General features: G+C 42.3%; 39 protein-coding genes. 6 read left to right on the top strand and 33 right to left on the bottom strand.

The window, feature by feature from the left end; all coding sequences use genetic code 11:
- Positions 1–207 precede the first annotated feature (207 nt).
- The 7 genes from KHB02_RS12475 to proB form a co-directional block, all read right to left on the bottom strand.
- Positions 208–489: a DUF1292 domain-containing protein gene (locus KHB02_RS12475; RefSeq protein WP_213140022.1), complete on the bottom strand. Its 282-nt coding sequence runs from the start codon at positions 487–489 to the stop codon at positions 208–210.
- A 69-nt stretch (positions 490–558) separates the two neighbouring features.
- On the bottom strand, positions 559–1,932 hold the full coding sequence (locus tag KHB02_RS12470) for a nucleoside recognition domain-containing protein (RefSeq protein ID WP_213140021.1): 1,374 nt from the start codon (positions 1,930–1,932) through the stop codon (positions 559–561).
- Positions 1,933–2,625 (bottom strand): FeoB small GTPase domain-containing protein, encoded by a 693-nt coding sequence (locus KHB02_RS12465; protein ID WP_213140020.1) that lies wholly within the window; start codon positions 2,623–2,625, stop codon positions 1,933–1,935.
- On the bottom strand, positions 2,615–2,869 hold the full coding sequence (locus KHB02_RS12460; RefSeq protein ID WP_213115601.1) for a FeoA family protein: 255 nt from the start codon (positions 2,867–2,869) through the stop codon (positions 2,615–2,617). Before KHB02_RS12460 ends, KHB02_RS12465 begins: the two co-directional genes overlap by 11 nt.
- A gap of 138 nt (positions 2,870–3,007) precedes the next feature.
- Positions 3,008–5,275: an ATP-dependent DNA helicase gene (locus KHB02_RS12455; RefSeq protein WP_213140019.1), complete on the bottom strand. Its 2,268-nt coding sequence runs from the start codon at positions 5,273–5,275 to the stop codon at positions 3,008–3,010.
- 77 nt (positions 5,276–5,352) lie between these two features.
- The gene (locus KHB02_RS12450) at positions 5,353–6,594 is read right to left on the bottom strand and encodes a glutamate-5-semialdehyde dehydrogenase (RefSeq protein WP_213140018.1); all 1,242 of its coding nucleotides are present in this window, start codon (positions 6,592–6,594) and stop codon (positions 5,353–5,355) included.
- A gap of 5 nt (positions 6,595–6,599) precedes the next feature.
- A complete protein-coding gene (proB, locus tag KHB02_RS12445; RefSeq protein WP_213140017.1) occupies positions 6,600–7,712 on the bottom strand; it encodes a glutamate 5-kinase in 1,113 nt (370 codons plus the stop codon).
- A gap of 449 nt (positions 7,713–8,161) precedes the next feature.
- Here proB and KHB02_RS12440 point away from each other — a divergent pair, with 449 nt between their 5' ends.
- The gene (locus tag KHB02_RS12440) at positions 8,162–9,400 is read left to right on the top strand and encodes an MFS transporter (RefSeq protein ID WP_213140016.1); all 1,239 of its coding nucleotides are present in this window, start codon (positions 8,162–8,164) and stop codon (positions 9,398–9,400) included.
- Positions 9,401–9,438: 38 nt separating this feature from the next.
- Here the strand turns inward: KHB02_RS12440 and KHB02_RS12435 are convergent, their stop codons facing one another.
- The 11 genes from KHB02_RS12435 to KHB02_RS12385 form a co-directional block, all read right to left on the bottom strand.
- Positions 9,439–11,175, bottom strand: coding sequence for an AMP-binding protein (locus KHB02_RS12435; protein WP_213140015.1), 1,737 nt, complete (start codon positions 11,173–11,175; stop codon positions 9,439–9,441).
- A gap of 42 nt (positions 11,176–11,217) precedes the next feature.
- Positions 11,218–12,774 carry an acyl-CoA carboxylase subunit beta gene (locus tag KHB02_RS12430; protein ID WP_213140014.1) on the bottom strand — a complete coding sequence of 519 codons (1,557 nt, stop codon included), beginning with the start codon at positions 12,772–12,774 and terminating at the stop codon, positions 11,218–11,220.
- Positions 12,775–12,902: 128 nt separating this feature from the next.
- On the bottom strand, positions 12,903–14,501 hold the full coding sequence (locus KHB02_RS12425) for an ABC transporter substrate-binding protein (RefSeq protein WP_213140013.1): 1,599 nt from the start codon (positions 14,499–14,501) through the stop codon (positions 12,903–12,905).
- Positions 14,502–14,543: 42 nt separating this feature from the next.
- On the bottom strand, positions 14,544–16,121 hold the full coding sequence (locus KHB02_RS12420; RefSeq protein ID WP_213140012.1) for an acyl-CoA carboxylase subunit beta: 1,578 nt from the start codon (positions 16,119–16,121) through the stop codon (positions 14,544–14,546).
- A gap of 31 nt (positions 16,122–16,152) precedes the next feature.
- Positions 16,153–17,766: an AMP-binding protein gene (locus KHB02_RS12415; RefSeq protein ID WP_241113834.1), complete on the bottom strand. Its 1,614-nt coding sequence runs from the start codon at positions 17,764–17,766 to the stop codon at positions 16,153–16,155.
- A gap of 60 nt (positions 17,767–17,826) precedes the next feature.
- A complete protein-coding gene (locus tag KHB02_RS12410) occupies positions 17,827–18,795 on the bottom strand; it encodes an ABC transporter ATP-binding protein (protein WP_213140011.1) in 969 nt (322 codons plus the stop codon).
- The gene (locus KHB02_RS12405) at positions 18,788–19,801 is read right to left on the bottom strand and encodes an ABC transporter ATP-binding protein (protein WP_213140010.1); all 1,014 of its coding nucleotides are present in this window, start codon (positions 19,799–19,801) and stop codon (positions 18,788–18,790) included. Before KHB02_RS12405 ends, KHB02_RS12410 begins: the two co-directional genes overlap by 8 nt.
- An 11-nt stretch (positions 19,802–19,812) precedes the next feature.
- Positions 19,813–20,652 (bottom strand): ABC transporter permease, encoded by an 840-nt coding sequence (locus tag KHB02_RS12400; RefSeq protein WP_213140009.1) that lies wholly within the window; start codon positions 20,650–20,652, stop codon positions 19,813–19,815.
- 15 nt (positions 20,653–20,667) lie between these two features.
- Positions 20,668–21,615: an ABC transporter permease gene (locus KHB02_RS12395; protein WP_213140008.1), complete on the bottom strand. Its 948-nt coding sequence runs from the start codon at positions 21,613–21,615 to the stop codon at positions 20,668–20,670.
- A gap of 24 nt (positions 21,616–21,639) precedes the next feature.
- On the bottom strand, positions 21,640–23,202 hold the full coding sequence (locus tag KHB02_RS12390) for an ABC transporter substrate-binding protein (RefSeq protein ID WP_213140007.1): 1,563 nt from the start codon (positions 23,200–23,202) through the stop codon (positions 21,640–21,642).
- Between the two features lie 71 nt (positions 23,203–23,273).
- A complete protein-coding gene (locus KHB02_RS12385) occupies positions 23,274–23,486 on the bottom strand; it encodes an acetyl-CoA carboxylase biotin carboxyl carrier protein subunit (RefSeq protein WP_213140006.1) in 213 nt (70 codons plus the stop codon).
- A 260-nt stretch (positions 23,487–23,746) separates the two neighbouring features.
- On the opposite strand from KHB02_RS12385, the gene KHB02_RS12380 reads away from it, so the two are divergent.
- The 3 genes from KHB02_RS12380 to KHB02_RS12370 all read left to right on the top strand — a co-directional run bounded on the left by KHB02_RS12380 (position 23,747) and on the right by KHB02_RS12370 (position 27,789).
- Positions 23,747–25,705, top strand: coding sequence for a helix-turn-helix domain-containing protein (locus KHB02_RS12380; protein ID WP_213140005.1), 1,959 nt, complete (start codon positions 23,747–23,749; stop codon positions 25,703–25,705).
- 178 nt (positions 25,706–25,883) lie between these two features.
- Positions 25,884–27,146, top strand: coding sequence for an RNA-guided endonuclease InsQ/TnpB family protein (locus KHB02_RS12375; RefSeq protein ID WP_213140004.1), 1,263 nt, complete (start codon positions 25,884–25,886; stop codon positions 27,144–27,146).
- A 205-nt stretch (positions 27,147–27,351) separates the two neighbouring features.
- Positions 27,352–27,789: an Rrf2 family transcriptional regulator gene (locus KHB02_RS12370; RefSeq protein WP_213140003.1), complete on the top strand. Its 438-nt coding sequence runs from the start codon at positions 27,352–27,354 to the stop codon at positions 27,787–27,789.
- A 46-nt stretch (positions 27,790–27,835) separates the two neighbouring features.
- Here the strand turns inward: KHB02_RS12370 and KHB02_RS12365 are convergent, their stop codons facing one another.
- The 11 genes from KHB02_RS12365 to KHB02_RS12315 all read right to left on the bottom strand — a co-directional run bounded on the left by KHB02_RS12365 (position 27,836) and on the right by KHB02_RS12315 (position 42,159).
- On the bottom strand, positions 27,836–29,191 hold the full coding sequence (locus KHB02_RS12365; RefSeq protein WP_213140002.1) for an aspartate aminotransferase family protein: 1,356 nt from the start codon (positions 29,189–29,191) through the stop codon (positions 27,836–27,838).
- Between the two features lie 34 nt (positions 29,192–29,225).
- Complete coding sequence (locus KHB02_RS12360; RefSeq protein WP_213140001.1) at positions 29,226–30,692, bottom strand: CoA-acylating methylmalonate-semialdehyde dehydrogenase; 1,467 nt, start codon at positions 30,690–30,692, stop codon at positions 29,226–29,228.
- A gap of 150 nt (positions 30,693–30,842) precedes the next feature.
- A complete protein-coding gene (locus KHB02_RS12355) occupies positions 30,843–32,459 on the bottom strand; it encodes a PucR family transcriptional regulator (protein WP_213140000.1) in 1,617 nt (538 codons plus the stop codon).
- 76 nt (positions 32,460–32,535) lie between these two features.
- The gene (locus tag KHB02_RS12350) at positions 32,536–32,754 is read right to left on the bottom strand and encodes a hypothetical protein (RefSeq protein ID WP_213139999.1); all 219 of its coding nucleotides are present in this window, start codon (positions 32,752–32,754) and stop codon (positions 32,536–32,538) included.
- Between the two features lie 12 nt (positions 32,755–32,766).
- Complete coding sequence (locus tag KHB02_RS12345) at positions 32,767–34,242, bottom strand: NCS1 family transporter (protein WP_213139998.1); 1,476 nt, start codon at positions 34,240–34,242, stop codon at positions 32,767–32,769.
- A 134-nt stretch (positions 34,243–34,376) separates the two neighbouring features.
- Entirely contained in the window at positions 34,377–35,795 is a 1,419-nt protein-coding gene (hydA, locus tag KHB02_RS12340) for a dihydropyrimidinase (protein WP_213139997.1), read from the bottom strand.
- Positions 35,796–35,817: 22 nt separating this feature from the next.
- The gene (preA, locus tag KHB02_RS12335; RefSeq protein WP_213139996.1) at positions 35,818–37,104 is read right to left on the bottom strand and encodes an NAD-dependent dihydropyrimidine dehydrogenase subunit PreA; all 1,287 of its coding nucleotides are present in this window, start codon (positions 37,102–37,104) and stop codon (positions 35,818–35,820) included.
- 44 nt (positions 37,105–37,148) lie between these two features.
- Positions 37,149–38,516, bottom strand: a complete 1,368-nt coding sequence (locus KHB02_RS12330; RefSeq protein WP_213139995.1) for an NAD(P)-dependent oxidoreductase — start codon at positions 38,514–38,516, stop codon at positions 37,149–37,151.
- 377 nt (positions 38,517–38,893) lie between these two features.
- A complete protein-coding gene (locus KHB02_RS12325; protein ID WP_213139994.1) occupies positions 38,894–39,703 on the bottom strand; it encodes a uroporphyrinogen-III synthase in 810 nt (269 codons plus the stop codon).
- A 13-nt stretch (positions 39,704–39,716) separates the two neighbouring features.
- Positions 39,717–40,484, bottom strand: coding sequence for a cobalamin-binding protein (locus KHB02_RS12320; protein ID WP_213139993.1), 768 nt, complete (start codon positions 40,482–40,484; stop codon positions 39,717–39,719).
- Positions 40,485–40,578: 94 nt separating this feature from the next.
- The gene (locus tag KHB02_RS12315; RefSeq protein ID WP_213139992.1) at positions 40,579–42,159 is read right to left on the bottom strand and encodes a DHA2 family efflux MFS transporter permease subunit; all 1,581 of its coding nucleotides are present in this window, start codon (positions 42,157–42,159) and stop codon (positions 40,579–40,581) included.
- A gap of 184 nt (positions 42,160–42,343) precedes the next feature.
- Here KHB02_RS12315 and KHB02_RS12310 point away from each other — a divergent pair, with 184 nt between their 5' ends.
- Positions 42,344–43,246, top strand: coding sequence for a TetR/AcrR family transcriptional regulator (locus tag KHB02_RS12310; protein ID WP_338088284.1), 903 nt, complete (start codon positions 42,344–42,346; stop codon positions 43,244–43,246).
- A gap of 57 nt (positions 43,247–43,303) precedes the next feature.
- On the opposite strand, the gene KHB02_RS12305 is transcribed toward KHB02_RS12310, so the two are convergent.
- The 4 genes from KHB02_RS12305 to KHB02_RS12290 all read right to left on the bottom strand — a co-directional run bounded on the left by KHB02_RS12305 (position 43,304) and on the right by KHB02_RS12290 (position 46,212).
- Positions 43,304–43,789 carry a PaaI family thioesterase gene (locus KHB02_RS12305; protein ID WP_213139991.1) on the bottom strand — a complete coding sequence of 162 codons (486 nt, stop codon included), beginning with the start codon at positions 43,787–43,789 and terminating at the stop codon, positions 43,304–43,306.
- A 12-nt stretch (positions 43,790–43,801) separates the two neighbouring features.
- A complete protein-coding gene (locus KHB02_RS12300; RefSeq protein WP_213139990.1) occupies positions 43,802–44,953 on the bottom strand; it encodes a lactate 2-monooxygenase in 1,152 nt (383 codons plus the stop codon).
- Between the two features lie 208 nt (positions 44,954–45,161).
- Complete coding sequence (locus KHB02_RS12295; protein ID WP_213139989.1) at positions 45,162–45,851, bottom strand: LrgB family protein; 690 nt, start codon at positions 45,849–45,851, stop codon at positions 45,162–45,164.
- On the bottom strand, positions 45,835–46,212 hold the full coding sequence (locus KHB02_RS12290; protein WP_213139988.1) for a CidA/LrgA family protein: 378 nt from the start codon (positions 46,210–46,212) through the stop codon (positions 45,835–45,837). Before KHB02_RS12290 ends, KHB02_RS12295 begins: the two co-directional genes overlap by 17 nt.
- A 247-nt stretch (positions 46,213–46,459) precedes the next feature.
- Between KHB02_RS12290 and pepF the strand changes: the two genes are divergently transcribed.
- On the top strand, positions 46,460–48,277 hold the full coding sequence (pepF, locus tag KHB02_RS12285; RefSeq protein WP_213139987.1) for an oligoendopeptidase F: 1,818 nt from the start codon (positions 46,460–46,462) through the stop codon (positions 48,275–48,277).
- Positions 48,278–48,669: the final 392 nt, after the last annotated feature.

Raw genomic sequence — 48,669 nt, 5'->3', positions numbered from 1 at the left:
TCGGGAGTTATGAATCCTTTTATAACGACCGAGCCATCAACAAGAATCTGACTTCGGGAGTTATAATCCTTTCATAACGAATGAACCATCATCAAAAATCTGACTTCGGGAGTTATAAGCCTTTCATATCGACCGAACAAAATAATAAAACCCTGTTAAGGTCGTTATCAACTACAGATAACTTCCTAACAAGGCTTTAAATCAAAATTATTCCTCTTCTTCTTCCGCTTCCATCATTTCTTCAAAAGCAGCGACAACCTTATCAAATTCCTCGTCACTTTCAATGGCTGAAAAATCGCCATCTCCATCGACCTTTAAGAAAAAGATATCAATATCTTCTTCGCCAGCCTCAAGGATATCCTCTACAAATCCAACAGCCACATAATCGGTTCCCTCAAGGGTCATGACTCCGAGAACTTCGACTTCTTGCCCCTCTTGGTTCTCATCATCACTAATCGTAAAAATTTCGCCTACTTCAACTTTACTCATCGTAAATTCCTCCCAATAGAAAAATCCATCCTTATTCATTATCTCATTAAGGATGGATTTTAAACAGCATTATATTAAGCCAAGCATTCTGACGGTTTGTGTAATAACGAACGGCACGATAATGGCAATCACTGTCGGAATAAGGAACGATAGGAAAGTCCATTTTTTACTTTTCGTTTCTTTATAGACATTCAGAAGTGTCGTCCCGCAAGGATAATGCAGTAAAGAGAATAACATCATATTTAAAGCCGTCAGCCACGTCCAGCCATGGTCCACTAAAATCTTTTTTAAAGCAACTAGACTATCAACCTCTGTTAACGAACCGGTGGATAAATAACCCATCAGCAAAATCGGAAAAACAATTTCATTGGCCGGCAGCCCAAGAATAAAGGCCATCATGATATAGCCATCTAGCCCAAGCAGCTTTCCGAATGGATCTAAAAACTGAACGGCGTACATTAATATGCTGGTGTCACCTATATAAATATTGGCAAAAACCCAGGTTAGGATTGCTGCTGGAGCGGCAACTTTCACTGCTCTTACCAAAACTGACCAAGATTTAGTCACCGAGGAACGAATAACGGTATCAAAAATTTTCGGCTTGCGGTATGGAGGCAGCTCCAATGTGTAATGTGTTGGAACCCCCTTTAAAGCCGTTTTGGATAATACCCAAGAGACAAAAAAGGTAACAATAACCCCAAACATAACAATTCCTATCAGGACACCAGTTGTTACAAGGGATTTCACTCCTCCTGTATAACTGGCTGCCATAAACAAGGAGGACAGAACAATCAGCGTTCCCCAGCGCCCATTACAAGGAACAAAATTGTTAGTTAGGATAGCGAGCATCCGCTCCCGAGGAGATTCTATGATTCTCGTAGAAATAACCGCTGCCGCGTTACAGCCGAATCCCATTGCCATTGTAAGTGACTGTTTTCCATGCGCCCCAACCCTTTTAAATAACCGATCCATATTAAAGGCAACACGCGGCAGGTAGCCGTAATTCTCCAATAAAGCAAACGTTGGAAAAAAGATGGCCATCGGCGGCAGCATTACGCTGATTACCCAAGTTGTGCCTCGGTATAACCCAAGAACCAGAATCCCATTCACCCACTCAGGAGCATGAATAAATGTAAAAAAGCTAGTTATATATTTTTCAAGCGAGCCAAAGAACTCTGCCAGCATCGCAGAAGGTATGTTGGCCCCTGCTATCGTGATATAAAAAACCAAACCAAGCATGGCAATCATAATCGGAAACCCAAGGATCGGCGAGGTGAAAATGGCATCCAATTTTTCAGTCCTAAGGTCTCGATCGGATTTGGTATAAGAAACACCTTCGCGGCATAATTGATTGCTTCGATCATAAAGCTGCTGAACGATATCGTCCCGCATCTTTGCCGTCGACAGCTGCTGAGCCTCACTATAAAGCTCTTGAATGTCCATTTACCTCACCCCTTCAGGTACGAACCGCTTATTTAATTCATTCAATAGGGCCTCATCCCCATCAAGCAGACGTAATGATACCCAGCGCGACGAAATACGGTCGCCAACCATCTCACGGACTTTTGGTTCAATTTTTCGAATTTGTTCCTCAATTTCATCCGAGTACTTCATCTGTGCAGGATGGCATTCAATTGCACCAGTTATAATGCGGTCAATTGTATCCAAAAGCAGTGGAAAACCTATTTTATTACGGGCAGAAATTTTTATCACTGGTACTCCCAAACGGTTCATCAGCAATTTTTCATTAATCTTGATGCCTTGTTTTTCTGCTTCATCAATCAAATTAATGCAAATAACTACATTCTTGGTCATTTCCAATACCTGTAGGGCGAGATTCAAATTCCTCTCAAGAGAAGTGGCATCTAAGACTACCAGAGTGACATCCGGCTTTTCAAAGACGATGTAATTTCTAGCCACTTCTTCATCCTTGGAGTTGGAAAAAAGCGAATACGTTCCCGGTAAGTCAACCAATTGAAACACTTTATCCTTAAACGGGACACTTCCCTGTGCCATTGAGACGGTTTTCCCAGCCCAGTTTCCTGTATGCTGTCTAAGACCAGTCAAGGCATTGAACAATGTGCTTTTACCAGTATTCGGATTACCGGCCAAAGCAATTCGATATTCATTTCCCACTTGAAACCAGCTCCCCTTCAATTTTCGCACTTTCCTCTTTGCGAAGGGCAATGGTCGTTTGACTGACTCGAAAAGCAATCGGGTCGCCTAACGGGCTTTTCCGAACAACCTCAACCAATGCACCCGCAACAAACCCTAAATCTAATAATCTTCTTCGCATGACGCCATCTAGATTTATAGAAGTAATTTTTATAATATTTCCTTTTTCACCATTAACCAACTTAACAAGTTTTGGCTCATCCATCACTCTTGCACCACCTTCAAAGTTTTTACCTCGTGCAACTTTTTGTTAATTATATGATAAAGATTCTAATTTTGTCATCAAATTTGCAAAAATTCCGCAATAAAAAAAGCACTTTTTCCATTACTGGCAAAAAGTGCTTTAAATAATCGTATACGTAAGCCATTCTTCCGGCATGAGCGCTTGATATTTCCGCTGCAGAAACCGGTCATCAACAAGGACGATGGTACCCTGGTCCGTTTCTGAGCGAATCAGCCTGCCGCCTGCCTGCAAAACTTTGTTCATCCCAGGGATAACATAGGCATAATCATAGCCATTTTTATTTTTTTTGAAAAAATGATCCTTGATAAGATTCCGTTCAAAACATAGCTGAGGTAGCCCAACACCTACAACGACCACCCCATTTAACCGGTCTCCTTTTAAATCAATGCCTTCGGAAAAAATGCCGCCAAGAACGGCAAAGCCTACTATTGTTTGCTGTAAATCTGGTTTAAATTCAGCTAAGAACTCTTCTTTTTGTGCTTCCGTCATACCCGTTGACTGCAGAAGTAATTTCGCATTTTCATTGAACTGTTGAAACTGTTCATAAACCGTCATCATGTATTGATAGGAAGGAAAGAAAATTAGATAATTCCCCTGTTGGTTTCGTGTTAAAGAATGTATTAATGAAGCGATTTCACCCGCCGTTTGTTCCCGATCGTTGTACCTTGTCGATAATGGTTTTATGTAAACCTCAGACTGTTCTTTGGAAAATGGGGATTTGACTGACAGCTTATAGTCCTCTACTTCGCCACCAAGAATGTCCTGATAATAGGACATGGGTTCAAGCGTTGCCGAAAAGAATACTTTGGAGCAAAATCCTTTCCCCATTTGCTTAAGCAGGTTTGAAGGGTCAATGCAAAATAACTTGACCATTACGTCGTTTTTATTCCTCTCTCCATAGATGATATAATTCTCATCCAGTAATTGGAGAATTTTCAGGAAGGATTGAACTTGAAAGTATGCATCTAATAACGTTGGGGTGCTTCCTAATGCCAAAACCTTTTCCGCTTCCGTTACGAATACCTCCAATAGTTCTGAAAAAGGTTCTTCCAGCTTTTCCAACACAAATTCACTCTTATTTTCTTTTTTTAAAGCAATAAACCAGGCATTTATTTTATTGGCAATTTCAGAGATAGGTTTATTCAGTTCTTTGAATTCTCGTTTTATTTGCAGAAACATGTCCTTATTAATCGAAGCCGAAAACATTTCCCGGCCGCGGTCAACCAAATTATGGGCCTCATCCACCAATATTGCCGTGGATTTCTTTTGCTCTTCATACAATCTTTTTAAAGACACTTGGGGATCAAAGATATAATTATAGTCGCAAATGATGGCATCTGCTGCATAGGCAAGGTCAATCGAAAACTCAAATGGACAAACCGTATGTTTGCGAGCATATGCTTCAATAACATCGCGGGTCAGTTCGTTTTCATTCATTAAAATATCGAGAATTGCACCATTAATCCGGTCATAATAGCCATTGGCAAACTCGCAATATTCCTTCTGGCAGTTGGTTTCTTCTTTAAAACAAACTTTGTCCTTCGCCGTTATCGTGACGCTTTTCACGCATAGACCGCTTCTGTGCATTTGCGCGAATGCGTCCTCAGCCGTTGTTCGGGTAATTGTTTTAGCTGTTAAATAAAAGATTTTGTCGATGTGTCCCTCTCCGATGGCCTTTACGACTGGAAAAAGTGTTGAAATGGTTTTGCCGATTCCGGTGGGAGCTTTGGCAAACAGATTTTTCCCTTCTGCAATGGTTTTGTAAACAGCACCAGCTAATTTCCGCTGGCCTTCCCGGTAAGATGGGAATGGAAAGCGCAAATCTTTACTGGTTTCATTCCTTTTTGAACGGTGTTTTGCCTGCCAGCTTGCATAGGGTGCATAGCTTTTTATAACGTCGAAGACAAATCTCTCTAGTTCCTCTGCCATGTACTTTCTTTTAATATGTTTCTTTTCTTCGGTATCAACCTGGACATATGTAAGCTGAACATCAATTTCGGTTAGCTGATGATCCATCAAGTACATATAGGCATACATTTTAGCCTGTGCCCAGTGGACCGGATAGCCTTCGCCTTCTAGTTCATCAAAAGGGTGGGAAAATGATTTAATTTCATCGATGGTTACCTCTTCACCATAGAAAAGCAGCCCATCGCAGCGTCCATCAATAACATAATGAAGTCCTTCGAAAGGAATCTCGGTACGAAGGTAGACTTCCTTCTGATCACCTTCCTTATATGTCTTTTGTATTTTTTGATGGGCTCTCGTCCCCTCTATAAGCGTTGATGTCGAGCGAAACCGCGAATCAATGCTGCCGCAGCGAAAGACATATTCAACGAGGGTTCTAACTGATATACGGATTTCTTCCACGGAATCACCGGCCTTTAAACAACAGAATGTATGTTTGCACCTTTATTATAACAAAAAACTCCTCAAGCTGAGGAGTTTTAAGAACGAATCTGTCCAGTTCCGCGTACAATTGCTTTTGATGTTGTGATGGCTTTAAGCCCCATCGGTCCGCGTGCATGCAGCTTTTGCGTGCTGATGCCGATTTCAGCTCCATAGCCAAATTGCTCACCATCGGTAAAACGGGTTGAAGCGTTATGATACAGTACAGCGGCATCAACAGCTCGGAAAAATAAACTAACGTTATCATCATTTTCGCTAATGATCGCTTCCGAATGCTTCGTTCCATATCGATCAATATGGTCAATCGCTTCTCGCACATCACCAACCAGCTTTACCGCAGCAATTGGAGCTAAAAATTCAGTATACCAATCGTTTTCATCCGCAGGCTTCACAAAAGCATTCGCTCCCGCCAATATCTCATCCCCACGTAGCTCTACTCCTTGGCCATGAAGAGCGGCCAATAATTCAGAAGCATAAGGCCATTTTTCATGAATTAGAATCGTTTCTGCTGCGTTGCAAACGGACGGGCGGTGCAATTTTGCATTGATGGCAATCTGGATGGCCATTTCCCGCTCAGCCGTTTCATCAATAAATACATGGCAGTTGCCGACGCCTGTTTCCAACACGGGAACAGTTGCATTTTGAATGACAGATCGAATAAGGCCGGCCCCGCCGCGCGGGATGAGCACATCCAAGTACTGATTCAGCCTAAACATTTCTGAGGCTGTTTCCCTGCTGGTATCCTCCAATAACTGCACGGCATCCGATGGAATCGCTGTTTCGGCCAAGGCAGCACGCATGACGTGAACAAGTGCCTTATTTGAATTCAGTGCGGATGAACTTCCTCTCAACAAGACAGCATTCCCTGCCTTCAAGCAAAGACTAGCCGCATCCACCGTTACATTTGGCCGTGCTTCGTAAACCATCCCAATAACGCCAAGTGGAACACGGACTGTTTCAATTTGCAAGCCGTTTGGCCGTTCCCATGATTCGATTACTTCTCCGATAGGGTCCTCGAGACTAATAACCTGCCGGATTCCATCAACGATTTGATCGATTCTCTCAGAAGTTAGGAGCAGGCGGTCTAAAAGGGAATCAGATAGACCATTACCCTTGCCAGCTAAAATATCCTTTGCATTTTCCTGAAGAATCCATTCCTTTTCCTCAGCAATGCGAGCGGCCATTTGGCCTAATGCATCATTTTTCTCACTAGTTGAAAGCATCCCTAATCTCTTTGAGGCAGCCTTTAGCAGCTTTGCCTTTTCGATTAATTCACTCATTCCATTCACTCCTCCCGTAAAATAACCCAATTATCACGATGAATCACTTCTGCACGCTTATTGATGGAATAAATCTTCGATTGTTCGCTTGGCAGCCCTTTTACTTTTTGTAAATCCTGTGAGGAAAAATAAATTTGCCCTTTTCCGATGGTTTTCCCCTTTTTGTTCCGGACCTCGACCACATCCATAGCGTTAAAATCACCAATTACGTTTGTAACCCCAACCGGAAGCAGGCTTTTCCCCTTTTGCACGATTGCTTGTTCTGCCCCGTCATCCACTTCAATGACTCCGCCAACCTGTGAATGATAGGCAATCCATTGTTTTCTCATTTGCATCTGTGTTTGGAATGGTCCGCCAAGATACGTTCCATCCCCTTTGCCAGCTAGAATGTCTAACAATTTTTCCGGCCCCGAACCAGTTCCGACAAACACACTAACACCAAGCGATAATGCTTTTTTTGCAGCCAGAAGCTTGGATTTCATCCCGCCAGTCCCCAAAGAAGAACCGCTGCCACCTGCCGCTTCCAGCATATTCTCCGATACCTCAGGGATGAAATGATATTTCTTGGCATCCTTGGAAACTTTCGGATTCCCGTCATATATCCCATTTACATCCGTTAAAATAATCAGGGCATTGGCATGAAGAAAACCGCTGACCAGCGCGGAAAGCATATCATTGTCACCAAAAGTCAATTCCTCAATAGATACCGAATCATTTTCATTAATGATTGGCAGCATGCCCCGGTGAAGCAGCTCGGTCATCGTGGAATAAAGATTTTGAAACCGGATCTGGCTGTAAAAATCCTCCCGGGTTAATAACATTTGTGCCGGCACAATTTGAAATTGTTGAAAAAGCTGGATATACTGCTGCATTAACAGGCCCTGCCCAACGGCTGCCGAAGCCTGCTTGCCGGCCACTGTTTTTGGACGAGTTGGATAACCAAGCGAACCAAAACCGGCCGCAATTGCACCGGATGAAATAAGGATGACGTCATGCCCGTGTTTTTTTAATAGGGACAGTGCTTCGACATGGTCGCGCATTTTTTCTTCAGAAATTGTCCCAGCCGGAGTCGTCAAAGAACTGCTCCCAATTTTCACTACCACTAATTGTTTCTTCATCTTCAAACCCTTCTTTTTGAAAAAATAAAAAAAACGATTCTTCTGCCCTTATACAAAGGACGGAAAAATCGTTTCCGCGGTACCACCTTATTTGATGCCATGCACCCACTTGAAACCTTAACGCGGATTAGACGACTTATGTTTGCATAAGCAGCATTCATTAGGGCAGGTTCAACCTCTTCCCGTGAGAAACCTTTCAGCCTTTAGGGTTTCACTCTCTTGCACGTTCCAAAAATTTACTATTCCCTTGCTTTTAATATAATTTCTTTGATTATCATAGGAAACATAGGAAAAGTCAATAGAATTTTTTGAAAATTTGAAGTAATATTAATGTGAATTAAAAATTAAGAAAATTTATAATTTTTAATCTATAATAATGCTTCTATAATCGAAATAATGTTAAAATAAAAACTACAATACGTTGTTAAAAATATAAAGGAGCGTACTAAATGGAGCATAAGAACCAAAATAATCTGTTTACATATGCCTTGATTGGAATGTTAACAACCGCTGTCGTACTGGCTTTCGCAAGACTTTCATATGGGGTGATACTGCCATTTATGCGGGATGGATTAAACCTGTCATATAAAGAGGCAGGCTTTCTAGGAACAACTACCTCGTTTGGATATTTAAGCACACTGATTTTCGCTGGCATTCTTGCGTCTAAATGGGGCAGTAAAAGGACCGTTTTACTCGGTATTTCATTGGTTACAGCAGGACTCGCAGGACTTTCTTTAGGCAACTCATATTTGTTAGCCTTTTTGTTTATGCTTTTATTGGGGATTGGTACTTCCTTTACCTTTACACCGTTTATCACCTTGCTCGTTTCCTGGTTTCCACAGAAAAAAGGATTTGTCATTGGTTTAACAACTAGTGGAGCGGGAATTGGTATCCTTTTTGCCGGTATGATTGTTCCGTATCTTAGCAGTCTTAATAGCGAAAATGGCTGGAGATGGGCATGGGGGATTTATGCGGCTATCGGCATTTTGGTTGTAATATTAACGATGATTTTCATTAAAAACCCGCCTGCTGAGCCTGTATCTGAAAAGCAGCAGCAAAAAACACCGGCAAAGGAAATCTATAAAAATCCAAAGGTAATTAATATTGGCTTGATTTACGGTGTCGTAGGGCTTACCTATATTGTTCAGGTAATTTTTATTATGAGTTATATGATAGATGTGGGAATAAGTGTAAAATTTGCGGGACAGCTAATGGCTTTAAACGGGGTATTATCCATCTTCAGCGGGCCGTTTTGGGGATTTGTTTCTGATAGGTTCGGCCGGAGAAAATCGTTAATCCTAACTATGGGACTAACCATGTTCTCGATGCTCCTTCCGGTATTATTTCCTACACAGCTTGGCTTCACATTGCACATCATTTTAATGAGCAGCACCTCCACCGGGCTTTTTACCTTGACACAGGCAGCGAGTATGGACCATGTTAAGCCTTCTGAAATGCCGATTGCTTTTAGCTATGTCACTTTCTATTTCGCTGTCGGCCAATTGGTTGGTCCTGCCATCGCAGGCTGGTTGATTGAAGATTTTGGCGGCTTTAGAACAGCGTTCATTTTTTCAACTGTTTGCTTGACTGTTGGGATCATTTTAACGTTAAAGGTTAAAAATGCGGCGCAAAATGAGCAAGTGAAAATCAATCTAAATACGGATTTAAAAGAACATGTCAGCCCATAATAAAAAAGCATCAAAATGATGCTTTTTTATTATGGGTGTTATACGACTTCTTTTTCTTTCTCCAGTTCCTTCATTAATTCTTGGCGTAATTTATATTTTTCAATTTTGTTGGTCGGTGTCCTTGGAATGTCCAGGGTAAAGCGGATATGCTTCGGCCACATATATTTTGGCATTTTATCCTTCACCCAAATCCTTAATTCCTCTTCATCGATTTCTGCACCATTTTTCTTCACCACATAAATAGCGACGTCATCTTCATCACCGACTTCAGCCGGTACAGGAAAGGCGGCACACAAATCAATATCAGGATGGCTGTTGATAATATCCTCCAATTGATAGGAGGATATTTTTTCACCACGGCAGCGAATCACACCGCCAAGGCGGTCGACGAAATAGTAAAAGCCGTCTTCACCTAGATATGCGGCATCTCCGCTGTGGAACCAAAGATTTTGAAAAGCTTTTTTGGTCGATTCAGGCTTGTTGTAATATTCGGATAAGACAAGATGCGGCAGACGCGGGCGGAAGGCAATTTGTCCTACTTGCCCGACAGGAACCTCCTCATCTTTTTCATTCAAAACAATGACATCAAAATATTGGTTTGGTTTCCCCATGAACCCTTTATTTAATTCTTTTTTGCCGTCAATAATCGGAACTTGCTCCTTTTCGCAATTGGCAATTATCTCCTTTCTTGAAAGCCCTTTATAAAGGTGCATTGGGGTACCTTCTCCCTCTTCTGTTTCTAAGATAACGCTGGACATAGGCGCTCCAGCTTCCGTCTGGCCAAACCCGGCCGTGACGATATCAAACCCAAATCGTTTGGCTACCTCATTGTGATATTTTGGCAGTGGCTGCATGTGTACTTTATTGAGGGTATTGAACCTGTCGTTTTCTGATGGTTTTGCATTCATCAGCCAAGGGATCATGACATCAAGTAAAATTGCTACACTTGCCCCTGATTTTTCAATCCGCGTCCAAAATTGATTAGGGCTGAATTTATCCCAGATCGCGACCGTACATCCTCCATAACAGGCTCTGGCGATATTGGCAAAGGCACCGCCGACGTGATACAACGGAAGATCGTTATAAACAACATCCTCTTGCGTCAAACAAGAGCGTAATCTTAATGTATAGCCATTCACCCAGCGATGGGACTGAACGACTCCTTTAGCCGGACCTGTTGTTCCGGACGTATAAATGATATTGGCAGTGTCATAATAGTTTAACTCGATATTAAGATTATCTGTTTCAGCCTGCAGCATTCGGTCAAAGGAAATTTCATTAAAAACTAGATTTAAAGGGATATCCGCCATTTCCGCTATATAATCATGATCGCCTTCTTGGGGATTGAAGACAACGGTTGACAACTGTTCAACTTCGGAAGCAATTTCGTTTAAAATTGGTACCATTGAACGCTCGGTAAAAAGTACTTTTGGCTGGGTATCTTTTAACTGATAACTGAGCAGCCTTCCACGGTAGTTAAAATTAATAGGGCTGAAAACAGCCCCACATTTCCAAATTCCAAACATTACCATGGTAGTAACAATAGGGTTTCTCAAAAAGACCGAGATCCGATCCCCCTTTTGGACTCCCCTGGCTTTTAAAGAATGGCCAATGCTATTGGCAATCTGATTAAATTTTTGATACGAAATTTTTTTATCGGATTCCCCGTAATAAATAAAGGTATTCTCCCCGGCTGTTTCCGCCCAATATTCAAGACATTTGGGCACGACTTCCTCACGGGAAGATAATTCATTTAATAATTCTGTCTGATTCATCTCCTCAAATCTCCTCCATTATGCCATCTGTCTATTTATAAATTATGGTCTCATTCCGTGACTGGAAGGACCCAATTGCTGCGGAAGCAGCTCGTAGGCATCCCGGACCCATTCACAGAGTAATGGACGTGTGTCTCTTGGGTCGATAATTTCCTCCACGCCAAAGGCTTCAGCTGTTCGAAGTGGAGAGCGTACGGATTCCATTCGTTCTAATAATTCCTTTAGTAAAGCTTCAGGATTATCGCTTGCTTCAAGCTCGCGGCGATAGGCTACATGGACACCGCCCTCAACAGGGAGTGATCCCCAATCACCGGAAGGCCAGGCATATCTTAAGTTTAATCCGTGACCATTAGACATTCCTGCCCCGCCGACACCAAATACTCTTCTGAGGATAATTTCCATCATCGGAACAGTAGCCTGATAGATGGCTGAAATTGCGCGGACCCCTTTGCGAATCGTTCCTTTCTTCTCAGAAGGAAGTCCGATGATCATGCCTGGCTGGTCGACTAAGTTCACAATTGGTAAATGGAAGGTTTGACAAAGGTCGACGAACCGTTCTATTTTTTCTGAGCTTTCGGCTGTCAATCCGCCTCCATTGACAAACTGATCGTTGGCCATTACTCCAACCGGATATCCATCAAGTCGCGCGAAACAAGTGAGAGTACCACCGCCATAATACCGTCCCATTTCAAAAATGGAATCCTTATCAAAAATCATTGGCAGGATTTCACGGATTTTATAAGGAACCCGGCGGTTTTTCGGGATAACGGAAATCAACCGTTCCTCTCGCCGCTCTGGGTCATCGTTTGATGGCAATACGGGCGGAAGCTGCCATACGCTTGATGGCAAATAGGATAAGAACGTGCGAATCTGCTCAAAGGCATCTTCTTCAGACTTCGCCATATTGTCAACAGCGCCGCTGGTACGATGGACTTGTACACCGCCAAGTTCTTCTTTCGTTAAATCCTGTCCCATTCCAAATTTGACAACTGGCGGGCCGGCAACGAATAACTGGGACGTTTCCTCCACCATCACTGAAAAATGTGAAGCAGCAACCCTCGCTGCTCCGAGTCCGGCAACTGAGCCTAAGCAGGCAGCAACAACTGGCACGCGCTCCATGTTGCCTACCACCAAGTCCCAGGCAGGATTAACAGGAACATAGGTATGCCCCTCCATATCCAAGAACTTCACGCTGCCCCCGCCCCCGGTTCCGTCTACCAGCCGAATAATCGGAAGCTGCAGGTCATGCGCCAGACGTTCTGCATATACTTGTTTGCCGCGGATGGCACCATCTGCAGCGCCCCCTCTAACGGTGAAGTCATCTGCACCAACAACAACCTTTCGGCCATTGATCCTTCCGGTGCCCAAGATAAAATTCGCTGGTGTAAAATCTATGACATTGCCATTCTCATCATATTTGCTCTTTCCGGCAATTGCCCCAGTTTCATGGAACGAACCGGTATCTAATAAACCGTCAATTCTTTCTCTTACTGTTAATTTCCCTTGCGCTTTATGTTTCGCGACACGTTCTTCGCCGCCCATCTGGCGGGCGAGTTCTTCACGGCGCCGCAGTTCTTTAATTTCTGGTTCCCATGTCATTTTGTTCTGCTCCTCCTTATTCAAAGTTCCCAACCGAGAAGGGATTTTTTATATTTTGTTTAGCTAATAAGAAATTCAACTAGGCCTCTGTCTTCGTCCTTCGAACTCGCCAATCGGCGAGTTTTCATTTATTTCTCCAGCCATAAGAACGGGAATCTCGGCTTACCGTACTGATGTGGCTCATAGCCTTTAACCTTGTCTGACATAGCAACAATCATCGGTTCAAAAAATAATGGAATAGCAGCAGCATCTTCCTGCATGATCTTTACTGTTGCTTCTGCAAGGAGTTTATTACGTTCTGTATTATCGGATTTGCCTGCAGCTTGCTGAATTAGTGATTCAAATTCAGGGTTATTATTTCTTCCAGGATTATAGTAGCTTGATTTTCCATAATACAAGTTTAATAATGATAAAGGGTCGGGTCTTGCTGCGGCCCTCGCAACCGTTGCAGGATACTGAGGCTGGCCGAAAGCGAGCTGTACAAGTTTTGTAACCTCAGTCGGTTTTAAATTGACATTTATTCCGACTTCTTTTAATTGAAGTGTGACAGCTTCACCAACTCTTACACTAAATGCATCCGGTTTAACCAGCATATCGAAGGAAAGATCTTTTACTCCAGAATCTTTCAATAGTTGTTTTGCTTTGGTAACATCATGTTGAATCACACTATTTGCCGTATAGACTGGATGATCTTTTGAAAAAGGACTATAGGCAGGTTCGCCTTTGCCAAATTGAATTGCTTTAACGAGTTGCTCACGATCAATCGCATACTGAATCGCCAGTCGAACATCTTTATTGTCCAAAGGAGCCATTGATGTGTTGATAAATATATTTTGGTAATTTAATGATGAACTTGCATCAATCGAAATATTGGGTGATTTTTCCAATGCAGGCAGGTTTGCTGCAGAGATTGGAGCAATGATTTGAACTTCACCAGATTTTAATGCGTTAATCATCGTGTTTTCTTGAAGTAAAACTTTAACATTTATCTTATCCAGGTATGGCTTACCCTCGTCCCAATAATCATTAAAGCGTTCAAATTGAATTTCGCTGTTCGGTGTCCGTTTTGTCATTTTGAAAGGGCCTGTGCCAACTGGATGCAATGCGTATTCGTCTCCATATTTTTTGACTGCATCAGGACTTACCATCATTCCGGATGGCCCCATTAAAACTTCAAGCAATCCCATATAAGGTGTATTCAAGTGCAAACCAACAGTATGCTCATCAATGACCTCTACTGTTTCTATTATTTTTAAATCAGCCTTATTGGACTTATCTGAGTTGATTCGTTCAATATTAAATTTAACTGCTTCAGCATTAAAAGGTGTACCATCATGAAAAGTAACCCCTTTGCGAAGGTGAAGAATGAGAGTTTGATTATCTTTTTGTTCCCAGGATTCTGCAAGTGCCGGTAACGGCTCAAAATTTGGCCCGTAATTAATCAGCCTGTCATAGACGAAATATAATAGGGATTCATCACCGCCCGATGATGCGAGAATTGGGTCGAAGCTGCTTGCATCTGAATAATAGCCAACACTCAATTCTCCACCTTGTTTCGGGGTATTCTTCGTTTCTTTTGTATCAGATGTTTTTTTGCCTTCAGGTTGATTTCCAGTAGAAGTTGAAACTGAGCTACATCCACCTAAAATAATCATCAAAACTGCAATTAAGTAAAAAAACGTTAATCGTTTTCCTATCCCCATCCCTAATCCCCCTTTTAACGCCATTTACTAACCTTCGAAACACAAAATTATTTTCTTTCAGCTTTTCTAGTATAGTGAGGGCCAGGTTGCCAATAAACGCTCGCTTTTCGAGCCATTTTTTAAACATGCGTATTCTAGTGATTGACACAGAAATTTACGGGTATCACGTGGGTCAATCACATCGTCAATAAGATGTTTAGCTGCTGCTTTATACGGCGAACTGTCAAAAGACCATTGGTTCAGCAGTTCTTTTCGTTCTTCCGAAGCATTCTCGGAATCTATCAATTGATTGCCATACACAACATTAATTCCAACTTCAGGACCTGTGAAATTTATTTCTGCTGTAGGCCATGCTACTACAAAGTCTGCTCCGAGTCCCGGTCCACACATATTTGAATAAGCCATCCCGATACTTTTGCGGATAATAACAGATAGTTTTGGAACCGTTGAGTAAGCTAGTGCCTGATTCCATGCCATAATTTTTGACGGAATTCTCTGTTGCTCGCCTTTACTGCCAATTCGAAATCCTGGAATATCGTGTAAAAATATTAATGGCAAATGAAACGAATCACATAAACTAATAAATTCGATTGCCTTGTCGCATTCATCTGGACCGGCCGCACCTCCAAACCTCATTGGCTGGTTTGCGATTATTCCGACAGACCTACCGTTTAGATGCGCAAATCCTGTAATCAAAGCCCTTCCGAATAAAGGCTTAATTTCAAAAAATTTCCCATCGTCTACAATTGTTTTGATTAATTTAGTCATATCATAGGCTCTGTTACGTTTGGTTGGTACGATTTCAAGTACCTCATCTACTATTCGGTGAGGGTCATCATTCGTAGGCCTAAAAGGTGGCTCTTCGGTAGCATTCAACGGCATATAGGAAAAAAACTCTTTCATCTTCTCCATACACTCATCTTCGTTTTCAGCAACTTCGTCTATTTGTGCTGTTTTTTCAGAATGTAGTTTCCAGCCACCCAAATCTTCATTAGATATTTTTTCCCCGGTTGCTATTTCTAGCATCCTTGGGCCGCCAACCGCCATACAGGTTCCTTTTACTTGTACAGCAAAATCTGAGGTAACTGCGTGCCATGTGGGGCCGCCAAAGCTATCCCCCATGATTCCCACAATATGGGGCACCTGCCGGCCATGGCGCAACCCTTCTCTTGAAGGTAGACTTGCACTGATTCCGTCTGACCCCATACCATCAGGCATGCGGAGCCCCCCTCCCTCAGCTAGTTCAAAGATTGGGATTCCGCGCTTGACCGCGTATTCCTTTAACGACCGTGCTTTTCTGATATATACTTGGCCTTCGGCTCCTGCAAAGACTGTTTTATCCGCAGCCTGAACAAGCACGGGTCTTCCTTCAATTTTGGCGAGGCCGCATATATAGCCGTCAGCTGGACTTTTTACTTCAGCACCAGGCTGATCAGAGTGATTTAAAATCCCCAGTTCCATAAACGTTCCTGGGTCAACGAATTTTTCAATTCGTTCCCTTGCAGTATATTTTCCAAGATTATGCTCACGCTCTACTTTTTCGGGTCCACCCATCAATTTAGCTTTTGCTTTTCTTCGTGCCAAATCGGCAATTAGTTCCTCCACACTAGAAAACCTCCTTAAGCCGAAACTAGTATGATTCATGTCCAATTTCTTTTATAGAAATGAATCTTTCTTAATTAATTTTCACTTTCGCTTTTTCTTCGTCTGCCAGCACTCTTCGCAGCAATTTCCCCGTCCCTGTCTTGGGGAGGGATTCACGGAATTCAATATGACGGGGGTACTTATAAGCCGCCATTTTTTCTTTGCTCCATAGAATGAGCTCTTCCGGAGTTATGCTGTTTTCATAGTCTGGACGAAGGACAACGAATGCTTTAACGGTCTCACCGCGGATTGGGTCCGGAACCCCAATTACAGCGGACTCAGAAACCGCCGAATGTTTGTTCAATAATAATTCGACATCTTCCGGAAACACACTATAACCGGAACATTTAATCATTTCTTTGACACGTCCTAAAAAGTAGAGGTAACCATCTTCGTCAAACTTGCCTATATCTCCGGTAAACACCCAGCCATCCCGCAGTGTTTTGGCGGTTGCTTCGGGTTTATTCAAATAGCCTTTAAATACTCCGGGACTGTTGACAACAATTTCGCCCTGTTCACCGATGGGAACTTCTTGACGTGGTTCATCTAAGGAAAGTATTTTAATCTTTGTTCCTGGAATTGGTTTTCCAGTCGTCCCGAATTTAATAGCATCTGGTGACATCAACGAATCTCCTGTATGCGTTTCGCTTAAGCCATAAGCGGATTCAAATAATCCGATGCCTGTCAGCGCCTTCCATTGATTCGAGATTTCTTCTGTCAATTGTATCCCAAAGCTAGTACAGGAATTGACTCTTAGTGAACTGAAATCGACTTGGGCTGCATGGGGATGATTTATAATGGCCACATTCATTGGTACAACAGTTTGTGCCACTGTTACTCGATGCCGTTCGATGACATCCATCGCGGCTTCAGGTGTAAATCGATTAAGCAGGACGATCGTTCCACCTGTGTAAAAACTAACATTCATAAACAACATGCCAGCAATATGGCAGATTGGCATTATTGATAAGGCAATATCATCGGCATGAAATCCCCTTGCTTCTGCAACACCTTGAGATTTGTAAAGTGCGTTCCGGTAAGTGAGCATCGCACCTTTTGGCAGACCAGTCGAACCGGATGTGTAGACGATAAGGCATACATCATTATCAATATCTAGGTCAACATCCGGACAATCTGCAATGCCTGTATGAAGGATGCTGACTAAATCAGTTGCTTCTGAATAATATTTCTTTTCCTGCAGTTCCTCAGGGAATTCGGGAATCGGTTTCTCCGGGAGGAAGTCTATGTAGCTTGTTGTGATCACCAATTGGAGGGTGGTATTTGACTTTGCCTTTTCGACGATTGGATACAATTGATCCAAAGTCACAATGGCTTTTGCCCCAAGGTCATTGACTTCATATTCCAGCTCCCATTCCTTGAACATCGGATTGCATGGCCCTACAATCGCACCAATCTTTTGGATTCCAAAATGGCAAATGATATATTGCGGGCAGTTTGGCAAAAACAGAGCTACTTTATCTCCCTTGCGAATCCCTTGTGAATACAGATAATGGGCAAAACGATCCGAGAGCTCATCAAGTTCCTCATATGTCAGCGTTCTTCCATAAAAGATGACGGCTGGTTTATTTGGGTTCACTTTTGCATGGTTTCTTAGGTACTCGTGTAATGGCTTTCCACTATTCAAGGAACACATCCCTTTCATATACATAATTACTTTCATTCTTTTTATATCTAAAACTATGAATCACCCATGATAAAAACAAGCAACCCATCTGCCCTCGGAGATCTGTTCAAGCGGCGGCTCTTCACGCCTGCAGCGCTCATCTGCAAGCGGGCACCGAGTAGAAAATCTGCAGCCTACCGGGGGATTCGCCGGATTCGGAAGATCTCCGCTTAACAAAATGCGTTCACGGTTCCGAACAGTTGGATCAGGCTCTGGAACCGCAGATATCAATGCCTCTGTATAAGGATGGAGCGGCTGCTCAAAGAGCTGATCTGTTTCTGAGATTTCCATGATCTTTCCTAAATACATCACCACAATCCGATCACTAATATGCTTGACTGCCTGCAGTCCGTGGGCAATGAATATATAGGAGAGACCCATATCTTCCTGGATTTCTTTTAATAGATTTAAGATTTGAGCTTGAATCGACACATCTAATGCTGAAACTGGTTCATCGCAAACGATCAAACTTGGATTAAGGGCCAACGCTCTGGCAATGCCGATTCGTTGACGCTGGCCGCCAGAGAACTCTTCCGGATAGCGGCTTCCATGAGCCGCTGTCAGCCCTACCTTTTCAAGCAGCTCATCCACACGTTTCTTCCTCTCACTGCTGGTACCAATTTTATGAAGCACTAATGGTTCCGCAATAATGTTTGCCACATTCATTCTCGGGTTGAGCGAAGAATATGGGTCTTGAAAGACCATTTGAATTTTTTGCCCCAAATCACGCTTATTTCGTCCTTTGGATAAAAGCGAATTTCCCTCAAATACGACTTCACCTGAAGTCGGCTCCAAGAGGCCGACAACCATTCTGCCAAGTGTAGATTTTCCGCAGCCTGATTCTCCAACCAGACCAACTGTCTCGCCACGGTGGACATCAAGACTTATACCATCCACGGCCTTTAACCATTTTCCTTTTTTGCTAAATAAACCGCTTCCAATTGGATAGTGTTTTTTGACGTCTTTAATCGATATCAATGGTTCAGGCATGTACAGTCACCTCTTCCGTTTGCAAATCTACAATATGCCAGCAGGCTGCTCTCCGGTCTTTCCCTGTCTCCACCAGGTTTGGAGCCTCAGTGAGACATTTTTCCGTGGCATAACTGCACCGCCCGGAAAAATTACAGCCCTTCGGCAGCTCAAGCGGATTCGGCACAGCGCCTGGAATCGTGTGAAGAAGCTTTTCCGATGCCCCCCTGAGTTTTGGGACGCTTGCCAGCAATCCCTTTGTATACGGATGCTGGGGATTTTTGAACAGAGAATAGACATCACCCTCTTCGACAATTTCCCCGCAATACATGACAAGAACGCGATCAGCCATTTCAGCCACAACGCCTAAATCATGCGTAATAATCAGGATGGAAATGCCTGTATCCTTTTGCAGATCTCTCATCACATTCAGGATCTGCGCCTGGATCGTTACATCAAGCGCTGTTGTAGGTTCATCGGCAATCAGCAGTGATGGATTACAGGCTAATGCCATCGCAATCATAATACGCTGCCGCATTCCCCCGGACAATTGATGGGGGTAATCATTAAGCCGGTTTTCTGGATCAGGAATACCGACCTTTGCTAGCAAATTGACGACAATTTTCTTTGCCTTCTGATAGCTGACACCCTGATGAAGCTGAATCGGCTCGGCAATTTGTTTTCCAATCGGATGTAATGGATTTAGCGATGACATCGGATCCTGAAAGATCATCGAAATCTCATTTCCTCTTATCTTTTTCATCTGCCTTTTTTTCATTTTCAGCAAATTCTCACCTTTAAAGGAAATCTCGCTATCCTTCTCATATTTAATTGATGGGGAATTCAACCCCATAATGGACAATGCCGTCACGCTTTTGCCGCTTCCTGATTCCCCGACCAAAGCAACAATTTCGCCCGCTCCGATTGAAAATGAGATATTATTGACTGGTTTGATGACTCCCCTGGATGTGGGGATATAAGAACAAAGATTTTTTACCTCTAAAACAGGTTCATTCGGACCTCTCAATTCAATACCCCCTAAGTTCTCTTCATTTTTGGATCAATAGCCACTCGTAATCCGTCTCCAAAAAAGTTACCCGCCAACACAGAAATCAGTATGGCTAGGCCCGGGAAAAGCATCATGTAAGGATTCACAAATATCATGCTGTAAGCCTGATGCAGCATTCCGCCCCAGCTGACCTGAGGCGACTGCGCCCCCATGCCGAGAAAGCTTAAGGAAGCCTCTACTAAAATGGCAAGACTGAAGCTAAAGGACGCCTGAACAATGATGGGAGATAATATATTGGGAAGGATATGTTTCATCATAATCCACAAAGGACCTGCACCTGATATTTTGGCCGCTTCCACATAAGGTTCCCTTCTGACTTGAAGGGTCTGCCCTCTTGCAAGGCGGGCAAATTGCGGCGTAAAGATAATCCCGATCGCAATCATCGCATTCCATAAACTAACCCCCAATGCTCCTGTAATTCCCAGGGCAAGAAGAATAGCGGGAAACGATAAAATGGCATCGACAATTCTCATGAAAATATCATCGACAATTCCGCCTAAATATCCCGAGATAATGCCAAGCGGAACTCCAACAAAAAGTGGAATTAAAATCGCCACAACGCCAGCTTGAATCGCTGCCTGTGCTCCCATCAGTACACGTGAAAATACATCACGGCCCAATTCATCTGTTCCAAACCAATACGTTCCGTCAGGTGGCAGCATGACTTTGGTCAAATCCTGCTTATTTGGATCAAAGGGAACAATCCAAGATGCAAATACTGATAGGAATACTAAAAGCAGCAAAAAAATCATACTTACGAATGCCAGCTTTTCATGAAATAATCGTTGAAACATCAAACGGAATTGCATCAAGCCGCCTCCTTCTTATTTAAATTCAATCCTCGGATCCAAAACACTATATAATACATCGGTCACGAAATTGATAATCAATACCAAGATAACCATGACTAACACAACGCCCTGCAGCATCGGGAAGTCCCTCTGTAAAATCGAATTTACCGCAAGCTGCCCCATTCCCGGGATGGCGAATACCGTTTCGATGACGACGGTTGCACCTAACATGTTCCCAAACAACAGTCCTGTTGTCGTGATAACGGGAAGAAGGGAATTCCGAAGTGCATGCTTCCAAATAACCGGCCAAAGCAATAAGCCCTTTGAATATGCTGTACGAATATAGTCCGATTCCAACACTTCAAGAAGGGACGATCGTAATTGCCTCGTAATTTGGGCTGCACCAAAAGCGCCTAAACAAATTGCCGGCAGGATGATACTCTGGAAAAAGCCGCCTAGATTATCAGAAATACTTGTAAATCCAGTTGCCGGAAGCCAGCCAAGGTTTACACTAAATACGACGATAAGTAGCATTGCCAGCCAAAAGTTAGGGATTGCTGTGCCAATTGTTCCCATAAATCTTGAAACGTAATCCATCCAGCTATTCGGTTTAATAACCGACCCAATCGCGAAAATCATTCCAAAAATAAATGAAAAGACGATGGACGCGACGACAAGCTGGAAGGTAATACCAAGTCTTGAAAAGACTGCATCACTCACAATCTCCCCAGTAAAGAGAGAACGTCCCAAATCACCTTGAACCGCATTGGTAAGCCAATTCCAATACTGAATCAGTACGGGCTGATCCAGCCCGAGCTGACTTCTCAACAATGCCAATTTCTCTTCAGTCGCATTGTCTCCAAGAAGCGCCAGAGCGGGATCTCCCGGAATGATCAAGATGAGGGAAAAGACGATCAGTGTCGTTACAATTAGCATTGGGATTACATACATCAAACGCCGCAGTAAAAACTTAAAAAACATGGATCTCTTCCCCTCTCTCCAATTCTATTGATCTAACCATAAGGTTGAAAATTTCGGTTTTCCAAGTAATGTTCCTTCAAATCCTTTCACTTTCGTTGACATAGCAGCTGTTGAAGGCTGGAACAAAATCGGAACTTGCATAGCTTCGTCTAGAATAGAAATCTTATTAATTTCCGCATATAATTTAGCCCGTTCCTTTTGATCATAAGAGGAAGCAGCTTTCAATATTAATTCTTCCTTTTCCGGTGAGGATTCAGCGCCGACATTATAAAAACCTTTTTGGCTTAGGAATAAATTGACGGTTTGCTGCGGGTCGGGTCTTCCGGTCCAGGCAGTTAGATTAGCAGCGATTTGCTTTTCGTTAAAATAAAGCGCTACTCCTTTTGTTAATTCCATAGGCTGGATATTAATGTTAAATCCTGCATCCTTTACCTGACCTTTTATTGCTTCGCCCAACCTTGTATAGAAGGTGTTGGTAGGTACAAACATATCAAAAGTGACGCTATCAAGACCGGCTTGTTTTAATAATTCCTTTGCTTTTTTCGGGTCATATGCAATTTTTGCATCAGGAGATGCCGCCCAATAGTCTTTTGGAAAGGTTTGATAGGCCGCCTCTCCCTCGCCGAATGTTAACGCTTTTACCAATGATTCGCGGTCGATGGCATATTCCAATGCTTGTCTGACTTCCTTCTTGTCAAATGGAGCCATTTTCGTATTGAGGTAAATATTATAGAAAGCCACCTTCATTTTCGTATCTAACACGATATTCTTGTCATTCTTTAATACCTGGCTGTTATCAGGAGAAACATTCCAATAGAATTGAATCTGACCTGATTTCAGAGCATTTAAACGCGTATTTTCATCCGGCATGATTTTTGCTGTAATTTTGTCCAAGTATGGAAGCCCTTTTTGCCAATAATCTTTATTTGCTTCAAATTGAATTTCCCCATTGCGAACCCATTTGACCATTTTATATGGCCCTGTACCAACCGGGTTTTGGGAATAATCTGCACCGAATTTTTGAACGGCCGCAGGTGAAACCATCATCCCAGAACGATCTGATAAGGCTAGAATGATAGAAGAATCTGGCTGTTTAAGATGCAATTTAACCGTATTCTCGTCTACAGCCTCTACCGATTCCACATTGGAAAGGTCGGAAACTTTTGAATCCTTGGAATTGATACGTTCAATATTAAACTTCACTGCTTCCGCATTAAATTTGGTGCCGTCATGGAATAAGACATTTTCTTGGAGGTGGAGAACAATCGTTTTATCGTCCGGTGTGTCCCAGGATTTCGCTAGTCCCGGCTTGGGCTCTAAATTTGCGTTGTAGTTTACCAGCGTGTCATAAACAGGATAAAGAAGTGCATGGTCATTACCGGAATTGCCAAGGATCGGGTCATAGTTGCTTATATCGGAATCATAAGCGACAACAATGCTTCCGCCCTTTTTGGGTTCGGCTTTTGTTGCTCCCTCCGAGGTAGTTCCGGAAGTTTGTTTCGTCGTTGAATTCTTTTGTGAGCAGCCAGAGACAAGGAGAATAATTGCTAAAAATATAGCACCAAAAAGTTTACTAGATTTCTTCATATGAAACCTCCTTAATAAGTGGGGTTTGACTGGCAAATAAGCGCAAATATTCGCGTAAGGTATGAATGGTGCTATTCGAACTTAATTAGGACATCCCCTTCGTTTACAAAATCGCCTTCATTCACCGTAACTTCAATAACTGTCCCCTGCGCTTCAGCTGTAATCGGTATTTCCATTTTCATTGACTCCAATATGACAACATCTTCACCAGGTGAAATCGTATCCCCTTCTTTTACTAGGACTTTAAAAATGTTGCCTGCCATATACGAAGTGATAGAACTCATCTTTTTCGCCACCTCCTTTTAAATAACCGCTTAAAGAAAGCGATTTCAAAAATTGTCGATTTATGTCTGAATATTCAGTATTTACTTAAAGTATATATAATTGGTAGAATTGACACAATGTAGGTCCATTTACATTTTGGGTAATTTAAATAGAGTTTTTTACATTGAGGTGTTGTAAAGTGGTTGACCATTCTCTTCTAAGGTCATTTCTTAAAAGAAAATTATCTATATCTTCCTATCAAATTTGGATTTATTCTCCCGTGGAACATAAATGGGAGCTGATTGACAGTTATGATTCTGATATTGAAAACATTGATTCCTCTGTACAGGAATTATCGCCCTTAAAACTGGTTTATCAAACCATCATCACGCTAGATTACCCACAGAGCTACAAGGTATATCTTTTATCCTCCGACGAAAATATCTCCAAAGAAAAAGAAAATATTGATATTTTTTATCATCTTTTATATCCCATATATACACAGTACGCATTGAAATCGAAAAATATAGAAATGGAAAAATTGATTGAAGGGGTTCAAAACATCACCTCCTCCCTCGACTTAGATGTGCTTCTGACAAAAATCCTTGATAATGTAGCCAGCATCATCCCAGGAGCCGACACAGCGGCCTTTTGGCTTTATAATCCGGTCATTGACCGGTTGGTATGCAGGGCTTATAGGGGCTGGAAAAAGGAAATTGAACAAGTAAAATACAGAGTCGGGGAATCAGTGACAGGGAAAACATTTTTAGATGGCAAACCGCGCATCTATAACTCCTTTCGCGAGGCAAATGATGCCATGAAAGGGACATCCAAGGAAAATGATGAGCTCTTGAAAAAAGCTTTTCACGGAGGGAAAGTGAACGCAACCATATCGGTTCCCGTTAGTTTTCACAATGAAATTATTGGCGTTTTAGGAATACACCGAGTTAACCTTGAACATGAAATCACTGACTGGGATCTTAAACTTTTAAAAGGGCTGACCGCTCAAATTGCCATTGCCATTGAGAATGCCCGCCTATTTACGGAAATAAACAGGAAAAATCAAGTCCTCATTAAACAGAATGAAGTGCATGCCACACTGACACAGTTATCTATCCAAAATAAAGGTATTGATGTGATTGTTAAAGAGTTGACCGGAATGCTGGGAATGTCTTTAATTTTTGTCGATCTTTTAAAGAACGAATATTTCCCCGGCAGAGCTATTTTAACCTTCAGTATGGAGGAATTAGCACAGATTATCGGCGCAAAAAACTATCCTATTTATGTGGATCTTTATGATCATGATGAGAAATCTTTTTTTATCTATCCAATTTTTACTGACATTACCTGTACCGGCTGCCTAATTGTTTCTGCCCAGCGTTCAATAACTCAGCTCGAACACATGATTATAGAACGTGGCGGATCCGTATTGGCACTAGAATTGGCAAAGCGGCAATCCCTTACAGAATTCTACTTTAAAAAAACAAGTGATTTTTATCAAAATCTATTAAGAAAAGAGGCGCCGCGTCTTCTCTATAAACAAGGACTTGATATTGGAATTGATTTAAATAATTACCTTTGCACAACGATCATCGAACTAACCAATTTTATTGACCATCATGTTTTACAAACAAGTATTCACCGATTAGTTTCAAGAATCAAATCCAAGCTCTCCGGGATAGATAAGATCGTTTTCGGAAATAGCAACAAAGTAATGCTTCTATTAACGTTTAAAACTATTGATGCTTTTCCGAGAGTCCTGAACAATATTAAAGAAATATTAAAAGAGTGGGAACAAAATGAAGGTGTGGCACTAAGGGCAGGAGTTGGCGGAGTATATACGGGTGTAGAATCTGTCTATAAAACCCATAATGAAGCAGCAAGGGCAATTGCCTATTTAAGCTCCAGACACCGTTCCGGATTAATGGAATTTTCGGATATCGGCATTAACCGCCTCTTTTTAAATCAATCCAAAGAGGAAATCGAAAGGTTTTTAGAAGAAATCTTTGGGCCTCTAAATTCCAATAAACTGAGAAATAATGAATTGGAAAAAACATTAATCACTTATGTTCAAACGAATCAATCGGCGGTGAAAACGGCCGAGCTCCTTCATGTTCACATCAATACTTTGTATCAACGGCTGAAAAAAATTGAGGATCTGTTAAATGTTTCTCTTGAGGAACCGGAAAACAGATTGAAAATTCAGCTTGCCTGTCATTTAAAGGAGTCATTTTTTTAAATGGCCGATAGATTGTTTTTCAATATTAATCATTATCAAACTGAGGCATAAAACCCATACCTTTAGATTTGGGGATATACGCCTCATTTTATGTGGGATTTTGCGAACGTTTTCTCTTTTTTTTGAAAGACGAACATACGTTCGATTTGATAAATTTAACATAGGGGAGGTGAAGAAAATGAGTCTGAAAAAGAAGAAGAAAAAAGAGGCGTCTGGAGACATTCTAATTAGAAAATTTCCAATGCGTTTAGCTGAAAGTGAAAGAAAATTGGTTGACAGATTAAGAATAGAGTCGGCCAGACTTTGGAATGACATTTTGGATCTACATTGGTGGCTCTATGATGTATACAAACTTTGGACGAATGCATCAGATAAGAAAAAATGGTTTAATGCTAAATCTCACAATCTTCATTCTCAAACTATCCAAGCTATCATCGAATTACACGAAGAAACTTGTGAACGTACAAAAATACAAAGATACGAGGGAAATAAAAATTGGAAGTATCCTTGGAAGTACAAGCGTTTCTTCTCTGTGAAATACAAAAAATCAGCCTTAAGTTTAGAATCAAATGGGTATTTAAAATTAAGTAATGGAGGAAAAGAAAAACCGTTGTATGTTAAAAAACCGAAGCATATTGATTTCGGTTCGATTAAGAATGCAGAAATCGTTTGGCACCAAAATGAATATTGGCTCCACTTGGGTGTAGAATTGACGAAAAAAGAAAAAGTGACAGGTAAAAATAATGCTGGCGGAGACTTAGGTATCATTCACGCCATCACGCTTTCAAACGGTAAAAATCATCTCATCATTACTGGGAAAGAGCTTCGTTCTTTACACCGATTTAGAAATAAAACTTTAGCGAAACTCCAAAAGAAAATTAGTAAAAAACAAAAAGGTTCTAATGCTCGTTATAAATTGATTCTTCGTAAACGCCGTTTTCTAGAAAAAATGGAACGGAAAATCGAATACATCGAACATTGTATCTCTAAGCAAGTAGTGAATTGGTGCGAAGAGAACCAAATCAAGACGCTTTTCATAGGGACACCTGAAGGTATTCAAAGAGGAACGAAGAAAAAGAGAAAAACCAGAAAAATACAAAGTCAGCAACTATCCAATTGGAGTTTCGGAAGGCTGACAAAATTAATCACCTATAAACTGAAATTGATAGGTACCGAGGTTTTAGTGCAGGAAGAGAGTTACACTTCAGCAACCTGTCCGAAATGCGGAACTTACACTAAACAGAGTAGTCGTAAATTTAACTGTTCTTGTGGAGAAAAAGGCCATCGTGATGTAGTGGGTGCCATAAACATATTGGACAAAGGATTGAATGGAGAAATAACGAAAGGAAGAAACCTTCCTAAAATCGAAAATACCAAGTATCGTCGAGTGAATCTTGTACCGATTGCCAAAAGCAAGAAGTATAAGCTAACAGTGGCGTAGTGCCTATGATTGGGCTGCGGTATGTGGTTTTAACCACATGTCGTAAAGAACTGGAGAGGTAGTAAGACCTGGAGGCTCCGGCCGAAAGGGCAACCTTGATGAAGGTTTGAAAAAGAATCCCCTGCATTTATGCATGGGGAGAAGTCAACATTGTGTTATACTGATTGATAGATGATTGGAATGAAGAAAAAGGAAGGCGAAGGGTATGTCCATCAGTAGTCGTTTCTCTGTAGGAATTCATATATTATCCTTGTTGGAAGTTAATAAAGATGAAATCAACACTTCTGAATTTATTGCTAGAAGCGTTAACACAAATCCTGTTGTGATTCGAAAAATCATGGGGATGCTTAAGAACGCCGGTTTGGTCCATGTAAGGCCCGGTATCGCCGGCGCCGGATTGGCTAAGGGGTTATCGGAAATAACATTATTGGATGTTTATAAGGCAGTTAATGTTGTATCAGATAATGAGTTGTTTAGCATCCATGAGGAGCCAAATCCGGCTTGTATGGTCGGGAGAAATATTCAAGATACAATTGGTCCACTTTTCTCCACTGCGCAATTGGCCATGGAAAAAGTTCTGGCTAATGTGACGATCGAGGATGTTGTAAAAGGAATTTTGGAGAAGGAAAAACAAGCTCAATAAAAAGAGAGCACTTATGATCAATTCACGAGTGCTCTCTTTTTTTCACCTATTTTATCTTATCCAGTGCTTCCCCAAGCGTTTTTACTAAAAAGTTTAAATCCTTTTGTTCAATACTTAATGGTGGTGCAAGGGTAAGAACATTGTTATATCCGGCAACTGTTGCTCCGTTTTTACCAATGATAATGCCTTTTTCCTTGCAGACGGCGATTACCTGGTTAACAAGGCTGACGTCAAGGGGCTCTTTTGTGCCCTTATCCTTTACTAACTCAATACCAATTAATAGGCCCTTACCACGGACGTTGCCGACGTACGGGTGGTCTTTGAGAAGGTCATTTAAATCATTTAACACTTGTTCTCCTAGATCCCGGGACCTGTCAAAAAGCTTTTCTTTTTCCATAATTTCGAGGTTTTTCAAAGCTAACGCGCAGGCTGCCGGATTTCCTCCAAATGTGTTGACATGACGGAAATAGTCGTATTCCTCGGTTCCTTTAAACGCTTCATATATATCCTTGCGTACAGCGGTTGCTGATAGCGGCAGATACGCACTTGTTATCCCTTTTGCCATCGTTATTATGTCAGGTTTGACCCCATAGTTCATAAAACCGAACGGCTTGCCGGTACGTCCAAATCCGCAAATGACCTCATCCACAATTAGCAGCGCCCCGTGTTTTTTGCAAACCTCCTGGGCTGCTTTCATGTATCCATCCGGCGGGACAAGAATGCCGCCTCCCGTAATGATTGGCTCCATGATCATCGCAGCAATCGTTTCACTTAACTCCCAAGTCATCGTTTTATCAATCTCTTGAACGGAGGATAATTTCATTGGATCGGACACATTCGTATCATCGCGGTAAGAATCCGGCGGAGATACATGGATAAAGCCTGATGCAAGCGGTTCATACTTATATTTCCTTTGCGCCTGGCCCGTGGCAGCGAGCGCCCCAAAGGAATTTCCATGGTAACCACGGTACCTGGCGACAATCTTATAGCGATTGTGATCGCCTTTTTGCTGGTGGTATTGGCGCACGATTTTAAAAGCAGTTTCATTTGCTTCAGAACCGCTGTTTGAGAAGAATATTACATAATCATCACTAAGCATTTCGTTTAACTTCTCTGCCAGCTTTATGGCCGGAACATGGCTTTGTGTAAGGGGAAAATAGGCCATTTCCTTTAATTGCTCATAAGCGGCATCAGCCAATTCCGTTCGTCCGTAGCCAATATTTACACACCAGAGGCCGGACATCGCATCCAAATAACGCTTCCCATCTACATCTGTAATCCAAGAACCTTCCGCCTTCTCAACAACAATCGTCGCATCCGGACTGTATGGACGCATCGCATGCCAAACATATTTATCATCATTCTTCACCAACGATTCCTGCGAACGGTCCGTTTGAACCATCACACTTCCCTCCAATTCTAACAGTTATTTATACTTATGCGTCAAATCGTGATGTGATCATTTTCTTCCGGGTGTAGAAATTGAGTCCGTCTTTGCCGTTAACGTGAAGATCGCCATAGAAGGAATCCTTCCAGCCTGAAAACGGGAAAAAGGCCATTGTGGCTGGGACCCCTACATTGATTCCGAGCATTCCCGCCTCTGCCTCCTCGCGGAACTTCCGGATCGCTTTAGCGTTATTTGTATAAATGGTGGCTCCATTTCCATAACGGGACCTGCGAATAAAATCCAAGCCTTCATCCAAATCTTGGGCACGCAGCAAGCTCAAAACCGGTGCAAAAATTTCATCCTTCGCAATGGTCATCTCTGGAGTAACATGGTCAAAGATGGTTGGGCCTAGGAAGTTGCCCTTTGGAAGGTCACTCATTTCCTTTCGGCCATCCCTAATTAACTCCGCTCCCTCTTCTATGCCTTTTTCAATATAGCCAAGGGCCTTATCACGGTGTTCCTTGCGAATGACCGGGGTTAATAAAGCTTCTTCATCCATGCCGCTGCCGATATTTAATTTGTCAGCTTCCCTCTTTAATGCTGCGACAAACGCTTCGTTATCTCCCACGACAACGACTGCACTGCAGGCCATACAGCGCTGTCCGGCGCTGCCAAAGGTTGCACTCATTACATGTTGAACAGCCTTTTCTATATCCGCATCCGGCATGACAATATGATGGTTTTTCGCACCGGATAAGGCTTGAACCCGTTTGCCTTCCCTAGCAGCCCGCTCATAAACGTACTTTGCCACCGGCTGTGAACCGACAAACGAAATGGCGGCTACGTCCTTATGCTCAATCAAACCGTTTACGACATCATGCGCTCCATGCACGACATTCAAAACACCCTTCGGTGCCCCCGCCTCCGCAAACAACTCTGCTAATCTATTTGCTAGAATTGGCGTCCGTTCAGAAGGCTTTAACACAAAGGTATTACCGCAGGCGATGGCGAGCGGAAACATCCATAATGGCACCATCATTGGAAAGTTAAAAGGCGTGATTCCCCCGACAACACCCAACGGATAGCGGAACATTTCCGAATCAATGTCTTCAGCGATACCAGACAACGTCTCACCCATCATTAATGTCGGTGCTCCGCATGCAAACTCGACACACTCGATTCCGCGCTGCACCTCCCCGTAAGCTTCCTTGTAAGCCTTGCCATTTTCGTGAACAATTAAGCGGGCTAATTCTTCATGGTTTTCTGTTAAAAGATGGTGATACTTATAGAAAACACGGGCTCTTTTCGGGACCGGGACATTCTTCCATGTCATAAACGCTTCCTTTGCGGCAGCCACTGCCAGATTAACATCTTCCTTGGATGAAACAGGCACCTTGATTAAAAGTTCATTTGTGGCAGGATTCGGTACATCCAGCGTCTGTCCGCTTGCCGAAATCACCCATTCCCCATTAATAAAATTCTTTAAAACCGCAGTATCATTTTTTGTCACGCTCATCCTTTATCCTCCTTCTTATATATATAGCTTATAAACTATTATCTCTTATCCTTGAAAAGCATTCATTAGACAATTCGTAAAACGGCAAAGAGCAATTCATCGACAGTGTGACATCTTTAAAGGTCTAAAAAGACGCGGATCATGATATCCCTAGCGTACCTGATTAATTTTATTCGGCTGTGATGCTGTTAGGTAATCATGAACGAGCAGCATAAATTCAATTGCCACCCTCTTCTCACGCTCCATAAAATCCTCACCAAGAAGGTTTTCCAACTTTTGCAGACGGTGATAAAGGGTCTGCCTGACAATATAAAGCTTATTGGCGGTTTCCTGTTTCGAACCGTTACATTCTAAATAAGCCTTCAAGGTTTTCAACAGCTTCGCATTATATTTTTGATCGTATTGAATAACTGGCTCAAGATACTCCGAGGCCAATTCCTGTAAATCTGTCTGCTTGCTCAGCTGCGAAATTAGTCTGTATAAATGCAAATCTTCATAAAAATGATAGATTTGCTGCTGTGACATATTTTTTTGAATTCGCAGTGTTTCCTTGGCAGTTTGATAGCTTTTATGTACCTCGCATAATGAATCCGAAAACTTTCCAGCAGCGGCAGTAAACCGCGCTGATGTTTGTTTACGGAAAAATTCGGAATTTCGGATAGAGTCAATCGAATTTTTAACCCGTTCCTTCAAATTCTTCTTGGCACGGTTATTGATGAGAATAAAGATGAGCTCATTCCTTTTTTCAACGATAAAAACAGTAAAGCCGTTTTGTTCAAAAACCGAGCGAAATAATAGCTTTAGATAGGTTACGTCATGATTAGATTTTTCTTTTACCGGGAACAGCTTCGAAATGACCACTACCGCTTCATTTGTTTTTACTGTCAACCCATTTTCAACGAGGTATTCCTGAATATCTTCGAGTGAATGCTCACCTTCAAGCCAGCCGTGCAGCCATTCGAATTCTTCTGCCCTCTTCTTTTCCTCTACATATAAATCCCTTAATAAATGCTGGGCTAAAGCTGTTGCGGTTCGGTCCAGTATCAATAAATCGTATTCGCTGATTGGGATATCTGCAGAATAGATCGCTAATAACGCGTATTCTTGCCCGAATAAGAATACAGGTACAGAAGCGATGCGGCCGCTTCCTTGTTCATTTGTACTTAGCAACTGCTCGAGAATTTTGGCTTGTTCAGCAGAGGAGATATTCGGAACAAATTCATATTCTTGATTTTTTAAGCGAAAAATAATTTGAACATCCAATGCTGAAAAAATAAATTGCAAAATGTCCTCATATGTTTCGATGGTTAGAAGCCGTTTATTTAGGCTTTGCGAATAATTTTCTAAATCAGAAATTTTTTGGTACTGCTGGCTGATAATCACAGAATGAATGTCCTGGGTGATTTCAACAAACGGAACCTCCTCTTGAAAAATAATTATCGGGAATTGGTGTTGATTGGCAATTGCAATGACTTCTTCGGGAATTTCTGAAATATAAGTTTCCATTTCAATACACAATCCTGCTGCCTGATTTTCAATAAACTCTTTCACCATGGAAATAAACAGACTGGGCTGATCCTTCCAAGCAACACCCGTTGATAAAATCAGTTCTTGACCTTTTAAGAGATTCCGAATACTTGTTACTTCGACTACATGCACCCATTTGACAAACCGGGTCAGCCCCTCCTGTCCGGCAATGACACGTGTATTGTCAAAGTGCTTTCTAGTTAAAATATCTAACACTTTAAGCTGGAATTGTTCTTTCATCCCGCAGTTCTCCCCTAAAAATGTCAGCTGAATTTCGGAAAAGGACTGGCTTGAAGTCAATCCTTTTCCGAAACCATTATTTGCCCATTGAATTCTGTTTGATTAAAAGGCTGGAAAAATATTTTCGCGCATTTGCATTGCTTATCAACAAAGCTTCTGTAACGTTTCCGTTTGGATGTACAAATTCAACAGTAGCCCCATCCAAATGCTCATTTACAGAATGTATTCGATATCCCTTTTGGATGAAAAAGTCTATTTTGTCCCTTTCCGTAAGAAATTGTTGATGCTCAGACATGTCCTGCCTCCTCTAATATAAATCGAGATTTTCCGGAAGTTCTTCAGCAGCCGGTTCATAGATGCGTTCCTCTTCAATAACCCAGTCACGTCCTACTGAAATTCCTAAATATTTTTCATCACTCGGCTCTTCAATTTCGGCTTGACGGAATAGTTTAAACCACCAATATTTAGCCAGAACATAATAAACGGCTGCACCTACAAGAAAGCCGACGAGAAAGCCATATTCCGGGACAAAGTAAGAAGCTGCTGCCCCAATAATCCAAGCAATAAATCCGGCAGCGTTTACTCCGCCAAGGTATTTAAATTGCCCATGATCTTCATATAGTTCAGGAACATTGACCCTTCTTTTTCGAATCAGATAGTAATCGGCAAATAAAATACCAACGATGGCCGAAAGGATTCCCCCTACAAATAAAAGAATCGGGATAATAACACCAAACAGCTCCCACGGCTGAACGACCGTTCCGACGATGCCAGCTGTAATGACACCGGCCCAAAATGGAAACTTAGGACCGCCTACGTTTGAAAAAATGGTTGCAGCAGGAACAACATTGGCTGCTGTATTGGTTGACCATTGAGCCAACACAATCATTAATAGTAAAATGGCAAGAATGAAGCCGCCGGCAGCCTTCTGCAGAGCCACCACAGGATCATAATTTAGTACCGCAATATATGAAACTGCACCAATAATAATCATAAAAGTCTGTGTTAATGGCATCGCCACAAGGTTACCAATCAACGAGCCTTTATTCCGTTTAAACCAGTTCTTTTCGTTGGCAGGTGCCTTAATAAACCGAGATATCGTTGGAATATCAGCACTTAATGTCGCCCAAAAGCCCATGTTGGAAAAAATAACGACCAAAAACGCCGTAAAAGCAGCACCGCCAGTAACAGGTGATTCCACCCAGCTCCAAACGTCCCTTCCGGCTGCAGCAGCCTGGTCTGATAACGACACGTACATCCAGAGCGAGATTATAAGAATAATTGGAGCAGCCAAATCCGCAAATCTCTCAATCGATTTAATCCCCAAAGCAGTGTTGACCAACTGAACAACCGCAAAAATCAGGAAGCAAATAAACCAGTTATCAAAGCCAAATAAAATATTTAAAATACCGTTCATTGCTGTTGCCCCAAAATAGGTGTTAATCCCAAACCACATTGACGCCGTTACACCCCGGGTAATAGAAGGAATATGCGTTCCGATCGTGCCGAACGGCGCCCTCATATAGACCGGAAACGATAACCCATGTTCAATCCCAATGTCCGCGATCAAAGATATAAAGAAACCAATGGCAAGACTTCCGATAATTGTTGCAAGGATAACCCAAGGCAGCGATAGGGTCATGACTCCCGCTCCGCCAATGGCGAAGGTGGCAAGAACGACGACCATTCCCACCCACATAAAGGAGTAGCCTAAATTGGTGATTTTCCGGTCCTTTTGCTGGATGGGCAATAAATCGGGTGATTTTAAATGGCTTTTTTTCATATGAACACTCCAATTCGGTTAAATTTTTATAAAAAATTTAATGAAAACAACCGACATGAATAATTCATTAATGGGGCAATCACTCGAGCACGCCCGAGCAATTGCAGGAGTGGTTCAAGAATAAATTAGGTTTGCTAGATTGATAGTGTTTCATCCTGAGTTACCGGTGAAGTTGACCTATATTTCTCCCTTTTTAAGTATTGACCAGAGCCTGGCTTGCCGACGAACTGCTTGTCGCGGACCACGTATTCGCCGCGAACTAGAACAGAAACTGGCTCTCCGGTGACTTTCATTCCTTCGAAGGCATTGTAGTCCACGGCCATATGATGGGTTTCCGCTAAAAGCACCCGCTCGATGTTCGGGTCAAAAATGACAAGGTCGGCATCAGCACCAATGGAAATCGTTCCCTTTTTCGGGAAAAGGCCAAAAAGCTTGGCAATCCGTGTCGAGGTAATGTCCACAAACTGATTCAGACTGATTCTTCCCTTCTTCACCCCCTCCGAGAATAAAATGGTAAGACGATCTTCAATCATCGGTCCGCCATTTGGAATCTTCGTAAAATCGCCACGTCCCAGGTCCTTTTGGCCTTTGAAATCGAATGAACATTGGTCGGAGCCCAATGTTTGCAGCTGGCCGCTTTTTAACGCATTCCAAAGGACATCCTGATTCCATTTTTCACGGAGCGGCGGCGACCAGACATATTTTGCACCCTCAAAATTTGGTTTTTCTAAATAACTTTGATCAAGAACTAGATATTGCGGGCAGGTTTCCCCCCACACCTCATACCCTTTAGCTCTTGCTTCGGCTATTTTTTCAACCGCATCCGCACAGGAAACATGAACGACGTATAATTGAGAATTGGCCAGACCGGTAAATCGGGCAGCGCGGCCAGTCGCTTCACCCTCTAACTCCGGCGGTCTTGTTAAGGCATGATAAATCGGATCCGTGTTCCCTTCCGCGAGGGCTTTTTTCGTTAAGTAATCAATAACATCCCCGTTCTCGGCATGGACCATGACCAGCGCGCCTAGGTCCTTTGCCGTCACTAGCGTCTTAAATAAGGTCTCATCATCCGCTTGGAAGACGTTTTTATACGCCATAAACACTTTAAAGGAGGTGATTCCTTCCTCATTTATAACTTGAGGTAATTCATTAAGTACTTGATCATTGATTTCGCTAATCATGAGATGGAAGCTATAATCAATGACCGCTTTATCCTTGGATTTGTTATGCCAGGTTTGAATCGCGTTTTTTAACGGTTCACCTTTATTGGTCAGGCAAAAATCGATGATCGAGGTTGTGCCTCCGAAGGCAGCGGCAATCGTGCCCGATTCAAAATCATCCCTCGTTACAGTACCGCCAAATGGCATGTCTAGATGGGTGTGTGGATCAATTCCTCCGGGGAAGACGAGGCAGCCTTTTGCGTCAATCACTTCTGCTCCAACAGCTGAAAGATTGGCCCCAATTTGTGTGATTTTGCCGTCTTCAATTAATATTTCTCCTTTAAACGTATCGGCTGCTGTAACAATCGTTCCGTTTTTAACAATCTTTTTCATAGGTTTAGCCCCTCCTAATCTATCATTTAGTTGTATCCACTTTGCAAGTTATGGCTGTGTTAATAGCAGCCTGACGTTCATTCCAAGTCATAGGCGGCATTTCATTCGGGACTTCAATCATATCAATTGCCCCATCTACGGGACAGACAATTGCGCATAAGTTGCAGCCGACACAATCCTCTTCCCGCACCTTCAGATAGCTTTTTCCTGATGCATCAGAAAGCATTTCAATACATTGGTGCGATGTATCCTCACAGGCTATATAACATTTGTTACAGTTAATGCAAACATCCGTATTGATTTTCGCCACGATATTGTAGTTCAGATCAAGATTTCCCCAATCCGAGTATTTCGGCACTGATTTGCCGATAATGTCAGAAGCAGCAGCGATTCCCTTGCCGTCCAGGTAATGATTCAGCCCCTCAATCATATCTTCGACAATCCGGAAGCCGTGATGCATAGCGGCGGTACAGATTTGGACTCCGGTTGCCCCCATCAGCATAAACTCAACCGCATCCCGCCAGTTGGAGATGCCGCCGATTCCGGAAATCGGGACATTGATTTGTGGATGTCTGGCGCACTCTGCCACCATATTTAAGGCAATTGGCTTTACGGAAGGACCGCAATAACCGCCATGGGCACCCTTCCCGGCGACATGCGGGATCGTATTCCAAGTATCAAGGTCCACGCCCATAAGGCTGTTTATCGTGTTAATCATACTAATGGCATCGGCACCGCCGTTACAAGCCGCTTCCGCAGTTGCTGTAATATCGGTAATATTCGGAGTTAGCTTGACGATAACAGGTGTTTTTGCCACTTCTTTTACCCAAAAGGTTTGTTTTTCTACAAGGGCCGGCACCTGACCTGAGGCTGAACCCATGCCCCGCTCTGCCATGCCGTGCGGACATCCGAAGTTTAGCTCAAGTCCATCGACCCCGACAGCCTCGACACGTTTAACAATTTCATGCCATTTTTCCTGCTTCGGCTCGACCATCAGGGAGGCGATGATGGCATGGTTTGGGAACTTCTTTTTTGTTTCATAGATTTCTTTTAAATTGACATCGAGCGGACGGTCAGTAATCAATTCAATATTGTTAAAGCCTGCGACCCGCTGGCCGTTAAAGCTGATGGCAGCAAAGCGGGAGCTTGTATTCAGAATGGGATCCCCGAGCGTTTTCCAGACGGCTCCTCCCCACCCTGCTTCAAAGGCCCTTTGAACCTGATAGCCTGAATTTGTTGGTGGTGCAGACGCCAGCCAAAATGGATTTGGCGAATTGATCCCTGCGAGGTTAATCCGTAAATCAGCCATCAAATTTCCCCCTTTAAAGTTTTCATGAGATTAATAGACTCGTGTCAAGTAGTTCCCACCGTTGTAAATTGTTTGTGAATGGCATAAGCCACTTCTTTTCCTTGCTGGGCAGCCGTCACAACCATGGCTTCCCCTTGTCCTTTGCCAAAAATCACATCGCCGCAGGCAAATATGTCTGGATTTGATGTCTGCAATGTAACCGGGTCAACCTTAACCACCCCTCCGTCGTGCTCCAATCCAAACTGCTCAATTAAGAAGAGATGTCTTGTTTGTCCGATAGCTTTCACCACAACATCAACTGGAATGATATGTTCTGACCCGACAACCGCTACAGGACGGCGCCGTCCATCCGCCTCAGGTTCACCTAGCTTCATCTTTAAACACTCAATTCCTGTCACCTTGCCGTTCTCATTTCCAATAATCCTTTGCGGTGCAGTCAGCCAGCGAAACTCGACACCATCCTGCTTGGCAAACTCATATTCAAAATCGTAGGCTGTCATTTCATCTACGGTTCTTCGATAGAGGATCTTCACGTTTTCAGCCCCTAGCCGAATGGAACAAGTCGCACCATCTATGGCTGTATTCCCAGCACCAATTACAACCACACGCTTACCCACAAATTCATTAGACAGTTCCCCACCCTTGGTAGCTTTGACAAACTCAATGGCATCATAAACCCCATCCAGCTCCTCGCCTGAAATGCCGAGCCCTGGCACATGTCCCATTCCAGCTGCAAGGACAATCCGGTCAAATCCTTCCATTAATTCTTCAATCGTAATGTCCCTTCCTACCATCGTATTGGTTCGGATCGTAACGTTTAATTTTTTCACCTGCTCGACTTCCCAAAAAGAAATACGCTGCGGCAACCGAAACGAGACAATACCATAGGTATTTAAACCGCCAGCCTTGTTGGCAGCTTCAAATACAGTCACTTTGTAGCCCAGCCGTGCAAGCTCACGTGCTGCCGATAATCCGGCCGGTCCAGCCCCGATGATCGCTATTTTCTTTCCGTTTGATTCACCTTTTTCAAATAGAGTTTGGTTATTGTGGATGGCCCAATCTGTCGCATAACGCTGCAGATTGCCAATCATGATTGGTTTAGTGGAGTGATTCAGTACACAAGCTCCTTCGCAGAGTTCCTCTGTCGGGCATACCCTTGCGCAGCTTGCTCCTACCGGGTTAGCCGACATAATCGTCTTTGCAGATCCCAGCAAGTTTCCAGAGGCAATTTTTTTAATAAAGGCAGGAATATTGATGCCCGTTGGACAGGCTTTGATACATGGGGCATCATAACAGTAGAGGCAGCGATTAGCTTCATCTATCGCTTCTTGATTCGTAAGTCCCGGCTCAACCTCTTGAAAGTTTTTTTCGAGATTCGTTAAGGAAATTCGTTGTATTTTTTCGATTACCAAATAAAAGCCCTCCCTTTTTGTTCATTAAACAACATTAATGAAAGCGCTTTAATATATAATTTTTTTAACCCCCTTTTTCAATATATATTTTACAAAAACACTGCATACTCCATTTATTTTACAGTTTGTAAATCGGCATTACACCTTACATCCTGTTAAATAGTTCTCCCTATTCATTAATCACTATGTAAAAAAAAATCCTATCAAATACATAAATATTATTAGCTGTACTCTTTTCTGAATACTTTTTCAATTTAACACAATTCATCTGAAAAAAATGTAAAAAAATGGCGTATTGTCAATTATCCTTACAAACTTTTTTATCGACAATTTTTTCAAAATGAAAAAAGTGCTCCAAAAGGAACACTTTTATACTGTTAAGCGTTGAAATACTTGGCAAGTTCGATAATCATTGCGCCCATTCTTTCATTTTCGGGAACGACGAGACGGTTCACACCTTCTTCTCTTAAGGCTTCAGCGGTAACTTTTCCCACTGCTGCGGCTACTACGTTTTTATTCAAGGACTGTACTATAAAATCAAAAATATTATGCTCCCGTGCATAATCAAAAAGCGAGTGAACCTGTGTTGCCGTAGTAAAACATACAGCATCACATTCAGTAGTCATTAATTCTTGAGACAATTTTTCAACCATCTCCTGCTCAGGCGCGATATGCTGATAAGGGAGGATTTTTTGGACCGACCCGCCTCGGCTTTCAAAAAACGACGTTAACGTCGGTGCCAATTCTCCGTGCAGCTGTATCATAATTTTTTTATTGGAGAAATCATAGGACTCAAGTGCTAGAGCTAATCCCTTCGTAGTACCATCCTCTGCTGTGGCAACCGGTTGTACTGCTAATTTTTTTAGCGCCGAAATCGTTTTATAGCCTCTTACCGCCACCTTAGCCTCACGCAGTCTTTTTAAGAAAAGCTCCTCCAAACCGAGCTTTGCCGCTAAACTAACGAGTGTTTCAGTTCCAATTCCGGTCGTAAGGATTACCCAATCAGCCCCGTTTTTTACAAATTTAACTAGGTCAGACTCCACTTCTTTTTCAGCTAAAAAAACTGTCCCTTGGAGGGGCCGGACGATTGGAATTCCGCCTTGTTTCTCAATGATCGTACTAATCTCTTCGATTTTTCTTGATCCGCAAATAATAATCTTCTTCCCTCTCAACCCTTTTTCGTTCATATTTAACCCCTTCTTATTTATGTATAAGCTTATATAATTTTTCCAAGCCATCTAATAGTCTTGGTGATGGACGACAGTATAGTTCCTCCTCGAGGATGAGTATCCGATCATCTGTCAAATAGTTTAATCGTTCATAACCGAGCCGCTTCTTGACAACATTCTTTTGAACCTTCTCCCTGCGGACGCCTACCCAGGCGAGACATATAAAATCAGGCTTCCGGTTTAACACATCTTCCCAATCTGTCTGGACGCTCGCCAAATCCACATCTGAAAAGACGTTCTGGGCACCTGCTGCTGAGGATATTTCAGTCAGCCAATTGATTTTTCCCGGCGTGAAAATCGGCTTTGGCCACCATTCCCAATATAATGCCGGATGATTCGTTACCTTGGCGGCTAAGGATTTTATGGCGTCGAGCCTTTCGCGAAATTGCTTCGCGGCCGTCGTCCCCCGTTCCGGCATTCCAAGTATTTCAGCGGTTATAATTAAGTCCCGCTCAATATCGTTTAATGATTGCGGGTTTAAAACAATATGTGGGATCCCCCGCTCCTTTAGGGCCTCTACATTTTTCTCCATTCCGGGTACACTTAGTGAAGCCAGAACCATATCTGGCTGCAGTTCTTCAACTAAGTCCATATTTATTGATAAATCGGGCCCCAATTTAGGCAAAGCTAATACAGATTCAGGCCAATCTGAAAAATCGTCAACACCCACTAAAAGGTGTGTCAAGCCCAGGTACTCTATCAGTTCTGTATTACTCGGACATAACGAAATCACTCGCAAAGCTTCCCCTTCTCCCTTCCGAAACATCTCATTATTCATTATATATAAAAACCAGGCATCCGAAAGGAATACCTGGTAAAAAATTTGGTGCGGATTAATTTCCTGCTAATTTAGTTGTTACCTTGGTACCTGCTGGCTTTGTTTCACTAGGATCCTCCGCCTGCTTTGCCCGCTTAATAAAGAAGGCGAGGACTAGTGCAACCGCAGAGATAGCAGTCGCAAAGATGAAGGAGTAATTAATTCCATCTAACATGGCTTTCATCATAATTTCTTGTTTCACTTGCGCGATAACTTCCGGTGTTGGAGACTGGGTAGCGTTTTTCATGGCTGCCTGCGCAGCAGCCCCAAGTTCCTCTGCCTTTGCAGTAGTCCTGTTGGTCATAACCGTTACTAACAAGGCAGTACCAATCGCACCAGCCACCTGGTTTAAGGTATTGTTCATTGCTGTTCCATGTGGATATAAGCGGGCTGGTAATTGATTTAAGCCATTCGTTGATACCGGCATCATGACCATCGACATGCCAAACATCCGGACGGAATATAGAATAATCAAGTGTGTATAGGAAGTATGCAGCTCAAGCTTAGTAAACATAAAAGTTGTTACTGTCAATATAGTTAAACCGGTAAGCGCCAAGATACGGCCGCCAAACTTATCGAACAATTTTCCTGTGATCGGCGACATGATGGACATCAAAATCGCTCCAGGAAGCAGCATCAATCCCGCATCCATTGGCGAAATGCCGCGAATGGTCTGAACGTAAATCGGAAGCAAAATCATCCCAGAAAACAATGCCATATTGACAACCATGGCGATTGCAGAAGATAAAGCAAACATTGGGTATTTATAAACTCGGAAATTCAGTAAAGGATTTTCTTGCTTTAGCTGTCGCAAAATAAACACAATCAAGCATACGACTCCAATAATAATTGAGCCATAGACAATAGGGTCATCCCAGCCGCCTTGGCCCCATGTACTGCCGCCTGTATCTCCTGAAGTATTTCGCTTTCCAGCGGAACTAAATCCATAAAGGATTCCGCCAAAGCCAAGACTAGATAACGCAAGTGAAATTATATCAATACGCATATTCACTTTTTCTTTTTTATCCTTCAGTAAGAAAAAGCCGATTAATACTACAACGACGGCTATTGGTGTAATAAAGTGGAAGAGCATTCTCCAATCATAATGTTCAATAATCCAGCCTGAAAGGGTAGGCCCAATGGCTGGTGCAGACATTAAAATGAGGCCGAACACGCCCATTGCCGTTCCCCTTTTTTCAACTGGGAAGCTTACTAACATAACATTCATCAAGAGCGGCATTAAAATGGCAGAACCCGAAGCCTGCAGCATCCGTCCGCCTAATAATATAGGAAAAACGTGAGCAGTACCTGCGAGAATTGTCCCAGCTAAAAATAATAGCATTGCCGATAAGAACAATCGTCGAACTGAATATTTTTGAATTAAATAAGCGGTGGATGGAATTAAAATTCCGTTTACGAGCATAAAGCCGGTGGTCAGCCACTGCACAGTTGATGCTTCCACGTCCAAGTCCTTCATTATTGAAGGCAAAGCAATATTTAATAATGTATTATTTAAAAACGCTATAAAAGCACCAACCATTAACACCGCTATAATGCCATATGGCGGCTGGCCGGACTTATTTATGGTTTGATCCATTCTATTTCCCCCTATAAACTAGTTGTTCATTTTTTTATACCCCTGTTTCATACTTACATAATAATATACGCGCTGTTCAATTTTTGCAATAAAAAAATCTGCGTGTTTTATTGGTTTGTAAACTAGTAAAAATTCAGGTACTATGAATTTATACACTCGGTACAAAAAAAAATCAAGGTGATAAATGATGAATGAACGAAAAAAGCATGTTGTCAAAATGGCCCATCAGCTATTTATTGATAAAGGGTTTCAGTCAACATCGATTCAGGATATTTTAGATTACAGCGGCATTTCCAAAGGGACCTTTTATAATTACTTTTCCTCCAAAAATGAATTATTAATTGCTATTTTTAAATCTGTTTATTCGGAATTAGCGACATTACGAAATGAGTTATTAATGGGCCAAGACCGTTCAGATATTGAAATCTTTATTAAGCAGATTGAACTTCAATTAAAGACGAATCGAAAAAATAAGTTAATCACCCTTTTTGAAGAGGTGTTGGTTTCTAATGATGCCGACCTAAAGCAATTTATTGAACGGGGAAAAGTAAAGAACATACATTGGGTTTACCTGCGTTTAATTGATCTTTTTGGCGAAAAAAAGAAAGACTATTTATTAGATTGTGCCATTATGTTTATGGGAATGCTTAGAGAGAACTTAAAGTTTTCGCTATTGACCCATGATTCAAATGCCAATCTCAGCCATGTAGTACGCTATACAGTTAACCGGTTAGTAAATATGGTGAATGAAGTGGCGGTACAGGATGAGCAATTAATTAGTCCGCTGACTTTGGAATCCTGGTTCCCTGATTGTAAAAAAAATCAGCATGATTTTCAAAAGAGGATTCATCATGGCATATTTACCCTCAAAAACAAATTGGGCCAAAATGAGCAATCTGCCTCTATTAGCCTATTGGATTTTATTGAAGAAGAGCTGCTGGATACAAAAAAGCCTCGTAAATTCCTAATTGAAAGCGCCCTTTTTTCTTTAAATGCACAACTACGGGGCATTCTGAAGGAAGACCTAAAGAAATTGGAAAGTATAGTTGAAGATTTTTTTATCGGTCTTGATAAAACTGATAAGTAAAATAGAAAAAGCAGTCCTTTTACCCGGTTTTGGTAAAGGAACTGCTTTTTTCATTAATTACCCCTTTTGGACAAATGTGCTAGGCATGACAACTGCAACAACTTCACCTTTTGCACACAGAGTTTCATCTGCAAAAACTTCAGTTGTCACCTTAAATTTCTTAGGGTGAATCTCCTCCACTATGCCCACCGCTTTTAATGGTATGCCATGTGGAGTTGGCTTCATAAAATTGACATTTAAGGATGCCGTGACAAAACGAGGCGGTTCAGCCCCTTCCCCCGGTTCATGGCCATTTTTCCGGTGCAGGACAAGAGCTGCTGAACCCGTACCATGACAATCAATTAAGGAAGCAACAAGCCCTCCATAAACAAAACCCGGCAGCGCTAGATGTTCAGGTTTTGGGGTATAGATGGTAACGGTTTTATCCCCGTCCCAGCCGGTCCGAAAGTGATGACCTGCTTCATTTAATCTTCCGCAGCCATAACACCAGGCAAAATCATCCGGATATTCGTCCTGAATCGCGTTTAACACCAATTCCCCCATTTTACTTGCCCCCTAAACTCTTTTTAACAAATCTCTATTTAATTCAGTAACAGAGCGTTTACCGGATAAAGCAAGTGTTAAGTCAAAATCGGCGATTAGGTTTCTTAAAACTTGTTTAACCCCGTCTTGACCCGCCAGAGCCAAACCGTACATATATGGACGTCCGACCAAAACTGCCTTCGCCCCTAACGCAAGTGCTTTAATAATATCAGAGCCTCTTCGAATTCCGCTGTCCATTAGTACTGGAATTTCACCGTTTACAGCGTCGACGATATCCGGTAAGGCATCGATTGCAGATATGGCACCGTCGACCTGTCTGCCGCCGTGATTGCTGACGATGATTCCATCTACACCATGTTCTACTGCAAGCCTTGCGTCTTCAGGATGTAATATTCCTTTTAGTAGAATTGGTAAGGAGGTTTGAGCTTTAATGAATTCAAGGTCCTCCCATGTTAAAGTCGGATTGCCGAAAACCCTCGCCCACAGCATGATAGCCGCTTGCAAATCCTCTTGTGGAGATTTGTCTAGTCTTGAACAGAATACAGGGTCTTCCAAATAATTGCCGATTCCCTGAGCATCCAGGAATGGCAGATAGGCATTCTCAATATCCTTTTCGCGCCATGCCATCATCGGTGTGTCCAAGGTGATGACGATTGCATCATAGCCAGCTGCTTCCGCCCTTTTCACCATACTCGCTGCAATTTCCCTATCTTTACTCCAATATAATTGATACCAGTGGGGAGCTTGTCCCATCTCACCAGCTATTTTTTCCAAACTGTATGTAGAGGCTGTACTTGCAATGAACGGAACATCCATGGCTGCTGCTGCCCTGGCTGTTGCGAGTTCACCTTCAGGGTGGACAATAGACTGAACCCCAACTGGTGCCAACAAAACTGGGTAAGCCAATTTTTTGCCGAATAACTCGATGCTTAAATCTCTAGAAGATGTATCGCAAAGCATTCTAGGGACAATTTGCCATTTTTCAAATGCCTTGTTATTTTGCTTCGCCGTGATTTCGGCACCCGCTGAAGCAGCTACATAATAATAGGGCTTATTTTCTAGCTTTTCCTTAGCCTTTGCCTCTAGTTCTTCGTAGGATACCGGAATGATATTTTTCTCGTACTGCTGATAAACCTTGAATTGGACGTGATTACCGAAACTCATTTTTACTTCCTCCCCTATGAATTTTTTTAAATGCTTTTTTAAAATAATGTTTATCGAAAACGTTTACATTGTCATGATATCATTGGAAAAATAGCTTGGTCAACGAGTTGACGAAATATTATAAAAACATTTTTTATTTTTATTGGAAATAGAAAAAGAAGGAAGTTGAGCATCTTCCTTCTTTTATATTACAAAATGTCAATCTTGTTCAGTAAATATAAAGGATTAAAGGGGCGAATACAGACATAATGATGGCAGCGGTAATCATAGCAATGCTTCCCATAGCACCTTCGAGTTCTCCCCACTCAAATGCCCTCTTGGCCCCGATTGCCTGCGCAGAAGTTCCCAATGCCAAGCCTTTGGCAATTCCACTTTTGATACGCGCGTACTTTAACATAGAAGGCCCAATAGTAAGGGATAAAATACCGGAAAACAGAACGAACATCAAGGTTAGTGAAGAGCTTGCTCCAACCGATTGTGAAATAGAAAGTGCAATGGGTGCAGTAACTGATTTTGGAATGAGGGTAATCATTATTTCCCTATTTACATGGAGCAAGTTGGTCAAAAACACAACCGTCGCCACACCCGTTATTGTACCTGACAGGACTGACCATAGAATGACCAAAAAATATTTTTTTATTAGCTTGATATGTTTGTATAAAGGAATAGCCAATGAAACAGTGGCTGTTCCCAAAAGCAGGGAGAACACCCCAGAACCAGAAGTATAATCCTTCATATTTAAGTGGAACAACGAAATCATCGAAATGATGAAAACTGTAACGGTATATAAAGGGTTTAACCACGGCTTTTGATATCTCTTAAAAACTTTCAATCCGATTAGGTAGCTGATTACCGTGACAGCGGTACATAAAAGGATGCTTTCAATCATTTTTTCCATTTTGCCTCCCCCTCTTTGTTTTTATTTCGAAAAACTCTGCCATTCCCGCCGTAACAAGCAATACTGCGATGCTGCTGGCTGCGAGTATGGCAGTCAGTTTTAATCCTTCAACTCGAAAGATTCCCGTATAATGCCAAACTCCAACGGCAAATGGAATAAATAGGAGTGTAATATGTTTGATATGGAGCTGTGCTATAGCTTCGACCCATTTAAGTTTACAGACCTTTAAGGTCAAACCGAGGAATAAAAGGGCCATTCCGACTATGCTCCCAGGAACAGGAAGATTAAGCCAGTGCACCAATCCATTTCCAATCAGATAAATCAAAAGGATTGTGATGAATTGAACAAAATAATTAACCATCGGTTCCCACCCTCCTGTCAGCTCATTTTTATCGTTTAACGAGCAGGAATCGTTTTAATAATGCAAGTATGGCATATCGTGAAGGAACATTCTGCAAAGTTGTAAGGTTATCTAACACTGAAATTTAAATCAGAGCTGATGTTTGTGAGATATCCTAACTTTTTCTATAAAATAAAGTTGACTAAATTTTTAGGTGAATCATATGATAAAATTTAGGAAAGCTAAATATTTTAGGGGGAATACATGTATGGATAGAACAATCGAAAAACGGCTGAGCAGGTCCGAAGTACCCGAGGATTTCACTTGGAATCTCAGTGATTTATTCCCATCTTTAGAGGCATGGGAAGCAGAGTTAGACATAATAGATAAAGAGATTGCCTTCTTCGATCAGTATAAGGGTACTTTACATACAAGTTCTAAAGCCTTGCTGGATTGCCTGTCGGCACAGGAGCAGCATTCGATGCGGATTATCAAAGCTTGGACATATGTGAACTTAAAGCAATCGGCTGACGGGTCAGATCCGGTAAACCAAGCCAATTCTGCAAAATTTGCTTTATTACGGACAAAGAGTATTGCTGCCCTATCGTTTATCAATTCGGAAATCCTTGATTTTGAAAAAGGAATCCTTGAAAAGTTTTTTCAAGAAGAGGCTGGGTTAGAACCATTCCGAAAAAATTTAAATGAGCTTTTAGTAACGAAAAAACATCGGCTTTCCCCTGAAACAGAAGAAGCTCTTGCCGCACTCGGGGACGTTCATGGTGCCCCCTATCAAATTTATCAAATGACAAAATTGGCAGATATGGACTTTGCGACAATTCAAGATTCAAACGGAAATGAGCTGCCGGTCTCCTTTGCCCTTTTTGAAAGCCGCTATGAGTTTTCGGAAGATACAGATGTTCGTCGTAAAGCCTATAAGTCTTTTGTTTCGACGCTTAAACAGTACACGAATACAATGGCAGCTACTTATTCGACAGAGGTGAAAAAGCAAGTTACACTTGCCCGCTTACGCAATTATGAATCTGTCACTCACATGCTCCTGGAGCCTCAGCAGGTTTCGCTTGAAATGTATAACAATCAGATTGATATCATTTTTAAAGAATTGGCTCCGCACATGCGCAGGTTTGCACTTTTGAAGAAGAAAGTCTTGGGTCTTGATGAAATGCTTTTCTGTGATTTGAAAGCACCGCTCGATCCGGATTTCAATCCAAGTACCACCTTTGAAGAAGCCAGCCAGGTAATCTTGGAATCTTTGAAAGTCCTGGGACCTGAATACTGTGAAGTAATTGAAAGAGGTTTTAATGAAAGATGGGTCGACCGAGCGGACAATATAGGCAAATCAACCGGGGCCTTCTGTTCAAGTCCTTACGGGGCACATCCGTATATCCTGATTACTTGGCAGGATAACATGCGCGGCTGTTTTACCCTTGCACATGAGTTCGGCCATGCTGGACATTTTTATTTAGCAAATAAGAATCAACGAATCATGAATGTCCGCCCTTCGATGTATTTCATCGAGGCTCCTTCAACCATGAATGAAATGCTGCTGGGCCAGCATTTATTGGTAAATTACAAAGATGACAAGCAGATGCGCCGCTGGGTTGTTTTGCAGTTATTAGGAACCTACTATCATAATTTTGTCACTCACCTGCTCGAGTCTGAGTATCAACGTAGAGTGTATGCTTTGGCCGAAGAAGGCAGGGCGTTGACTGCGAAAACATTAACAGAAGTAACTGGCACTGTTCTTTCCGAGTTCTGGGGAGACACGGTGGTGATTGATGAAGGTGCCCGCCTGACCTGGATGCGCCAGCCGCATTATTATATGGGCTTATATCCGTACACTTACTCCGCAGGACTAACTGTTTCCACGGCTATGGCGCAGATTATCCAGGAAGAAGGCCAGGCTGCAGTTGACAGATGGCTCGACGTCCTTCGCGCTGGCGGAACCATGAAACCATTAGAATTGATAAAACATGCCGGCATTGACATGTCTAGCCCGGAACCAATCAAGAAAGCGGTAGCTTATGTTGGGTCACTAATCGAGGAACTTGAGCGGTCTTACGAATAATTGGATTGGGTGTCAGGCATTGCAAAAAGACAAAATGTCCACCTGAGGCGGACATTTTGCCTTTTTTGTAAATGATTGAATTTCATAACCACTGGAGCTCCCATTTCTTCAGCCGTTTGGGTGTTATGAACCTTTTATAACGACCGGAGCTCTGATTCCTTCGGGCATTCGGGAGTTATGATCCCTTCAAAACGACCGGAGTTCTAATTTTTTCGGGCATTCGGGAGTTATGATCCCTTCAAAACGACCGGAGTTCTAATTTTTTCGGGCATTCGGGTGTTATGGAGCCCTTCATAACGACTGAAGTTCTAATTATTACGGTCGATCGGGTGTTATGAGCTCTTCATAACGCCCGGAGCTCTGATTCCTTCGTGCGTTCGGGAGTTATGATC

Origin of the sequence: Neobacillus citreus, assembly GCF_018343545.2 — a bacterium.
Classification (GTDB): domain Bacteria; phylum Bacillota; class Bacilli; order Bacillales; family Cytobacillaceae; genus Neobacillus; species Neobacillus citreus.
The sequence above is the reverse complement of the archived record's forward strand: the minus strand, read 5'-3'. Positions and strand labels throughout refer to the sequence as shown.

Bases quoted from the DNA above. Each gene is read 5' to 3' on its own strand.
- KHB02_RS12350 (WP_213139999.1), bottom strand. From the start codon at position 32,754: ATGTCTGAGCATCAACAATTTCTTACGGAAAGGGACAAAATAGACTTT.
- KHB02_RS12470 (WP_213140021.1), bottom strand. From the start codon at position 1,932: ATGGACATTCAAGAGCTTTATAGTGAGGCTCAGCAGCTGTCGACGGCA.
- KHB02_RS12400 (WP_213140009.1), bottom strand. From the start codon at position 20,652: ATGCAATTCCGTTTGATGTTTCAACGATTATTTCATGAAAAGCTGGCA.
- KHB02_RS12425 (WP_213140013.1), bottom strand. From the start codon at position 14,501: ATGGCGTTAAAAGGGGGATTAGGGATGGGGATAGGAAAACGATTAACG.
- KHB02_RS12430 (WP_213140014.1), bottom strand. From the start codon at position 12,774: ATGACATGGGAACCAGAAATTAAAGAACTGCGGCGCCGTGAAGAACTC.
- KHB02_RS12440 (WP_213140016.1), top strand. From the start codon at position 8,162: ATGGAGCATAAGAACCAAAATAATCTGTTTACATATGCCTTGATTGGA.
- preA (WP_213139996.1), bottom strand. From the start codon at position 37,104: ATGGCTGATTTACGGATTAACCTCGCAGGGATCAATTCGCCAAATCCA.
- KHB02_RS12305 (WP_213139991.1), bottom strand. From the start codon at position 43,789: ATGGGGGAATTGGTGTTAAACGCGATTCAGGACGAATATCCGGATGAT.
- KHB02_RS12475 (WP_213140022.1), bottom strand. From the start codon at position 489: ATGAGTAAAGTTGAAGTAGGCGAAATTTTTACGATTAGTGATGATGAG.
- KHB02_RS12450 (WP_213140018.1), bottom strand. From the start codon at position 6,594: ATGAGTGAATTAATCGAAAAGGCAAAGCTGCTAAAGGCTGCCTCAAAG.
- KHB02_RS12420 (WP_213140012.1), bottom strand. From the start codon at position 16,121: ATGAATCATACTAGTTTCGGCTTAAGGAGGTTTTCTAGTGTGGAGGAA.
- KHB02_RS12435 (WP_213140015.1), bottom strand. From the start codon at position 11,175: ATGAATCAGACAGAATTATTAAATGAATTATCTTCCCGTGAGGAAGTC.
- pepF (WP_213139987.1), top strand. From the start codon at position 46,460: ATGGATAGAACAATCGAAAAACGGCTGAGCAGGTCCGAAGTACCCGAG.
- KHB02_RS12345 (WP_213139998.1), bottom strand. From the start codon at position 34,242: ATGAAAAAAAGCCATTTAAAATCACCCGATTTATTGCCCATCCAGCAA.
- KHB02_RS12390 (WP_213140007.1), bottom strand. From the start codon at position 23,202: ATGAAGAAATCTAGTAAACTTTTTGGTGCTATATTTTTAGCAATTATT.
- hydA (WP_213139997.1), bottom strand. From the start codon at position 35,795: ATGAAAAAGATTGTTAAAAACGGAACGATTGTTACAGCAGCCGATACG.
- proB (WP_213140017.1), bottom strand. From the start codon at position 7,712: ATGAAGAAACAATTAGTGGTAGTGAAAATTGGGAGCAGTTCTTTGACG.
- KHB02_RS12315 (WP_213139992.1), bottom strand. From the start codon at position 42,159: ATGGATCAAACCATAAATAAGTCCGGCCAGCCGCCATATGGCATTATA.
- KHB02_RS12300 (WP_213139990.1), bottom strand. From the start codon at position 44,953: ATGAGTTTCGGTAATCACGTCCAATTCAAGGTTTATCAGCAGTACGAG.
- KHB02_RS12410 (WP_213140011.1), bottom strand. From the start codon at position 18,795: ATGCCTGAACCATTGATATCGATTAAAGACGTCAAAAAACACTATCCA.
- KHB02_RS12365 (WP_213140002.1), bottom strand. From the start codon at position 29,191: ATGGTTCAAACGGACCGTTCGCAGGAATCGTTGGTGAAGAATGATGAT.
- KHB02_RS12395 (WP_213140008.1), bottom strand. From the start codon at position 21,615: ATGTTTTTTAAGTTTTTACTGCGGCGTTTGATGTATGTAATCCCAATG.
- KHB02_RS12385 (WP_213140006.1), bottom strand. From the start codon at position 23,486: ATGAGTTCTATCACTTCGTATATGGCAGGCAACATTTTTAAAGTCCTA.
- KHB02_RS12370 (WP_213140003.1), top strand. From the start codon at position 27,352: ATGTCCATCAGTAGTCGTTTCTCTGTAGGAATTCATATATTATCCTTG.
- KHB02_RS12290 (WP_213139988.1), bottom strand. From the start codon at position 46,212: ATGGTTAATTATTTTGTTCAATTCATCACAATCCTTTTGATTTATCTG.
- KHB02_RS12325 (WP_213139994.1), bottom strand. From the start codon at position 39,703: ATGAACGAAAAAGGGTTGAGAGGGAAGAAGATTATTATTTGCGGATCA.
- KHB02_RS12310 (WP_338088284.1), top strand. From the start codon at position 42,344: ATGATGAATGAACGAAAAAAGCATGTTGTCAAAATGGCCCATCAGCTA.
- KHB02_RS12360 (WP_213140001.1), bottom strand. From the start codon at position 30,692: ATGAGCGTGACAAAAAATGATACTGCGGTTTTAAAGAATTTTATTAAT.
- KHB02_RS12295 (WP_213139989.1), bottom strand. From the start codon at position 45,851: ATGGAAAAAATGATTGAAAGCATCCTTTTATGTACCGCTGTCACGGTA.
- KHB02_RS12375 (WP_213140004.1), top strand. From the start codon at position 25,884: ATGAGTCTGAAAAAGAAGAAGAAAAAAGAGGCGTCTGGAGACATTCTA.
- KHB02_RS12355 (WP_213140000.1), bottom strand. From the start codon at position 32,459: ATGAAAGAACAATTCCAGCTTAAAGTGTTAGATATTTTAACTAGAAAG.
- KHB02_RS12460 (WP_213115601.1), bottom strand. From the start codon at position 2,869: ATGGATGAGCCAAAACTTGTTAAGTTGGTTAATGGTGAAAAAGGAAAT.